Source organism: Actinoplanes flavus (genome assembly GCF_017592555.1).
GTDB classification, from domain to species: domain Bacteria; phylum Actinomycetota; class Actinomycetes; order Mycobacteriales; family Micromonosporaceae; genus Actinoplanes; species Actinoplanes flavus.
Window position 1 is genome coordinate 211571 of record NZ_JAGFNS010000001.1, and the last position, 57671, is coordinate 269241.

Below are 57671 nucleotides of genomic sequence, written 5' to 3' on the forward strand. Positions count from 1 at the left end.
GCCGGCTAAGTTAATTCCCCGCGCGGGGGCGGGGGGCGCCGGACGGCGGGCCCGCCGCCCCCGTTTCTCGTGTACCCGTTTGCACCCTCCGATCGTTCCGCTGTGGAGGGTCGCGCGATTTTTCCGGCCCGTTGCGCTACTTTGGAGCGTCGTCGAGGTTGGGTACCTTGACGAGTGCGACATCATGAGGGAGCCGGCACCGCCGCGTGCCTTCTCGGTGCGGTCGGCGAGGTCCGCAGAGATGGTGGTGTGCACCAGTGAGGATCGAACCGCGACAGCACCTGCTGGAGACGTGGAAAGCGACGGTCCAGAGTTCCTGGCGCGACGGCGCCTGGCACTGGGGCGGCCGGGACGGATCGAATTCGATCAGTGATGCCGAGCAGCTGCTCTGCATCCTCCTGCCGGCGACCCAGGTGGGACCGTTCGGGCTGGACCGGCCGAACGCCACGGCCGACGCCATGCTGGAGGCGCTCCGCCCGCTCGGCGACGAGAAGACCATCCCGCTGAACCTGGTGCGGATAGCCACCGAGTACTTCACCCGGTATGTGGACAACGACCGGCCGGTCTTCTCCGGTGGCAGCTACTACAAGCCCGACGAGGGCGCGAAGCTGACCGAGGCCCAGCAGTCCCGCGACATCGTGGACTCGTTCGCCATCTCGGTCACCCTCTCGCTGGCCACCATCGGTTTCGTCCGGATCTTCCGGCAGTCGGTCACCCGGATGGGGCTGCGCCGCGAGCTGCGGCAGCTGGAGCGGCTGGCCAGCACCCGGCTCACCGCGGCGATGGTCGGCCTGCTGCGCAGCTTCTCCACACACGTCTTCGAGGCCGACGACGATCCCGGGCAGATCCTGCTCCAGACCATCAACAAGGCGGGCCTGCCGTCCAAGACGGTGGTCAACCAGTTCCGCTCGGTGCTCCAGGAGACCATCGCGTCGTTCAACGAGGTGCTGATCGGGTCGGGCCAGACCGAGGACCTGGAGAGCGCCAACGCCCTCTTCGAGTGCGGCTGGTCCTGGGGCATCGTCAAGGACGCCCCGGCCATCCCTCTGGAGTACAAGTCGTCCGGCCGGGAGAAGGAGAGCACCGCCGCCGGCACCCAGGACGAGCCGGCCGAGGAGATCGGCCCGCAGCCCGACGGGGTCGCGGAGAACAAGCCGTACCTCTACTTCACCGTGGTGGCGGTCGACGCCATCGAGGACCTCTTCTCCGAACGGACCCGGGTGCTGGGCCTGCTCAACGAGGAACAGCAGCGTCTCTCCCGTGCCCTCCAGCTGCGCTGGGATCTGACCCTCACCTACTGGGCCACGGTCGCCACCTTCGGCGGCGGCCCGGCGTGGCCGCTGGAGGACCCGCCGTGGCAGACCACCGACGGCCTGCGCAGCGAGTACTACACCCTCCTGGTGACCTCGATCGTCGTCAAGGACCTGGTCCGCAAGCGCGGCTCGGACACCCGCCTGGCCCGGATCGGCTCGGTCCTGGCCGACCTGGCCAACGAGGCCCGGGTGACCCGCAAGCACCGGCCCGGCGACTCCGGGATCAAGCTGCACGCCCCCGGCCTCCGGGTCTCCCTGGAGGGCAGCCTCGAGGACTCCCCGGACGAGAAGACCAACGCGGTCTGGTTCGTCGGCGAGTTCGCCTCGCTGCTGCTCCAGCGGTGCATCGCGATCGCCGGCCTGCTGAGCGACGTGGAGGAGCGGGCCGTGCTGCTGCGCCTGGCCGACCGGGTGTGGGACCATCTCGCCCGCCGCCGGCTCGTCGAGACCGACCACCGGAAGTTGTGGGACCAGCCGACGCTGGTCTTCGACGATCTGCCGGAGTACGACAAACCCTCCTGGTACTACACCGAACGGGTGGTCGCCGGCCTGGTGAGCGCGGCGAACCTGCTGAGCGAGGAGCCGCTCGTCAACGATCGGGTCGTGGTCCGCGCCTTCGACCTGCTCTACGAAGCCGAGCACCTGTACGACATGGAGCTGATGCGGGGCTCCGCCGATGCCAGCCTCGAGGTGATGGACGTCTTGACCGAGATCCGGGCCAAACTCGAGCGGGCCCGTGCGATCGCCCGTACCCGGCCGGGGGCCGCCTCCGCCCTGGTGAACTGGGTCCTGATGGAACTCGACGGCCTCGAAGCCGTCCGGCACAGCGAGAGCACGGCGATCTGATGTTCGTTTTCGCCGCGTCCGACAAAGGCGGCACCGGTCGTTCGGTGACCAGCAGCAACCTGCTGTACCGCAGCGCCCTCCAGGGGAACGACGTCTGTTACCTCGACTTCGACTTCGGCTCGCCGACGGCCGGCGCCATCTTCGGCATCGAGCGCGCGGAGAACGGCACGACCAGCGGTTCCGGCATGCACCGGTTCCTGCTCCAGGAGGTGTACCAACCGGAGCGGATCGACGTCTGGACCGCCACCGACCGGCGCGGGATCCGGGACGGGCAGGCCAACACCGGCCGCCTGGTCCTGCTGCCCGGCGACGTGGGCGGTGGCGACTTCCCGGACCGCGCCGACCTGGTGGGCCGGTGCCTGGAGCTGTTCCTGCGGCTCAACGAGGAGTTCAGTCTCTGCATGGTGGACCTGAGCGCGGGCCGCAACCTGGCCGTCGAGATGGTGCTCAAGGTGACCGCCATGCCGGAGATGCAGAAGATCACCAGTCGCTGGCTGGTGTTCCACCGGTGGACCCGGCAGCACGTGGTGGCGGCGGGCGGGCTGGTGAACGGTCCACGTGGGCTGCTCACGATCGCCGAGAAGTCCGGGCACGACCGGCAGCAGTTCGCCAACAACCTGCGGTACGTGCGTACCGCGGTGATCGATCCGGCGCCGTCGACCCAGAGCGGCCTCACCGCGAAACAGGGCATTTGGCTCGATGAGTGCAATAGACGGCTCACTCGATTGGCTGGAGAGCACCAAGTCGGCAAAAATCTGTTACTAGGGTCCGTACCACTCGACCCCATGCTCCAATGGCAAGAACAGTTGATCACTGACAAAGACGTGGTGAGCGGCGTCGCGAACCAGGAGACCCGGAACGCGTTCGACTTGCTGGCGAGGCGCCTCGTCGACGACTCCTCTTGGGAGACCCTATGACGGTCGCGCTGCACCGCATGGATTACCGGGAGCAGGCGACGGAGTATGTCGCCCCCTCCGTCGGTCTGTCGCACGTCTCGCTGGAGCTCGGCCACCTCTACATGGAGGACCTGCAGGCCCGGGAGGGTGAAAGCAGGCTGGCGGACTACTTCGTGAGTGTGTACCCCTGGGTCAAGGCCATCGAGTCGATGGGCCGCTGGGGCACCACCTCGCCACGGATCAGCACCTGCTTCCTGATCGACGACTACTTCAGCCGCCTCGACGAGCCGGGCGTCATCATCAAGAAGGTGGTCGACGCGGCCGCGAAGAGCGGGCTGTCCATCGACTACATCGCCCGCGAGTCGAGCTGTGCCGAGTTCGGCGACACCCGGCTGGCCCAGCTGGTGTTCGACCAGATCGTCCCGGAGCCGCTGCGGGGCGCCAACGGTGGCCGGCCCACCGTCAAGGACTGCGGCTGGCTGTCGAACGGGCGGCGCTCCCCCAACACCGCGGCCGCCCCGGCGATGGCCGCGGAGCCGTGGCAGAGCCCGGAGCAGACGGCGGCGAACCGGCACTCCGTCTTCATGGACGTGGAGATCCGCGATGACGAGCTGTGGTCCTGCTCGTTCCTGGCGTCGGTGTGGCAGCTGCTCCGGCTGGGCCTGCTCCGGCCCGAGGACAAGCAGCTCACCAAGCCGGTCCGGGTCGACGGCGACTATCCGAGCGACTGGTCCGACCTGCCGCCGGTGATCAAGTTGACGAAGACCGCGAACTCGTTCTGCGCGTACCGGAGCTTCTCGATCCTGCCGACCCGGTTCATGGAGATCGAGATGGCGGCGCGCACGGTGCTGCACCAGGTGCGGGTCGATCCGCTGATCATGGAGGACCTGGAGGCCCGGGCCGGTTCGGAGAGCATCGAGCTGCCGCCGACCATCCTGGACCGGATCGACTACGCCTTCATCAACGACTGGACCCCGGCCAGCGGCCGCTGAGCCGCAGCAACGTGTCGGCCGTGTTGCGGACGGCGAAGTCCTCGTCCTCGGCGCAGTCGATCAGGATGTCGCGGACCTCGTCGAGGTGAGCGACCGGCGCCAGCGTCTCCACGGCCGCGCGGCGGGCCTCATGCGCCTCGGCGGTGCGGGCGTGGCTCAGCAGCACCCGCCGGACATCGTCGTCGGTGATCCAGTGCGCCAGCGCCCGGATCAGGACCGGCCGGATCACCGGGTCGGCGCCGGCGAGACGGGCCAGCAGGTCGGTCCGGGTCCCGTCGTCGCGCAGCGCCGCGGCGGCACGGGCGGCCGCGGCGACCACCGCCGGGTCGGTGTCCACCCGGACCCGGTCGCGCAGCACCTCCCCGGCCGCCTTGGCGTCGCCGCCGGAACTCAGGATCTCCACGGCCGCCGCGCGGATCTCCGGGTTCGGGTCGGCGCCGGCGCGCTCGGCGATCACGGTCCAGAGAGGGCCGGCGTCGGCGCGGTCCAGCACCGCGGCCCGGGCGGCGGCCGCGAACACCTCGCCCACGCTGTCGTTGCTGGTCCGGTCCAGCAGCAGAGCCGGCAGGTCGATGTCGGGCGGGCAGTCGGCGATCAGCACCCGCAGCGCCTCCAGCCGGATCTCCGGATGGCCGTGGCCGGTCAGGTCCAGCAGCCGGCGGGCGTCGGCCGGCTCCAGGATCCGGCCGCACAGACCACGCAGCGCCGCGGTCCGGGTCTCGGTGTCGGCGTCGTGCACGGAAGCGGTGATCAGCGCCCGGGTCGCGGTGGGGCTCCGGTCGCCGGCCAGCGACTCGACCGCGGCCCGCCGGACCGACGGCGTCGGATCCTGCCCGGCGACCCGGGCCAGCACGGCCTCACGGGACGGGGCGGCCGGGAGCGCGGCCAGCCCGTGCACGGCGGCCAGCCGCACGGCCGGCTCGGTGTCCGAGGTCGCCGCACCGGTGAGGATCTCCGCGGTCCGCGGATAGGCCCGGAAGGTGGCCCCCAGCACCCGGACGAGAGCCACCCGGAGCACCTCGTCCGGTTCGGTGGCGAGCCGGGCCACCAGCGCCTGCCAGGACCGCTCCCCCGGCCGGTTCCCGCGCCCGGCGAGTGCCACGGCCGCCGCGCGGACGACCGCACCGTCCGGATCGGTCTCGATGCGTTCGAGCAGCCGTGCCTCCGGGCCGCTGCGGGCCAGCAGGCGCACCGCCGCCCGGCGGACCCCGGCCGCCGGGTCGGTACGCATTCGCCCCAGCAGCAGCTCACGGACCGGCCCGTCGCTGCCGGCCCGGGGCAGCAGGATCCCGGCCGCCGCCTCCACCACCTCGGGCGCCGTGTCGTCGCGGCAGGCGTCCACCAGGTCCTGCGCCACCGCGGCGGACAGCTGCCGGGGACGGGCCAGGACACGCAGCGCGCCCGCCCGGACGGCCGGGTGCGGATCGCCGCGGCGGCACTCCAGCAGGATCTCCTCGATCCCGGGCTCGGCCCGCAGCCGCTCACCCAGGATCTGGACGGCGGAGAGCCGGACCGTGGAGAAGCCGTCCCGCCGCCGGGGGTCCGGTGAGACCGCCCGGACCAGCACGGCGCGCGCCTCCGGGTAGACGGCGGCCAGCGGTGCGAGCGCCTGCACGGACGCGAGCCGGACCACGGCCCGCGCGTCGTCGGCGGCGCGGACCAGCGGGTCCAGCGCGAGCCGGCCCTCGTCGGCGCGCTCCTGCCGGACCGCCTGGTGGGCCATCTCGCCGAGGCCGGCGACCGCGGCGCAGACCACCCGTACGTCGTCGGCCTCGCCGATCCGGGCCTTGAAGATCTCGTCGAAGTGGTCGTCGGGCCGGGCCAGGACGGCCGCGATCCGGGCGGCGGAGGCGGCCGCCGGGTTGCCGACGATCTCCACCCCGGCGGTGCGGTACCAGTCGAGGTAGGCTTCCCGGTCCGGCCAGTTCGGCCCGATCGCCTCGATCGCCGGGATGAACTCGTCGACCAGCAGGTCCGCGTAGTCGGGGCCGGGCAGGTCCCGGTCCGGGGTGGCGGCGCAGTACTCGATGATCCGGACCACCTCGCGCAGCGCCAGCTCGGCGGCGTGCCGGGCGTCGGCGATCTGGCGGACCCCGGCCAGGCACTGCACGGCCAGAGCGACGTTCCACGGCGGGTCGGGGCGGGGTGCCCGGCCGGACGGCCCGGGGTACTCCCACCACTCCGGGTTGACCTCGGTGATCAGCATCTCGACCAGCTCCGCCGCGAAACCCGCCGACAGCTGGCCGGCCACCAGGCGCAGGGTCTCCCGCCAGGCCGGATCCGCCCAGTTCTCCCGGAACACCGCCCGGATCTCGTCGAACCGGGACCCGCCGGGGCTGAACCGCTCGATGATCGCCCAGGCGCAGTAGAACTCCTGGAAGGTGCGGTGCACGAACCGGTAGTCGGCCCGGCCGTACCGGCCCAGCACGTAGCTGCGGCGGCGGAGCTGGTCGATGGCCTGGCGGGCGAACTCGCCGGCCTCCGCCCAGCCCAGTCCGTGCCGTTCCAGGTGCTGGGTGAAGATCCGCCGCAGCTGGTCGCCGCCGACGTGGTCGCGGCGCCCCAGCCGCCCGGACATCATGTCGAAGGCGAGGCCGCGCAGCAGCTCGTGTTTGACCTCCGCGTCCAGGCGCTGCGAGCCGGCCGGCGCGTCCACCATCCGGCTGTCGTCCCAGCTGTCCACCAGGGTGACGGCCACCTGCTCGTACAGCCGCCAGCGTTGTTTCGGCAGCATCCGGTGCCGGCCGATCACGGCGAGGATGCTGAGCAGCATCGGGTTGCCGGCCAGCTCGGTGAGCTCCGGGGAGCGGCGGATGGTGCCGACCACCACCTCCCGGCGGACCGTCGCGTCGGCGCCCGGCGCCTCCGGCAGCGCCTCGAACCAGCGGCGCAGGAATTCGGCGGTCTGCTCCGGCACGAATCGTTGCAGGGTGTGGTGGGCGAACCCGGCGGCGGCCAGGGCACGCCGGTTGTACTCCGCGGGCCGGGTGGTGACCACCACCCGCGCCTCCGGGAACGTCTCCGCGAACGTGGCGATCTGCCCGGCGGTCTCCTCACGGATCCGCCGTTCCAGGATCTCGTCCAGGCCGTCGAAGACGACCACGGCCGGGTCGCCGCGGGCCAGGTGCAGCGACAGGCCCTCGGGCTCCTCCTGGTAGCCGTCGGTGGCGGCCCGGTGCGCGAGGTACTCCCGGAGGTTGCGGCACTGCCCGGCGGCCACGGCCGCGGCATAGGAGCGCAATTCCACGAGTACGGGCAGATGCCCGGCCAGTGGCGCCAGGCGCTCGTCGGCGTGCGCCCGGGCCAGCGCCAGGGTCAGGTAGCGGACCACCGCCGACTTGCCCGCACCGGGATCGCCGACCAGCACGAACCGGCGCTGTGCCCGCTCGCAGAGCACGTCGAAGACCGGCTGGCCGGGCCAGGACGGCGGAAGCGCGTCCCGGTCCAGGCGTTCGGCCTCGCCAGCGCCCTCGCCCCACGGCGCCCGGGTCAGCTGCGGCGGATGGTCGGCGCGGGCGAACGGCTCGACGAAGACGTCGAACAACTGCGTCCCCAGGTACGGCGACGACTGCTGGGCCAGGTTCAGCAGGTCGAGACCGCCGTACTGCTGGCGGAGGCGCTCGAAGTAGTGTGCCGTCACCGCGGCGCTCAGGCCGGGGGCCACCGGGACGGCCGGCGTCGTGGCGACGCCCCGGGACCGCTGCTCCAGCAGTTTGTGGACGGCGGCGTAGACGAGCAGCCCGAGGTCGGCCGGCGCGTCGAAGAAGCTGCACAGGTGCTCGCGCTGGAGCACGTCACGCAACGCGTCGACCTGGGCCGCCTTCGGGCCGCGGTCGACGTAGCGCACCGGCCAGGCGGCATGGTCGCTGAGCAGGAAGATGAGGCAGTCCTTGCCGCTGGCGACGGCGTGCTCGTACTCCAGGTGGGTGATCGACTTGGACTGCTTGGGCGGGGTGTAGCCGTACCGCCAGGCGAAGATGCCGATGTAGATGTCGCAGGACTCGACGTCGTCGAGACAGCGCGCGAGCGGGGCGGTGGCGCCCGCCACGTACTCCTCCATGGTCTTGAACCGGAGGCCGATGAGGCCGAGCGCATGGCGGACGGCCTCGCGACACTCCTTCAGATCCTCGAAGGTCGCGGAGATGTAGGCCTCGCTCAAGCGAATCTCCCCTCGCCGCGTTCCCCCTAAAACGCCGCGTAGCGAATCAATATAGCCGCGTGAGGCAAGCCTCCACCATGGACGCTGTGTCCCGTCCACAGCCCCAGGAGACGGTCACGCCGCCACCGCCGTGGCCGTAGTTGTGGATCACCACCTGCCCGTCCAGGGTGGTGGTCTCCAGCCGGATCCGGTCGCGGACCGGCCGGCGCCCGGACCGGACGCCGATCACCGGCGCGTCCCGCAGCAGCGGCTCGATGTCGGCGCACCGGCGGCGGATCCGCTCGACCGCGACGGCCTCCGGCAGCGCCACCCCGCCAGGCGCTTCGATGGTGCTGCCGAGCACGACCGTGTCGCCGTGCGGGATGTAGTACGTGAGCTCCGGGCCCTCGCCGTCCTCGGCGAAGAACGTGTCGATGCCGGGATTGCGGACCACCACCACGAGGCCGCGCACCGGAACCAGGCCGGGATCGCCGGCCAACCGGCGGGCGCCGCTGCCGCTGCAGTTCACGATCACCGGAGCGTGGCCGGACAGCTCGCGCAGCGACCGCAGCTCGCGCTGCTCCACCCGGACGCCCTCGGCCCGCAGCTCGGCCATCAGATACTCCGAGTAGACCGGCATGTCGACCACCGCCGTGGTGTAGCGCCAGGCGCTGCGGTACCCCGGCCAGGCCCACTCGTCGCATCGCTCCAGGTCCCCGGTGAGGTGCAGCCAGGGATGCGGATCGGCGACGCCCCGGGCGACCTCGACGCCACGCACCATGGTGACTCCGGCGTTCCGCGCCGCGGCCAGCTCACGGAAGGCGGTCAGGCCCTCCCCGGCCCAGCGCTCGGCCTCCGGGTGATCGACCAGGAACGGCCCCCACATGGCGCCGGCGGCACAGGAATCCGTGGCGGGCGGCAGCCGCCGCGCCACGACACTCACCGCGAGACCCCGCCGGGCCAGGCACAGTGCGCTGGTCAAACCGCAGACGCCCGCACCGACCACAATGGCATCGATGTTGGTAACGGTCACCCCCCGACACTAACGGCTTACTCGGCGGCGTCGCACGGGCTGAAATTTCGGCACCCGGCCGCACCTGAGCCGACCTCGGCGGATGAGCCCTTATCCTTCCGGCGCGGGGTGATTGCCGGGTCTCGCCAGGGAACGCACGATGGAATCAGGAAACGGCCGCGGAGGACTCATGTTGGCTTTCGGAGAGGTCCAGACCGGCCTCCTGCAGAACTCCGTCGCCCTTCCCCTGCGTGCCACCGAGCACCTGCTCAGCAACGAGGCCGACGAGCGGGTCCGCTCGGTCGAGCGGCCCGTCGCCCGGTCCGTCTCACCGGACCGGCTCGAGGGCGTGGACTGCCGCCTGCCGACCACTTCCGGACGTCAGACCAGAGCCATCGGTACGGTCGTGTCGCGCGCCGTGGTGGTGGCCGGTCATGTCGCGCAGGGTTCGGCGTACGCCCGGGTGGCGCCCGCCCGCACCACGATCCGGCTGCCGTGGTCGCACTATCTGGCCAGTCCCGGTCATCTCGAGGCGATCGGCAAGCTGGACCAGTCCGACCTGGAGCAGGGCGTGCTCACCGGCGCGCGGACCGCCGACACCCTGGAGCTGAGCGCGATCGCGGCCCGGATGCTCGACACGGTCCAGCGGTCCCGGCTGATCGACCACGCCCCGCCGCTGCGTACCCCGCGGGTCCGGCTGCGCTGGACCGCCCTGCTGGACCGGTCGGTGGAACGGCCGGGCGGCACGTTCACGCTGGTCTCCGAGGACGTCCGCTCGCTCCAGCTGCGGATGCCGACCACCGACCTGAGCGCCGTGGTCGCCCTCTGCGAGGACCTGGCCGTGCACGACTGGCTGCTCACCACGGTGCTGTCGGTCCTGGACGCGATGCTGGCCCACGACCGCAGCCGCGCGGAGCGGGTGAGCCGGTTGAAGCCGCTGCTGGAGCACCTGCCGCATCTGTGGGTGCCGGGCGCGCACGTGCCCGAGGAGTTGATGCCGATCTGGTCGGCGCTGGATCGGCGGCCGGGCTTCACCCGGCAGTGGGAGAGGGCGATGGACCGGGTCAAGAACCAGATCACGATCGGCGAGCTGGAGCTGTTGGAGAGCGTCGCTACGAAACCGGCGCGGTGAGCCGCTCCGCCCCGGCGGGCCAGACCCGGACGACCCGGCGGCCCATCGCCTTGGCCCACTCCACCGTCTCGGCGGTGCCGCCGCGACCGCCGGCCGGATCACCGTCCCAGATCGCGACCAGGATGTCGCTGCGCTCCACCACCTCGCGGCTGGCCGCCTCGTAGGCCGCCTCGGGCGGGCCGGCCACCTCGAGCCGGGTCACCCGGCGGGCCCGGCGCAGCAGGTGGGGTGGCGGCGCGGCGGGTGGCGCCGCCGCGGCGGGCACCGGCAGCACCACGTCGTAGGTGCCCCGGCAGGCCTGGACGGCCCGGGCGAAGATCTGGTCGGAGCCCGCGGCCAGGCAGGTGACCCCGTGCACCCGTGGATAGCCGGACAGCAGCTCGACCAGCTCCCGGAGGATGAGCCGGTGGGTGGCCGGCCGCAACCGGATGTGCCCGGTGACGCCGATCGTCGTCATGCCCGCTCCCGTGGGGATCACGCCGGGTTCAGCGCCCGGCTGACTCCAGTGTCCGTCAGCCGGACCACCCGGAACCCGGCGTCCGCCAGGATCTGCGGAATCTCCAGCACCGCGGCGCGACATTTGGCACGTCCCTCCGGCCCGAGCTCCTCCCAGTCGACCAGGTCGGGCGTCCGCCGCCGTGCGGTGTCCCGCGCCGCCCCGCGCACCCAGCCGTTGCCGCGGGCGGCCTCCGCCCAGCGCTGCTGCTCCCGGCGGGCCAGCAACTCGACCTCGGCCTCGGTGAAGCAGAAGTCGTCGTCACCGCCGTCGGCCGGCACCACCGCGCACCCGACCATGTGCAGCTTGACCCCGAAGTCGCCGGCCTGTTGCCGGTTCGACCGGCGCAGCTCCTCGTCCAGCTCGGACCAGGGGCACAGCGCCGGACCGCTGCCCAGCCGCTCGCCCCGCAGCAGGCTGGCCTCGACGAACCGCTCGTGGATGAGCCGCCCCAGCCGCTCGGACAGGTCCTCGGCGATCAGCGCCGGATCGCAGCCGGCCGCCACCGCCGAGAACAGCCGGACCCGGCCGTCGATCGGGTCGAGCAGCGGCTGGTCCCGCTGGTCCCGGCTGAACGCCTCGGTGATCGAGGCCAGCGCGTCCACCACCACGATGATGTCGCCGGAGACCCGGCCCCACAGGCGGTGTTCGCGCAGCGCCAGCTCCAGCCCCACCCGGTCGTCGGCGAAACAGAGGAAGACGCGGTCGTAGCCGGCCCGGCCGGGGTCGTCGAGCAGGGCGGACACGTCGGTCTCGTACGCCGTCACCCGGCACCCGTCCGGGACCACCCCGCCCCGCTCGGCGAACCGGTCCCGCACCCGGATCGCGTCCGGCGCCACCAGATCCACGACGACCCGCTGCGCCGGGCTCGACCGGCGCAGCCGCCAGTGCCGGGCGATCTCCACGATCAGCGCACGGACCAGCGAGGAGTCGCCGGCCACCAGCAGCCGGGGCACCCGGTCCGGACGGTTCGGCAGCGGCCGCTGGTCCAGCAGGACGTGCACCGCCAACTGGTCCAGGTGGAAGAAGTCCAGCCGCTGGCCGGGCGTGTGCGGCACACCGAGCCGCCGGGCCTGGAGGGTGAGCGCCCAGTCCGCCTCGTGGATCTGGGCGTAGACGGCGAGATCGTTGCGCGGGGCGGCCATCCGGGCGGCGGCCGCGGCGATCTCCAGGTTGGCGGCGCTCGTCTCGGCGCAGGCGTACAGGGTCGCGGCCCGGGGGACGCCGGCGCCACGCAGCACGTCCGGGTCGCGGGCGTCGCCGTTGACCCCGAGCAGCCCGCGCCGCCGCAACTCCAGCGGACCGATCGGCCGGGTCCGGACCACCACGACGCGATGGCCGCTCAGGTGCAGGCGGTGCGCCAGCGTCCGGGCGACCGAGGAGTCGCCGCAGACCACCACGTGCCGCCGGGAGCGGCGGGCCCGCAGGCGGCGCATCTCGCTGGCCAGCAGGACCCGGGCGGCCTCGGCGAAGGCGTACAGCGTGACGATCGGGGCCACGAACCGGGCCACCTGCAGGGCCGGCGGGAACTCGGTGCCGCCCTCCAGCGGATCGGAGCCCAGGACGAACAGCTGCAACGTGCCGTACAGCAGGTTCAGCGGGTCACGGTCGGCGACGCCCTGCGCGGCGAGGTACTGGTCGAGGCCGATGAAACCGAGAACCAGCGCCAGCACCCCGGCCAGGGCGAACAGGGCCCGCGTCACGGTGACGGCGGGCTGTCCCTGGTCGTCGGCGAGGGAGAGCGGGGTGCGCGGAAAGGTGGCCATCGATCCACATTGTCACACCCCGCCGCCGTGCGGCTACGCAGCGATCAGAGCGCGCATCCTTCGGACGCGGGCGGCAGCGGGGCCGGCACACCGACACTCGGCAGGCCGAGCGACACACCCTTCAACTTCGGGGTACGACCGGACTCGTACGCGTCTCCGGCCCGGGTACGGCGGTGGCTGAGCGGGTTCCCGTCGGCGTTCAGGTGGTGCGGCGCGGCGTAGGTCACCACGGTCTCGACGATGTCACCGGGACGCGGCACGGTGTCCCCGGTCGCGAAGTGCACGAGCCGGCCGTCCCGGGCCCGGCCGCTGAGCCGGCCGGTCCGCTCGTCCTTGCGGCCCTCGCCGACCGCGACCAGCACCTCGACCTTCTGCCCGACGAGCTTCTTGTTCTCCGCCCAGGTGATCTCTTCGAGGGTGGCGATGAGCCGGTTGTAGCGGTCCTGGACGACCGCCTTCGGCACCTGCTCCTCCATGGTGGCGGCGGGCGTACCGGGCCGTTTCGAGTACTGGAAGGTGAAGGCGCTGGAGAACCGGGCCCGCCGGACCACCTCGAGGGTCTGCTCGAAGTCCTCCTCGGTCTCGCCGGGGAAGCCGACGATGATGTCGGTGGTGATCGCGGCGTCCGGCATGGCGGCCCGGACCTTCTCGATGATGCCCAGGTACTTCTCCTGGCGGTAGCTGCGGCGCATCGCCTTCAGCACCCGGTCGGAGCCGGACTGCAACGGCATGTGCAGCGAGTGGCACACGTTCGGCGTCTCGGCCATCGCGGCGATCACGTCGTCGGTGAAGTCCTTCGGGTGCGGGCTGGTGAACCGGACCCGCTCCAGACCCTCGACGTCCCCGGTGGCGCGCAGCAGCTTGCCGAAGGCGAGCCGGTCGCCGAACTCGACGCCGTACGAGTTCACGTTCTGCCCGAGCAGGGTGATCTCGAGGACGCCCTCCTTGGTGAGGGCCTCCACCTCGGCGAGGATCTCGCCGGGGCGGCGGTCCTTCTCCTTGCCGCGCAGGCTCGGGACGATGCAGAAGGTGCAGGTGTTGTTGCAGCCCACCGAGATCGAGACCCAGCCGGAGTAGGTCGACTCGCGCTTGGTCGGCAGGGTGGAGGGGAAGACCTCGAGCGACTCGAGGATCTCGACCTGCGCCTCCTCGTTGTGCCGGGCGCGCTCCAACAGGGCCGGCAGCGACCCGATGTTGTGGGTGCCGAAGACCACGTCGACCCAGGGCGCCTTCTTGACGATGTCGCCCTGGTCCTTCTGCGCCAGGCAGCCGCCGACCGCGATCTGCATGCCCGGGTTCTTGAGCTTGGTGGGGCGCAGGTGGCCGAGGTTGCCGTAGAGGCGGTTGTCGGCGTTCTCCCGGACCGCGCAGGTGTTGAAGACCACGACGTCCGCCGCGTCCGCGTCCGCGGCGCGCACATAACCCGCGTCCTCCATCAGGCCGGAGATCCGCTCGCTGTCGTGCACGTTCATCTGGCAGCCGTAGGTGCGCACATCATAGGTACGCGCGCTGCCGCTCATCTCGGTAGTCATGGCAATTGACCAGGCTACCCGTTACGCCGCGGCGGGCCGCTCCGGCGTCGGGCCGGGTTTCCACCGCGATCGGTGACAGCCGGCCGGGGCGGCACAGGACGGGTCGGCGCCGGTGCAGGGCCGGACGTTGCGGCGTTCCGGCCCGTCGTCGGTCTCCACCTCGTCGACGTGTACCGCCCGTAACGTTCCGTCCGGCTCCGCCAGCACGTACCGGGACGGGTTGAGGGTGTCGTCGGGAAGCAGGACCGCGGCACACAGCCGGACCGCGACGGCGCTCGCGATGGTCTCCTCGGCGACGCCGGCGGGCGTCACGTAGATGTCGACCAGGGTCGGGAAATCCCCTCCGACGTGGTAGACGTCGCAGAGCAGATCAGCTCCGGGGACCATGCCGTGCACCGGGCGCTCGAGCGCCCCGGCGAGCGCGCCCATGACCCGGTCGGGCTCACAGTGACCGGCGACACACCAGTTCCACGGGCCGTCCGCCATGTACTCCATGCTCTCGGCCCCTCTCTCAGCGCAATGGCTGTGTTACCGCTCCGTGACCATTCTCGACACAATCCGATACTGCTCGCCCCATAGGGTGTGTCCATTCGAGTGAACCGAGAACGAGTGGATGGACCAGGGGTGACAGACGAGGCTCTCATCGTCCTAGAGAACGTCAACAAGTGGTTCGGCCCCTTGCACGTGCTGCAGGACGTTGACCTGTCCGTCGCGCGCGGCGAGGTCGTGGTCGTGATCGGACCCTCCGGGTCCGGCAAGTCCACGCTGTGCCGGGCCATTAACCGGCTGGAGCCGATCGACTCCGGCCGGATCATCTTCGACGGACAGGCACTGCCGGCCGAGGGCCGGGAGCTGGCCCGGCTGCGCAGCGAAGTCGGCATGGTCTTCCAGTCCTTCAACCTGTTCGCCCACAAGACCATCCTCGAGAACGTGATGCTCGGGCCGGTCAAGGTGCGCAAGGAGAAGAAGGCGGTGGTCCAGGACCGGGCCATGTCCCTCCTCGAACGGGTGGGCATCGCCAACCAGGCCGAGAAGTACCCGGCCCAGCTCTCCGGCGGCCAGCAGCAGCGGGTGGCCATCGCCCGCGCGCTCGCCATGCAGCCCAAGGCCCTGCTCTTCGACGAGCCGACCAGCGCCCTCGACCCGGAGATGGTCGGTGAGGTGCTGGAGGTCATGACGTCGCTGGCCCGCGAGGGGATGACCATGGTCGTGGTCACCCATGAGATGGGCTTCGCACGCCACGCCGCCGATCGTGTCGTATTCATGGCAGACGGCCAGTTGGTCGAACAGGCGACGCCGGACGAATTCTTCGCGAACCCCCGCAGCGATCGGGCCAAGGACTTCCTGTCCAAGATCCTCACGCACTGATGTGCCCCTCAGGGCCGCCACACGACGGCGCCCTGATCGAAAAGGAGATGAACTATGCGTTTCACTCGCGTAGCCGCTGTGGCCACCGCCGCGGCTCTGACCTTTACCCTGACCGCGTGCGCCGGCGAGGACGCCGGATCCGATGGTGACACCGGCGGCGCCGCCAAGTCGTTCGCGGCCGGCAGCACCATGGAGCGGCTCAACAAGGCCCAGTCGGTCAAGGTCGGCACGAAGTTCGACCAGCCCGGCTTCGGCCTCAAGGGCCTGTCCGGCAAGCCCGAGGGCTTCGACGTCGAGGTCTCGAAGATCATCGTCAAGGAGCTCGGGATCCCCGCGGACAAGATCGAGTTCGTCGAGACGACCTCGAAGGTCCGTGAGGACGCCATCGTGAACAACAACGTCGACTTCATCGTGGCGACGTACACGATCAACGACAAGCGCAAGGAGCGCGTCGCGTTCGCCGGGCCGTACTACGAGGCCGGCCAGAACATCCTGGTCAAGGCGGACGACACGACCATCACCGGCCCGGACTCCTTCAAGGCCGGCGACAAGAAGGTCTGCTCGGTGACCGGCTCCACCCCGGCCGAGAACATCAAGACGTACGTCAAGGACGTCGCCGCCCAGGTGGTGCTCTTCGACACCTACGACAAGTGCATCAGCGCTCTCGACGGTGGCCAGGTCAACGCCGTGACCACCGACAACGTCATCCTGCTCGGCTACATCGCCAAGAACGAGGGCAAGTACAAGCTGGCCGGCGACAACTTCACCAAGGAGCCGTACGGCATCGGCGTGAAGATCGACGACAAGGACTTCCGGACCTTCATCAACGACACCCTCGAGAAGGCCTACGCCGACGGCAGCTGGAAGAAGGCGTGGGACGACACCGCCGGCAAGTTCGGCGCCGAGCTGGGCGCCGCCCCCGCCGTCAACCGTTACTGAGAACATCAGCTGATCCGGGAGTTTCCGTCCGTGAATGTGCTCATAGACAAGTTCGACGTCTTCGCGGGCGGGTTCTGGTTGACTCTCCAGATCTGCGTGCTCGCCGCGATCGGCGCCCTCATTCTGGGCGCCGTCGTGGCGGTGCTCCGCATCTCGCCGGTGCCGCCGCTGCGGGCGGTCGGCACCGCGTACGTCACGGTCTTCCGCAACATGCCGCTGACCGTGGTCATGTTCTTCGCCGCGTTCGCGCTGCCGGCCCTCGGCTCCAACGCGGACTTTCTGCGGATCCCGGGCCTCGATGTGGTCTTCACCCGGCTCGGCACCGACCTGCCGTACTTCCGCTTCGCCCTGATCGCGCTGACCCTCTACACCGCCGCGTTCGTCTGTGAGGCGCTGCGGTCCGGCATCAACGCGGTGCCGCCCGGCCAGGCCGAGGCCGCCCGTTCCCTCGGGCTGACCTTCGGACAGAACCTGCGGTACGTGGTGCTACCGCAGTCGTGGAAGGCCTCGATCGTCCCGCTCGGTTCGGTGATCATCGCGATGATCAAGAACTCGGCGCTGATCGGCTTCTTCGGCGTCGTCGGCGACCTCTCGCAGAGCGCCGACCAGCTCACCTCGGCCGAGGGGTACGCCTTCATCCCCGTCGCCATCGGCATCTCGATCGGATACCTGATCATGACCGTCCCTCTCGGGGCCCTCCTGGACCGGATCGAGCGCCGTCAGGCGGTGGCGGCCCGATGAGCAGCGTCCTCTACGACATCCCCGGCCCGCGCCAGCGGCGCCTCACCCTGATCCTCAGCATCGCGGCCACCATCCTGGTGCTGGCCGGCGCGTACTACCTGATCTACCTGCCCCTGGACGAGAAGGGGCAGTTCTCGATGGAGTTGTGGGGACCGCTGATCGACCCCTCCAACGAGAACTTCGTTCTGGTCTGGGAACGGATCTGGGTCGGCATCAAGAACACCCTGATCGCGGCCGTTCTGGCCATCGTCGCGTCGCTGATCATCGGCACCCTGCTGGCGGTTCTGCGCCTGCAGCTCAAGGACCTCGCCGGCCGCCGCTACGCCGACCTCTCCGCCCCGGCCGCCTACCTGCTGCGCGGCCTCGGCACCGGGCTGGCCGTGCTCACCCGGTTCTGCGTGGAGGTGTTCCGCGGTCTGCCCGTGGTCATCACGATCTTCTTCGTGGCGCGCGGCTTCCCCGAGTTCGGGATCACCCTGGAGACGCTGTGGTATCTGGTGATCGGTCTGACCATCTACAACGGCGTGGTCATCGCCGAGATCCTGCGCTCCGGCATGGAAGGCCTGCCGTTCGGGCAGCGTGAGGCGGCCGTCGCGATCGGGCTCTCACCGTTCCAGACGACCACGCTGATCCTGCTGCCACAGTCCTTCCGAATCATGCTCCCCGCGTTGATCAGCCAGCTCGTGGTGGTCCTCAAGGACACCTCGCTCGGCTTCATCATCAGCTACGAGGAGACCCTGAACATCGGCAAGCAGATCATCGGCGTGCTGAGCAACCCGATCCAGGTCTACTTCGTGATCGCGGTGCTCTTCATTCTGGTCAACTACTCGCTGTCCAAGCTCGCCCAGTACGTCCAGCGCCGGCTCGCGCGGGGCCGCAAGACCGCCGGCACCGCAGCCCAGGTGCCGCCCGCCGCCCTCGCCGCACAGGCCGACGGCAGCGCCGCGGCCGTGTGACCCAACGTTTCGGGCTCGGCCGGCCGGCCGAGCCCGAAACGGTCACTCCGCAGTCGCCTTCGGGGCAAAGACCCCGGCTCCTATCTGGCCAACTCGGTCACCCGGGACTCACGGACCACGGTGACCCGGATCTGGCCCGGGTAGGTCAGCTCCTCCTCGATCTGCTTCGCCACGTCACGGGCCAGAACGGCGGCGCCGATGTCGTCGATGTCGTCCGGCCGCACCATCACCCGGATCTCGCGGCCGGCCTGCATCGCGAAGACCTTCTCCACCCCGAGCTTCCCGCCGGCGATCTCCTCGATCCGCTCCAGGCGCTTGACGTACGCCTCCAGGCTCTCCCGCCGGGCCCCCGGCCGCCCGCCCGAACAGGCGTCCGCGGCCTGCGTCAGAACCGCCTCGATGGTCTGCGGCGGCACCTCGTTGTGGTGCGCCTCGATCGCGTGGACGATGTCCTCGTGCTCGCCGTACTTGCGGGCCAGATCGGCGCCGATCAGGGCATGACTGCCCTCCACCTCGTGGGTCAGCGCCTTGCCGATGTCGTGCAGGAAAGCGGCCCGCTTCATGGTCGGCACGTCCAGGCCCATCTCGGCGGCCATGATCCCGGCGATGTGCGCCGTCTCCACCAGATGCTTCAGCACGTTCTGGCCGTAACTCGTCCGGTACCGCAGCCGGCCCAGCAGCTTCGCCAGCTCCGGATGGATGTTCGTGATCCCGACATCGACCAGAGCCTCCTCGGCCGCCCGGTCGCAGAGCCGCTCCACCTCGTTCTTCGCGCTGTCGAAGACCTCCTCGATCCGGTGCGGATGGATCCGGCCGTCCAGGACCAGCTTCTCCAGCGTCAGGCGGCCCACCTCACGGCGTACCGGATCGAAGCAGGAGAGAAGGACCGCCTCGGGCGTGTCATCGATGATCAGGTTGACGCCGGTCGTCGACTCGAACGCCCGGATGTTGCGGCCCTCACGGCCGATGATCCGGCCCTTCATCTCGTCGCTCGGCAGATGCAGCACGCTGACCACACTCTCCGCGGTCTGCTCGCTGGCGATCCGCTGGATCGCGTCGACCACGATGTGCCGGGCCCGGGTGTCCGCAGTGTTCTTCGCCTCGGTCTCGATGTCCCGGATCAGGATCGCCGCCTCGCGCTTCGCCTGCCCCTCGATCGCCTCGATCAGCTCGGTCCGGGCCGCCTCGGCGGTCAGCCCGGCGATCCGCTCCAGCTCCCGGCGCCGGACATCCTCGGCCTTCGTCAGGTCGGCCTCCCGCGTGGTGAGAGCCGCCTCCCGCGCCGACAGATCCGTCTCCAGCGTGGCCAGGCGGCGCTCCCGCTCGACGAGGCGCTCCACCTCCTCGCCGTGCAGCCGCTCCCGCTCGTCGATCCGGGCGGCCCGGCGCTCCACCTCGGCCGCCTGCTCCTTCACCGTGGCGTTGAGCAGCGCGATCTCCCGCTCCCCGGACCGGCGGGCGGCGGCACGCACCTGCTCCGCGTCGGCCTCGGCCTGACGGTGGGCGTGCTCCAGGATGGTGTCGGCCTCGCTGTGCGCGGTCTCCAGAACCCGGCGGGCCTCGGCCCGGGCGGCGCTCGCCTCGGCCTTCGCGGCGGCGGCCTCGGCACGCACCGACGCGGCCTTGGCGTTGGCGTCCTCCACCTTCGCCCGGGCGTCACCGACCGCCTGCTCCTGCCGCTCCTGGGCGTCCTGCCGGTCGGCGCGCAGCTGGCGCAGCGCCCGTGCCCCGAGGACCAGCCCCGCTATCACCGCTACGGCGATCACGATGATGGCAACCACCAGCACCCAGTCCAGCGGGGTCATCATCTCGCCGCGTCTCCCTTCGCCGCCGGCGCGGTGCACACGCGCGGGCCTCTCTGCGGGATGCCCGACCAAGGCAGCAGATCGCGGGCGGCACCGGCCCCCGGGTACACGCGCTCCGCCGTTCGGCCACCCCGGCTTCCAGTCTCCGTCCGACGCCGGCGATCCGCCGGGCACCGGGTGCGGCTCACCGCGCCGGGACTCGGCCGCCCTCGCCGGATCACCGGGTCGGGTGGCGCCGTTCCGGGCCTCGGTCGCGGGCTCGGGCTGTGGTGTCCGGTCGCCTCTCCGGTTACCCCGGAGTCGCCCGGGTTACCGCGGAGCCTTCGGTTCCCTGGAGCCTGCCGGCCCGCAACCTTCCGGCACCTGAGGCTTTCCGGCCTGCCCAGAGCTTCCGGTCGTCCGCAGCCATTCAGCTACCCGGAGCCTTCGACCCGCCCGCAGCCATTCAGCTACCCGAAGCCTTCGACCCGCCCGCAGCCATTCAGCTACCCGCAGCCTGCCGGTCCGACCGGTACCTGGGCCCTGGTCACCCGGTTGCCCGTGGTCTTCGCGGAACTTCGGTTGCTTGAGCCTGCCGGTCGCCCGAAGCCTGCCGGTGCCCGTAGCCCTTCCGGTCGCGCACGCGGATCGCCTTTGGGAGCCGCGGCATCGTGGTCGCCGCGAAGCGATCCAGCCGCTGCCCCGGCCGGCCCGGCCCGGTGCTCGAACGTCCCGGCGACCTCGGAGTCCGTAACGACTCGGTCCTTCAACCGAGTCGCGCCGGAATCCGCCGCCGCCTGCTCGGCCGGCCCGGCCGCCGTGGGAGGACTCCTGAATCGCTTCAACCCGGCGGCTGCCGCCGCCTGATCGCCTCGATTCCGTCGTTTCGCCTACCCGGGCGGCCCGGTCGCATGGGAAACCGGTCGAAGCGACTGTGTCAGCCGAACCGTCCGGACCCCGGTCAGCGACCGGTCTTCGGACCAGTCGCTCCGCTCAAGCAGGACGACCGGTTCAGAGCCGGAACATCCGCCGGCCTGAGCCGGAGACGATGTGCCGGAATCCTCCCCTGCCGCCCGCCGTCACGGAGGGCGCTCGAGCTCCTCGGCCGGGGAAGCGCTGCCCGATGATGACCATGAGGACATCCCGTCAGCGTTTCCCTGCGTAGCCTCGCCACCGCGGTCGCCACGCCAACCGGGAACATCGTCACCGTCCGTGGGATACGACAATGTCTCGAGCGATCTTCCTCGCCCGAGACCCCGTCTGATGATCCTCCGGCCGGCTCAGGTGCCCCCTGTCGGCGAGCCGCCCGTCAGCCGCTCGAATCAGAGTGTGTGGAGTTGTGGGGTTGACCGCCGGTATGTCGCGCCATCAGCCGCGCGGTCAGCGGCCGATGGAGGCACCTCACGAGCGTCGGACCGCCCAAGTGATGCCGTAATGTGATGCGATCTATGTTGTGCCTGTTGCATGAGATGGTCGAACAAACCTTGTGTAACGCGAGGCTAGGTCGCGAGCACCGCTTCGGTCAAGGACTCATGATTCGGCAGCGGATGGGACGTAGGGCACAGACCCGCTTACGCCCAGCTCACGAACCCACAGGACATTTCCGGCGTACCATGCGATCACGCCACAGTGATGAAGAGCCGCTCCAGACTTCAACCATTATCACCACCGCCGCCAGCACTCTCACCATGCGACACGGAGCGTGATAGTGAGGCGCGGTAACGGAGCGTATCAGCCGCCCCGGCCCCGAGGCCGTTGCGTGATATCGCACCGAAGGGACACCAGCGGAGCATTCCTCACATGAGGATCATATCGGTGAAATCCCTGGTCCCGGCGCCAACACCGGTCTCGAGCGCCGACTCGCATCAGCGAAAGTTTCGGCCACCGCCGCGACGACTGACGGAAACCCGCCACCGACCCTTCGAGGCTGGCAACACTTTCCCGCGGATCCCTGTCACAGCGAGGAACGGCCCCACAGCAACGCCGGGCGCGCACCGAAGTCGTCCGGTTTCCCGGCCACGACCACGCCCAGGCGATCATGATCCACGCAGTCATGCCCCGCCGACTCGCCACGCGGACAAGAAGTGTGCAAACCCACCCCGCCGCGCGGCCACCGGGCAGGGAGCGGCCCACCGCCCGACGCGAGCCATAGGCATGCGAACCCCGCCGCGCCGCGTGGCGACCGGGCCGTGGCCGCGCGTCGTCAGAGGCCGGTGGCCTCGTCCTCGAGCGCATCCGGGTCGATCGCGTCGGCGAATTCGGCGGCCTCCGCGTCGCGGGCGGCCAGCGCGTCCTTGACGGCGCGGATGGCGATGCCGGCCGGATATCCCTTTCGGGCGAGCATCGCGACCAGCCGCCGGAAGACCGCCTCCGGGGCACCTGTCGCCGAACGGAGCTTGCGATCGACCAGCGCCCGGGCGGCGGCCGCCTCCGCCTCGTCGTCGACCGCCTCCAGCGCTTCGGAGGCCACCTCGGCGTCGACCCCGCGCTGGCGCAGCTCATTGGCCAGCGCCCGTCGGGCCAGCCCTCTCCCGTGATGACGGCTGGAGACCCACGCCCGGGCGAAGGCCGCGTCGTCGATGATGCCGACCTCGTCGTACCGGTCGAGGACCTCGGCGATCACCTCTTCGGAGATCTCCTTGCGGACCAGCGCCTTCGCCAGCTCGGCTCGGGTCCGTGGGCGCACCGCGAGCTGGCGAAGACAGATCTCCCGGGCGAGCTCGGACTCGCTGCGCGGCGGCTCCGGCCGCTCCCGCCCGTTTCCACCCGCGTGGTCATCCGGCATGCCGGATCCGGCCGGGCGCCGGCGGGCGCCACGACCACCGGCACGGCGGGTCGCACCCGCCTCTCCGTCCTCCGGCATGCCGGAGGCGGCCCGGGGCGGGATGGCATCCCACCCTCGCCCGGACCGTGCACCGCGCCGTCCAGCCATCGCCGGTTACCGGATCAGAAGTCGACCGGCGGCAGCTCGGGGCCACCGGCGGCATCGGCACCGGCCTGCCCGACGCCGAGCTTCTCCAGGATCTTCTTCTCGATCTCGGCGGCGACGTCGGGGTTCTCCCTCAGGAACTCCCGCGCCTTCTCCTTGCCCTGGCCGAGCTGGTCGCCGTCGTACGTGTACCAGGCGCCCGACTTCCGGATGATGCTCTGCTCGACACCGACGTCGATGAGCGAACCCTCCCGGGAGATGCCCTTGCCATACATGATGTCGAACTCGGCCTGCTTGAACGGCGCGGCCACCTTGTTCTTGACGACCTTGACCCGGGTGCGGTTGCCGACGACGTCGGTGCCGTCCTTCAGGCTCTCGATGCGCCGGACGTCGAGCCGGACCGAAGCGTAGAACTTGAGAGCCCGGCCACCGGTCGTCGTCTCGGGCGAGCCGAACATGACGCCGATCTTCTCGCGCAGCTGGTTGATGAAGATCGCGGTGGTGCCCGAGTTGTTGAGAATACCGGTGATCTTCCGAAGGGCCTGGCTCATGAGACGGGCCTGCAGACCGACATGGCTGTCACCCATCTCACCCTCGATCTCGGCACGCGGCACGAGGGCGGCCACCGAGTCGATGACGATGATGTCGAGAGCACCCGAACGGATCAGCATGTCCGCGATCTCGAGGGCCTGCTCACCGGTGTCCGGCTGGGAGACGAGAAGGGCATCGGTGTCGACACCGAGGGCCCGCGCGTACTCCGGGTCGAGGGCGTGCTCGGCGTCGATGAACGCCGCGATACCGCCGGCCTTCTGCGCGTTCGCCACCGCGTGCAGGGCGACCGTGGTCTTACCGCTGGACTCCGGCCCGTAGATCTCGATGACCCGGCCACGCGGCAGGCCACCGACGCCCAGCGCCACATCCAGCGCGATGGAGCTGGTCGGGATGACGGCGGTCTGCACGACCGGCCGCTCCCCGAGCCTCATCACCGAGCCCTTGCCGAACTGCTTGTCGATCTGCGCCAGCGCCAGCTCGAGCGCTTTCTCACGATCAGGTGTTCCTGCCGCCATTCCCGCCACCCCTGTATTCGATTTCGCGTTCTTCGCCGACGAGCTTTTGTTCACCACGGTCGACACGGTAGGCGGTGGGTATGACAAAAATCCTCCGCCCTGTCGTGTGCTGTGGATGACCGAGCCGCTGTGGACAATAGCCGAACACCTGTACGAGGATCGAGAGAACCGCCGAACAGACGTACGAAAGCAGCTCAGCGTAGCCGCGCGGGCACCCGATCGGGGTACGCGGCGACCACCGCGCGCCAGATGGTAGCCGTTTCGACACCCTGAGCGATGGCCGTGTCGATGGTCCGGCCGCCCAGCTCCGTGAAGGCGTGATCCGCCGCGATGCTGTGGGCGTAGGCGGACCCGAAACTCTGCTCCAGGCGTTCCCAGAAATCTGTCAGGCGCACCGTGAAAGGTTACCCACGAACGGGCCGCCGACCCGTCAGGCGACCGCCGCGGCCGCGACCCGGAGGTCGTCGACCAGTCCCCGGTACGCCGTCTCGCGATCATCCGCACGCAGCACCGCCGAGGGGTGGATCGTGGCCAGCGCCTGGATCTCGGCCACCGGGAAGTCCTCGGGGTGCTGGGCCGACGCCGGCCATGGCATCAGCTGCCCACGTGACCGGGTCACCCGGAACGACGGGCCGAGCAGCGCCTTGCCCGCGGTGGCGCCCAGGATGACCACGAGCTCCGGCTTGAGCAGCGCGAACTCCGAGACCAGCCACGGACGGCAGGCGGTGATGTGGGCGGGCCCCGGGTTCTGGTGGATCCGCCGGGTGCCGCGCGGCTCGAACCTGAAGTGCTTCACCGCATTCGTGATGTAGAGATCGGCCGGGTCGATGCCGGCGTCGTCGACCGCCTCCCGCAGCAGCCGGCCCGCCGGCCCCACGAACGGCAGCCCCTGCCGGTCCTCGATGTCGCCGGGCTGCTCGCCGACGAAGACGATCTTCGCGTGCGGCGCCCCGCGCCCGAACACGGTCTGGGTCGCGTTCTGGTGGAGCTCGCAGCCCTGACAGTCCGCCGCGGCCGACTTCAGCTCGTCGATGCTCCGGGGGTGCGGCGGCACCCATCGCTGCGCGCCGACCGGCGCCTCCGTCCATGGCATTGCACCGTTCTACCCGCAGCCACCGACAAAATTCCCACCGCCCCGACCCGTCCGGATGACGGCACTCCCCCTTCCCGCGCCAGACCTCACCTCATCGGCGGAACCACGCCCGCCGGGTTGACCGCGGCCGCCACCGCTCCGGCCAGGTCGGTCGCCTCCGCCGGCTCGAGTGTGCTGATCGTGATGCGGATCCCCGGTGGGGAGCCCATCCGGAAGAGGGCGCCGGGCGCCACCGCGTACCCCCGATCGCGGAGCGCCGCGACCGCCCGGGTCTCGTCGGGCACCGGAACCCAGACGTTGATACCGGTCTCGCCGAAGGCCTCGACGCCCTCCGCCCGGAGCGCCGCCCGGAGTGAGCGGCGGCGTTCCGCGTACGTCCTCGCGGCGTGCGCGACCAGCTCGGTGGTCTCCTCGTCCCGCCAGAGCCGGAGCAGGAGCCGCTGCAGGACGGTCGACACCCAGCCCATGCCGATCCGCATGCGGCCGGCCACCCGGGCCGCGGTCGTCTCGTCGCCGGCGAGCACGGCGATGCGCAGGTCCGGCCCGAAGGGCTTGGAGGCGGACCGGACGAACGCCCAGGAGCCGGTCACCGGACCGATGCAGTGCGGCTGACGCTCGGCCAGCTCGGCCGCGTGGTCATCCTCGATGACGACGACGCCCGGATGGCCGGCCAGCAACTCCCGGAGCCGGGCGGCCCGCTCGGCTCCGACCGCGGCGCCGGTCGGATTCTGCGCGCGGACGGTGATCACGACGGCCCGGGCGCCCGATCGCAACGCTGCGGCCAGCGCTTCCGGGTCGGGCCCCTCGGCGTCGACCGCGAACGGCACCGCGCGCAGGCCCAGGGCGGCCACCAGGTCGATCAGGGCGGCCCACCCGGGATCCTCGACCGCGACGCCGTCGCCTGGTCGAAGGTGAGCGGTGAGAACCCGCTCGATCGAGTCGAGCGCTCCCGAGGTGACCACGATCACCGCGCCGGAGACGGGAACTCCCTCGTCCAGCAGGCGGGGCCGGGCGGCGTCGGCCAGCTCCGGCATGGTCACCGCGGACGCATACCCCTGCGGCGGGCCGGGCCGCGCCGCGAGCGCGGCGATCGCCGGAGCCAAGGGCGGCAGCAGATGCGGATCCGGCTCTCCGGTGGAGAGATCGCGCAGGCCCGGCGGAGCCGGCGTACGCAGAGCCGCTCGCGTCACCGCGACGGCCGGCCGGGAACGGACGCGGGTGCCGCGCCGCCCCTCGGTCTCGATCACGCCGCGCTGGCGCAGCTCCTGATAGGCCTTGGCCACGGTGGCCGGGCTGACGTGCAGAGAGCCGGCGAGGACCCGGACCGACGGCAGCGCCGCCCCGGCGATCCAGTCGCCCCGGACGATGCCCGCCTCGATGCTGGCCGAAATCTCGGCGGCGCTGTCACCGCTGACCTGATACTGTGCTGACACAGCAAGCAGTCTGTACTAGTACAAGGTCATTCGCAAGCGGAACAGCCGGGGAGGCCATCATGACCGACCTCTACACCCCCACTTCTCGTACGACGGCCACACGCACCCGGAAGCGGATGCACTACGAGCGCGACACGGCCCACGCCATTCTCGACGAGGCGTTCGACTGCGCGGTCGGTTTCGTGGTCGACGGTGAGCCCCGGGTGCTGCCCAACCTGCACGTCCGCCTCGGGGACACCCTCTACCTGCACGGCTCCACCGGCTCGCGGATCGGCCTGGCGGCCCGTGGCGACGGCGTCCCGGTGTGCGTGACCGTGACCCTGCTGGACGCGCTGGTCTACGCCCGGTCGCAGTTCAACCACAGCGCCAACTACCGTTCCGTGGTCGCTCTCGGGACCGCCCGGCCGGTCACCGACGACGCCGAGAAGCTGCGTGTGCTGTCCGCCCTGGCCGACAAGGTCGGTGACGGCCGCTCCCGGGACAGTCGGCCACCCACCCGCCAGGAGCTCGCTCAGACGACCGTGCTGGCGCTCCCGCTCGTCGAGGTGTCGGTGCGGATCCGGGCCGCCGGCGCCGTGGACGACCCGGAGGACCTGGACCTGCCGCACTGGGCGGGGATCCTGCCGCTGCGGACGGTGGCCGGTCCTCCGGTGACGGAGCCGGGCGTCGCGGCCGCCCCGCCGGCGTATCTTCCGGGTTCCCCGTCGGAGTGGCAGACCCCGGTCGTGCTGGAGGGCCGGCACGTGCGGCTCGAGCCCCTCACGCCCGGCCATGTGGAGCGCCTGTTCGAGGCGCTGGACGACGAGGAGGTCTGGCGGCACATCCCCTTCCCCCGGCCGCGCACGGCGGAGGATCTGGCCGAGGATGTCGCGGGTGTGCTGCGCGGCCAGTGGCTGGGCCAGCGTTCCGGTTGGGCGCAGGTCGACCCGGCCACGGGCGCGGTGATGGGCATGACGACCTACCACGACATCGACACGAATCTGCGGGCCCTCGGCATCGGTCACACCATGCTCGGACGGAAGTGGTGGCGGACCGGGGTCAACACCGAGGCGAAGCTGCTGCTGCTGGAGCGGGCGTTCGACGTGCTCGGCGCCGAACGCGTGTTCTGGTATACGGACGTTCGCAACGAGCGGTCCCAGCAGGCGATCGCACGGCTGGGCGCCAGCCGTGACGGGGTGATCCGTCGTCAGCGCAAGCGGCCCGACGGCAGCTGGCGGGACACCGTGCTGTTCGCCATGACGGTGGACGAGTGGCCGGCCGCGGCCCGGCGCCTCAGGGACCGGCTGGCCGGCGGATGAGTCCCATCAGCGATACTCCGGAGCGCTCCGGCGAGAAAGGTTGACCGATGCTCGGCATCACTGATTTCTGGACGTACGTGCTGGGCGTGGTGGCCATCATCCTCCTGCCCGGCCCGAACTCGATCTTCGTGCTCTCGGTGGGAGCCCAGCGCGGCGTCCGCGCCGGCTACCAGGCCGCGTGTGGCGTGTTCCTGGGCGACGCGGTGCTCATGATCCTCTCGGCGACCGGCGTCGCCTCCCTGATCGCCGCCTACCCGGCCCTGTTCCTCGTGCTGAAGTACGCGGGAGCGGCGTACCTGTCCTGGGTCGGCCTCAACATCATCCGCAGCGCCTGGCGGCGGTGGCGCGACCGTGCCGTGCCGGCCCCCGCACCGACCGGCGAGCCACCGGCCGGGATGCAGCGGCCGTTCCGGCGGGCCGCCGTGATCAGCCTGCTCAACCCCAAGGCGATCCTGTTCTTCGTGTCGTTCTTCATCCAGTTCGTTCAGCCCGGCTATCCGCATCCGGAGCTGTCGTTCCTGGTTCTCGGCACGGTCGTGCAGTTCTTCAGCGCGCTCTACCTGTCCGCCCTGATCTTCGGGGGCCGCTACCTCGCCGGGCAGTTCCGGGAACGACGGCGGCTGGCCACCGGAGCGACCACCGCGGTGGGCACGCTGTTCGTGGGATTCGGGATCAAACTCGCCACGGCCAGCGTGGGCTGAGACGCCCCACGATCAGGAAGGGCTCGGGGCCGGACGGCGGGTGGCGCCCGCCGCGTAGAAGGTGCCGCGGACCATCTGGAGCTTGCCGAGGTCCGCGGTCCACGTCTTCTCCGCGGTGGTCCAGCCCAGCGCGAAGGCCCGACCGTCGACCACGAACCATCGGACGATGGCGTGCCGGGCGGCGCCGTCCCGGGTTCGGTAGCGGTACTCCCAATCGGCAGCCCGGTGCAGCAGGGCCACCGCTTCGATCCGCACTCTCGTGTAGCCGGGCAGCCCACCCGGTCCGGCCAGGCGGGCCTCCTCGGCCTGTAACGCCTGGACCGGGTCGGCGGCGGGGTCTCGGCCGGTGTCGAGGCTCAGCACCCTGGAGTTCCGGGAGTTCCGGAAACAGTAGGTCGTACCGATTCGCTGGTAGGTCCAGTCGTCGGGGACGGCGACGTGAAAGCCGGATCCGTCGGTGAAGTAGGACCAGCCGGAGGGCAGGGTCCATCCGTTGACGCCTCGGGTCGCGCCCTTCCGCGGAGTCGCCGGGAGGCCCGTCGGCGGTGACGCGTCACAGGGGGCGGAGGCGAAGGCTCCCCGCTGTGGCGAACTCGCCGCCGTGGAAGGGACCACGGTGGCCGGCTCGGAGTCAGCCGGTGAGCCGCCGGGCTCGGGCGAGGAGACCTGGGGAGGCTGGGAGCTCCGAGGAACCGGCGAGACCGGGGAGATCGGAACTTCGGCGGGCGGCACCGGGACGGTGGGTAACGGCGTGGTCGTCACCAGCGACTCCGTCATGGACGAGGGGGACGGGAGGAAGACCTGGGGGCGGGGATCATCGCGGTCGGCCACGTAACCCGCGAACACACTGCCGCCGAGCGCCAGCATGACGAGAGCGGTGACGGTGATCCGGGTCCGCTTCACCCGTACCGATCGGGTGGGTTTCGGGTTTGACGTCCGGCTCGTCGTGTCGCCCGAGGCCGCGCGGACGACGGCCGTGCCGGCGGCGGGCGGGAGCCGGGAGGTCTTCGGCTCCGCCGGCTCGGACGGCGGTGGGTCCGTGGCCTGACGGTTGACCGGTTCGCCGGCGGGACGTTCGCCCGGGATGCGCACCCCGGCGTCCGGCGGACCGGACGGCGCTGTCGGCTGCCAGAGCTCCAGTTTCGTGCCTGTCATGCCGGATGCGGGACCGTCGTCCCGGCCCGCCTCCGGAGCGTGCGCGGTCGTTCCCGGCCTGCCCGTGGCCGCCGCGGGAGGATCTGACCCCGGGGACGGGCCGGCCGCCCGGGACGGGCCCGGCTCAGGGGCCACCGCGCGAGACGACGCCGAGGACGGCTCGTCGCGGGAAAGGGGCGGATCATCCGGACCGGGCGCGCGGCCCGGCGATCCGGAAGGGTTCCCCACGATGAGATCAGACCGGGCACCTGACACAACCGCGGCCTCGGCCGGGCCTTCGGTCGACGGGCCGATCCCTGAGGGCTCGGCGTTCGGTTCCGCTGGAGCCGGTGTCGCGGGACGCGGCGCGTCGTCCTGACGGGTGCCGGGAGTGCGCGGCACATCGCGAACATCCTCCGCCGACGGGGGCGGATGTCCTCTGCCCGCCGAGGGACCCGGCACCGGCCCGGCCCGGTAGGTGGCGGATGGCCCAGGACCCCCGGCGGCGGACCCACCGGCGGCCCGCGGAACCGCGGTGGGTGGGCTCGGCGAAGACGGCTCGGATGTCCGCTTCACCACAACCTGCGGTGACGGCCCGACTGGCGGCCTCCCCGCGCCGCCCGTCGACGGCTCACCGCCGGTGGGCGGGACCGGGGCGGCGCCTGCGGCTCTCCGCACCGGATCGACCGAGGGGCTCGGCCGGCTGTGCGTCCCCGTCTCCGGCGCGGCCGAGGGGCTCGGCCGGCTGTGCGTCCCCGTCTCCGGCGCGGCGGCCGCCGGAGACGCGGGTGGAGGCGAGAGTCCGGCCACCGAGGCCGTCCCCCGGTGCGGCCGCGCCGGAGCCCCGGCCGCGTGCGGGGATCCCGTCTCGCGGGCCCGCCGGCCGTCACGCTGCCCGGGCAGGAACGGGATCTTCTCCGACGGGTCCTCGAACACGATCATGCGCAGCCGCCGCTCGACCTCCGGAACCGTCAGGCGGGTGGCCGGCTCGTATCGGAGGAGGCCGTCGAGCACCGAGGCCAGCGGGCCGGCCCGGACCGGCGGATCCGGCGGTTCCGTGGCGAGCGCCGCGAGGGTCGCCATCGCGGTCTCACGGGCGTAAGGTGACCGCCCTTCGACGGCCGCGTACAGGGTCGCGCCCAGTGACCACAGATCCGATTCGACGGTGGAGGCGCCGTCGCGCGCCCGTTCCGGCGACACGTACTGGGGCGAACCCACGATCAGGCCGGGGGCGGTCACGGACCCGTCGTCGACGAAGGTCGCGAGACCGAAATCGGTCAACACGACCCGTCCGTCAGTCCCGATGAGTACGTTGTGCGGTTTCACGTCGCGGTGCAGCACCCCGGCCCGGTGCGCCGCGGCGAGGGCGTCCAGGACGGCCAGGCCGATCCGCGCGGCGGCCGCCGGCTGGTACGGCCCTTCCTCGTGAAGCACCTGTTGGAGCGACCGGGACTGGACGTACTCCATGACGATCCAGGACAGCCCTTCGGCGTGCACGACGTCGTAGATCCGGACCACGTGGGGGTGGTTGAGCCGCGCCGCGCTCCGCGCCTCACGCAGGGTCCGAGCACGCAGACGATCCTGTTCGGCACCGGTCATCCAGTCCGGCGGAACGATCTCCTTGACGGCTACCTCGCGGTGGAGCATCTCGTCCCGGGCCAGCCAGACCCGCCCCATGCCACCGGCGCCGACCGGCTCCAGGAGACGGTACCGGCCGGCGACAAGCATCTGCCTGACCGCCATCGGCACCCACCCATCAAGTCGGGTATCAGGATAATCAGCCACAGACCGCCCAAGGAACGACGATCACCCGGCCCCCGCGTGCGGTTTCCACGGGAACGAGACGCCTCGAAACGCGCCCGGTGCCTCGGCGGACGGTTTTCTGTCGTACCCCCGGGGCAGGATGTGAGGCGTGCGAGAGGTGCTGGAAAGGTTCGGTCCGTCCACCCGGGAGTGGTTCACGGCCGCCTTCGCCGCGCCCACCGCCGCTCAGGCCGGGGCGTGGCGGGCGATCGGCGCGGGGCGCAACGCCCTGGTGGTCGCGCCGACCGGGTCCGGCAAGACGTTGGCCGCCTTCCTCTGGTCGCTCGACCGGCTGGCCCGTGAGCCGGTCCCCGAGCAGCCCCGGCAGCGATGCCGGGTGCTCTATGTGAGCCCGTTGAAGGCGCTGGCCGTCGATGTCGAGCGCAACCTGCGCGCCCCGCTCACCGGGATCCGTCAGGCGGCCGGGCGGCTGGGGCTGCCGCCTCCGGAGATCACCGTCGGGATGCGGACGGGCGACACTCCGGCAGACGAGCGGCGTGGCTTCACACGAACCCCGCCGGACATCCTGATCACCACGCCCGAGTCGCTGTTCCTGCTGCTCACCTCGGCGGCACGGGAGTCGCTGCGCGGCGTGCAGACGGTGATCATCGACGAGGTGCACGCGGTCGCCGCCACCAAGCGCGGCGCACATCTGGCCCTCTCCCTGGAGCGGCTGGACGCGCTTCTCGACCGCCCGGCCCAGCGGATCGGCCTGTCCGCCACGGTGCGCCCGATCGACGAGACGGCCCGGTTCCTCGGCGGCGCCCAGGATGTGGAGGTCGTCCAGCCGCGCAGCGCCAAGACGATCGAGGTGCTGGTCGAGGTCCCGGTGGAGGACATGACCCGTCTCGACGAGATGCCCGATCCGGATCCGGACGAGCCGGGCGGCAGCCGGCACACGCCGTCGATCTGGCCGGCCGTCGAGGAGCGGGTTCTCGACCTGATCGAGGCGCACCGGTCGACGATCGTGTTCACCAACTCGCGGCGCGGCTCGGAGCGGCTCTGCGCCCGGCTCAACGAGCTGGCCGCCGAGCGCGCCGATCCGGCTTCCGCACAGGCGCCTCCCGGCTCGCGGATGCCGGCGGAGATCATGGCTCAGGCCGGCGGCACGCGCGGCGCGCCACCGGTCGTCGCCCGCGCCCATCACGGCAGCGTCTCCCGTGAGGAGCGCAAACAGATCGAGGAGGCGCTCAAGTCCGGGCAGCTCCCGGCCGTGGTCGCGACATCCAGCCTGGAGCTGGGCATCGACATGGGCGCGGTGGATCTGGTGGTGCAGATCGAGGCGCCGCCGTCGGTCGCGGCCGGCCTGCAGCGCATCGGCCGTGCCGGCCACCAGGTGGGCGCCGTCTCCCGCGGTGTGGTCTTCCCGAAACACCGCGGCGACCTGCTGTCCTGTGCGGTGGTGGCGGAGCGGATGGGCGCCGGCGCGATCGAGGAGCTGCGCTGCCCGCGCAACCCGCTCGACGTGCTCGCCCAGCAGATCGTGGCCATGGTCGCGCTCGACGAGTGGCAGGTCGACGACCTCGCCACGCTGGTGCGGCGGGCCGCGCCGTTCGCCGAGCTGCCGTCGTCGGCCCTGCACGCGGTGCTCGACATGCTCTCCGGGCGGTATCCCTCGACCGCTTTCGCCGAGCTGCGCCCCCGCCTGGTGTGGGATCGCACCACCGATCAGCTCACCGGGCGTCCCGGCGCCCAGCGCCTGGCCGTGACCAGCGGCGGCACGATCCCCGACCGGGGCACCTTCGGGGTCTTCCTGGCCGGATCGGAGCGCGCTTCCCGCGTCGGCGAGCTGGACGAGGAGATGGTGTACGAGTCTCGCGTCGGCGACGTCTTCCTGCTCGGCTCGACGTCCTGGCGGATCGAGGACATCACACCGGACCGGGTGCTCGTCTCGCCGGCGCCCGGAGCGCCCGCCCGGATGCCGTTCTGGAAGGGCGACTCCCCCGGCCGGCCGATCGAGCTGGGCCGGGCCATCGGCGCCCGGCTGCGCGCGCTGACCCGGTCCGGCGACGACAGGGCCACCACCGAGCTGCGCGACTCGGGTCTGGACGAGTGGGCGGCCGGCAACCTGATCGCGTACCTGCGCGAGCAACGTGAGGCGACCCGCCATCTGCCGGACGACCGGACCGTGGTGGTGGAGCGGTTCCGCGACGAGCTGGGTGACTGGCGGATGACCGTGCACTGTGTGCTGGGCGCCCGGGTGAACGCGCCGTGGGCACTGGCGATCGGGCGCCGGCTCAGCGAGCGGTTCGGGGTGGACGGCCAGGTGATGCCCTCCGACGACGGCATCGTGGTGCGCCTGCCGGACACCGCCGACGAGCCGCCCGGCATCGACCTGGTCGCCTTCGACCCGGAGGAGATCGCGCAGATCGTCGAGGAGTCGGTCGGCACGTCGGCGCTGTTCGCGTCCCGGTTCCGGGAGTGCGCGGCCCGGTCGCTGCTGCTGCCCCGCCGCGATCCGCGCCGCCGGCAGCCGCTCTGGCAGCAACGGCAGCGTTCCGCGCAGCTGCTCGACGTGGCCCGTGAGTTCGCCGACTTCCCGGTGACCCTGGAGGCGGCCCGCGAGTGCCTGCAGGACGTGTTCGACGTACCGGGCCTGGTCGGTCTGATGCGGGAGATCTCCGGGCGCAAGGTCCGGCTCGTCGAGGCGGAGACGGCGCGGCCGTCGCCGTTCGCCCGGTCGTTGCTCTTCGGCTACGTCGGCGCCTTCCTGTACGAGGGGGACGCCCCACTGGCCGAGCGCCGTGCCGCCGCGCTCACCCTCGACTCGACCCTGCTGGGCGAGCTGCTCGGCCGGGTCGACCTGCGGGAGCTGCTGGATCCGGAGGTGGTCGCCGAGACCGAGGCCCAGTTGCAGTGGCTGACCACCCAGCGCACCCCACGTGACGCCGAGGACGCGGCCGAGTTGCTGCGGCTCCTCGGCGACCTGGCGCCCGCCGAGCTGGCCGTGCGCGGCGTTCCGGAGGAGTGGCTGGAGCAACTGGCCGTGACCCGGCGGGCGATCCGGGTGCGGGTGGCCGGCGAGGAGCGCTGGATCGGCATCGACGACGCCGGCCGCTACCGCGACGCGCTGGGAGTGGCTTTGCCGGTCGGTGTTCCGGAGGCGTACCTGGAACCGGTGGCCGACCCGCTCGGCGATCTGGTCGCACGGTTCGCACGGACGCACGGGCCGTTCGCGGCGGCCACCTGCGCGGCCCGGTTCGGTCTCGGTGTCTTCGTCGTGGAGCAGGCGCTCAAGCGGCTCGGTGCGGCCGGCCGGGTCACCTCGGGCGAGTTCTCGCCGGGCGGCGCGGGCAGCGAGTGGTGCGACGCCGAGGTGCTCCGGATGCTGCGGCGGCGCTCGCTGGCGGCGCTGCGCCGGGAGATCGAGCCGGTCCCGCCGCGGGTGCTCGCCTCCTTCCTGCCGAGGTGGCAGCAGGTGGGCGGGTCGGGCCGGGGCGTGGACGCGCTGGCCGCCGCCATCGAGCAGGTGCAGGGCGTCGCGGTGCCGGCGTCGGCATGGGAGCGTCTGGTGTTGCCGGCCCGGGTCTCCGGCTACGCGCCACCGCTGCTGGACGAGTTGTGCGGGGCCGGTGAGGTGGTGTGGGCCGGGTCCGGTTCGATCGCCGGGGGCGACGGCTGGGTCACGCTGGCCTATGCGGAGAGCGCTCCGCTGCTGCTGCCACCACCCGATGAGGACTTCGCGGCGACCCCGCTGCATCAAGCGGTGCTCGACGCGCTCGGTGACGGGCAGGCGATGTTCTTCCGGTCCCTCGCCGACCGGGTCGGTGCGACCGACGACGCCGAGCTCTCGGCGGCGGTGTGGGATCTAGTGTGGGCGGGTCACCTGACCAACGACACGTTCGCCCCGCTGCGGGCGCTGCTCGGTGGCAGCGGAGCCCATCGGGCGAAGGCGGCGCCCGCCCGGACCAGGTATGGACGGCCGGGCCGGCCACGTCTGCCCGCCCGGGGTGGGCCGCCGAACATGGCGGGTCGCTGGTCCCGGCTGCCGGAGCGGGATCTCGACCCGACCCGGCGTGCGGCGGCCGTCGCCGACCTGCTGCTGGAGCGGCACGGCGTGGTGACCCGGGGCGCGGCCATGGCCGAGGGGGTGAGCGGCGGTTTCGCGGCGGTCTACCCGGTGCTGGCGGCGCTGGAGGAGCGCGGGGCGGCCCGGCGGGGCTATTTCGTCGAGGGCCTGGGGGCGGCCCAGTTCGCGGTGCCCGGCGCGGTGGACCGGCTACGGGCCCTGAGCGAGCCGGCCGAGCAGGACCGCCGAGCCGTCGCGTCCGCCGTGGTGCTGGCGGCCACCGATCCCGCCAATCCGTTCGGGGCGGCGCTGCCCTGGCCGGAGCGGGTCATCGACAGCGGCGACGGCGACCCGGTCGCCAAAGCCGGCCACCGCGCCGGCCGGAAAGCGGGTGCCCTGGTCGTCACGGTCGGCGGAGACCTGATCCTCTACGTCGAACGCGGCGGCCGGACCCTGCTGTCCTTCACCGACGACACGGAGGCGCTGGCCAGGGCCGCCCAGGGCTTGGCCGGCGCGGTGCGCTCCGGCGCCCTGGGCGCGCTGTCGGTGGAACGCGCCGACGGCGAGCCGGTCCACGCCTCCCCACTGCGGGATGCCTTGACCGCGGCCGGTTTCCGCGTGACCCCACGCGGCCTCCGGCTACGCGCCTGACGCCGCGAGAGGGAACGGCCGCCCAGCACGGCACGGGACGGGACGGGACGGGACGGGACGGCCAACCGTCCACCGCCGCAAGCAAGGAACGGCCGCCCGGCGCCCCGCGGCGGGCGGCCGCGAAACGCGACCGGGTCAGAGCCGCGCGGAGACCTCGGACGCCACCAGGTCGATATGATCGAGGTCGGACAGGTCCAGCACCTGCAGGAACAGGCGAGAGGCGCCCGCCTCCGCGTACCGGCCGATGGTTTCGACCGCCTCGGCGGGGGTGCCGACGATGCCGCCGTTCTCGCGCATCTCGTCGACCTCGCGGCCGATCGCGGCGGCCCGGCGGCGGACCTCGGCGTCGTCACGCCCGACGCAGAGGACCGCGGCGGCCGAGTAGGTGAGCGGCTCGGTCCGGCCGAGGGCCTCGGCGGCGGCGCGGACCCGCGCGTACTGGGCCGGGATGTCCGAGATCTTGGAGAACGGGACGTTGAACTCGGTGGCGTACCGGGCCGCCAGGTACGGGGTGCGCTTCTTGCCGTGACCGCCGACGATGACCGGCACCCGGGGTGACTGCACCGGCTTGGGCAGCGCCGGAGAACCGCTGATCTGGTAGTGCTTGCCGTCGAAGTCGTAGGCGGCGCCGGCCGGCGTCCCCCACAGCCCGGTGATGATCTCGAGCTGCTCCTCGAGCCGGTCGAAGCGTTCGCCGACCGTGGGGAAGGGGATGCCGTACGCCCGGTGTTCCGCCTCGAACCAGCCCCCACCGAGGCCGAACTCGACGCGGCCACCGCTCATCGCGTCCACCTGGGCGACCGCGATCGCCAGCGGGCCGGGCAGGCGGAAGGTGGCCGAGCTGACCAGGGTGCCGAGCCGGATGCGGGAGGTCTGTACGGCCAGGGCCGCGAGCGTGATCCACGCGTCGGTGGGACCGGGCAGACCGGGCACATCGCCCATCTTGAGGTAGTGGTCGGAGCGGAAGAACCCGTCGTATCCGCCGTCCTCGGCGGCTTTGGCGACCCGCAGGAGATCGTCGTGGGACGCGCCCTGCTGGGGTTCGGTGAAGATCACGAGACGCATAGATCAACACTGCCACGACATTCCGGCGCGCCCACCCCACTTCGGACAACGACAGGCAGTAACGTTGACCACCATGGGCGGTTATGGATGGATCAGCTTCACGACCGATTACGGCACTTTTGACGGCTTCGTCGCCGCCTGCCATGGATCGATCGCCCGCGTCTCCCCCGACACCAGAGTGATCGACGTCACTCATCACGTCCCGCCCGCCGATGTCAGCCGGGGCGCCGCGGTCCTGGCGCAGACCGCGCCCTACCTGCCGCCCTCGGTGCACCTCGCGGTCGTCGACCCGGGCGTCGGCACGGCCCGGCGCGGTGTGGTCCTCGTCACGCCGAACGGTCTGCTCGTCGGCCCGGACAACGGCCTGCTCATCTGGGCCGCCGAGGCGCTCGGCGGCATCACCGCGGCCTATGAGCTGGACAACAAGGACTGGATGCTCGGCGACGTCTCCCGCACCTTCCACGGCCGGGATCTCTTCGCCCCGGCCGCCGCCCGGCTGGCGGCGGGCGCCGACCCCGCGGAGGCCGGCCCCGCGGTGGACCCGTCCGGCCTCGCCCGCCTGCCCGATCCGGTGGTCACCGTCGGCGACGGCTGGATCGAGGCCGAGGTCCTGACAGTCGACCGGTTCGGCAACGTCCAACTGGCCGCCGAAGGCTCCGCCCTCTCCGGCCTCGGCCCGGAACTCATGGTCAACGGCGGCGTCCGGGCCCGCCGCGGCGCGACCTTCGCCGACGTCAATGTGGGCGAGCTGCTCGTCTTCGCCGACTCCGCGGACCGGGTCGCGATCGCGGTCAACAACGGCCGCGCCGTGGTCCTTCTCTCGGTGGTCCCCGGCGACATCGTCCGCATCACCGCCCGATGAAAACCAACCCTCTCCGGTACGGGCCACCCCGCCCCAACCACAGAGAAACAGTCCCGCGGCGCCCCGCGAGCGCCCGCGGGGTCCAGCCCGCGAGGCCCCGCCGGGCTTTGATCGGTGGCCCAGCCTGACCGGGCGGCTAGCGCCGCACGGTCCGACCCGGGCGGCTGGCGCCGCACGGGTCATTGGCTCCAGCTGGATCCCAGGGCTGGTCCAGGCGCAACGGAACAGCCTGACCGGGCGGCTTGACGCCGCACGGTCCGACCCGGGCCGCTAGCGCCGCACGGGCCATTGGCTCCAGCTGGAACCCAGGGCTGGTCCAGGCGCATCGGAACAGCCTGACCGGGCGGCTTGACGCCGCACGGTCCGACCCGGGCGGCCAGCGCCGCACGGGCCATTGGCTCCAGCTGGAACCCAGGGCTGGTCCAGGCGCATCGAAACAGCCCGACCGGGCGGCTACACACCGCACGATCCGACCCGGGCCGCCAGCGCCGCACCCGCCACCAGCTCCAGCTGAAACCAGAACTACTCCAAACGCACCGAAACAACCCGACCGGGCAGCTGGCGCCGCACGATCCGACCCGGGCGGCTGGCGCCGCACCGGCCACCGGGTCCGGCTGGCTTTCAGGTGCTGTCTCAAGCGCATCGAGACTGCTCTGATAGCCAGCCGGATTTGAGGCCGACCCGGCCACGGTGCGCCTGGCCGGTGTGACCGACCGGGACAGCACGCCGGGCGGGTGGTCGAGCCGGTCAGCACGCCGGGTGGGCGGGACGAAAACGCCGGACGGGACGAAAACGCCGGGCGGGGCGAAAACGCCGGGCGGGATGACGTGCTCGAGTGGGTGGCGGGGTGCGGGGCGGGTGGGGCGGTCAGATGCGGTGGTGGACCCAGACGTTGGGCTCGACGTAGACGGCATGGTCCTGCTCCACGTCGCAGTGGATCGGGGACAGGGCGCCCGGCACGTCGACCGGCCCGGTGGCGTCGAAGGCCAGCCCGGTCCAGGATCGCCACTGCTCCAGCGTCCCGGCGTAGGTCATGCTGTAGTGCGCCACGTTGACGATCTTCGCCCCGGCCCGCACATGGACTCGCAGCCACGGGTCGACGGGCAGGCCGTCGTCACGGGTCGCGTAGGCGTACGCATCGATGGGTTGTCTGATCTGAGCGTGCTTGCCGCTGGGCCGGACCGGCGCGACGAGATCGGTGAAGCCGTGCTCGGCCGCGTTGTCGCGCATCGCCGTGAGCATCAGGCCGGAGAGGCCGGACCCGCGCAGATCGGGCCGGATGTTGATCTCCAGGGCCGAGACCATGGTGGGTTTCGTGCCGTCGAGACGGTCGTGGAGGGCCTGGCGGATCACCCAGTCCCAGCCGCCCTCGGGCAGCCCCTCGGCCGGATCGCCGTCATAGGCGAACGGCACCGCGTGCGCCTTCGCGACCGCCCGGCCGGTCTCCTTGTCCACCGCGAGCAGCGAGAACGCGGGCCAGAACTGGTCGAAATACCGGTAGTAGAGGCCACCGGTCGGATCCTTGGTCATGAACTCGGGCCAGCCTCCGGCGAGTTCGTCATAGAGGTCCAGCCGGTCCCCGACCGGGGCGATCTCGAGTTGCATGCGGGCAGGATGCCACCCCACCCCGGCCGGGTCACCCGATTTTCGCGAGAATGGGGACATGCCGGAAGGGGACACCGTCTGGAACACCGCCCGCGTGCTGGAGAAGGCTCTCACCGGCGAGGTGCTGACCGGCTCCGATTTCCGGGTGCCGCGGCTCGCGACCACCGACCTCACCGGCTGGACCGTCGCCGAGTCCGCGAGCCGGGGCAAGCATCTGCTGCTGCGCCTGACCCGGGACGGGCGGCCATCGCACACGCTCCACTCGCATCTGCGGATGGACGGCGCCTGGCGGGCCTACGCACCCCGGGAACGCTGGACCGGCCGTCCCGCGCACCTGATCCGGGTGGTGTTGCGCACCGCCCGCTCGGTGGCCGTCGGCTACCACCTGCACGAGGTGACGCTGATCCCGACCGCCGAGGAGGACCGTCTGGTCGGGCATCTCGGGCCGGATCTGCTCGGCGCCGACTGGGATCCGGCCGAGGCGGTCCGCCGGATCGCCGCGAAGCCGTCGGCCACGATCGCGGAGGCGCTGCTGGACCAGCGGAATCTGGCCGGGGTGGGCAATCTCTACAAGGCGGAGACGCTGTTCCTGCGCGGGTTGTGGCCATGGACTCCGGTCGCCGCGGTGACCGACCTGACCGGCACGGTCGAGCTGGCGCAGAGGCTGGTCGCCGCCAACCGCGGCCGCTGGACGCAGACCACCACCGGATCGCTGCGCAAAGGCGAGACCAACTATGTGTACGGTCGTCGCGCCCAGCCGTGCCGTCGTTGTGCCACCGCGATCCGCAAGGCCGAACAGGACGAACGCGTCACCTACTGGTGCCCGCGCTGCCAGCCGGAGCCGTGACGGTCAGCCGGCCGCCGCGGGTGGGGTGCGGAATTCGGTGGTCCGCAGCTCGGCCAGGCCCTCGGCGATGCCGCGCAACCGGTCGGCCGCGTCGACCAGGCTGAAATACGCCGGATGGCGGGTGTCGACGAGTGGTTGCCCGTCCTCCGCGACATAGCTGGCGGCAGCCGCGACCAGCGCCTCGAACGCCTCGACGCCTTCGCTGAACTGCTCGGCGAGCCCGGCGTGCGACTCCACGAGCGCATCCCGCCGGCCGCCGTGCCCGAGCGGGATGGCCCGCTCGACGCTGGCCGCCCGCTGGCCGAGGTCGCGCAGCCACTGCTCGGCGGTGGCCGCCTCCAAGACCGCGGCCTCGCCCTCGCCGGTCAGCCGACCGGCCAGCCCCGCCATCGTCTGTGACGCGCGTTCCAGGCGGTCCCATGAGTCGGCGATGACCGAGCCGCGCAGCGCGAACCGGTTCTTCTGGCGGCGCACCTCCTGCACCACGGTCCGCCCGGCCGGGAACCGCTGGAGCGCCGCGGCGAGGCGGGTCTCCGGGAGGCTGGGCGGCGGCGCCGGCTGGGCGGCCAGCTCACGGTGGTCGCTCCAGCGCCACCAGGCGAGCATCGCCGAGGATCCGGCGGCCGCCGCCCAGACCGCGTCGGCGACGCCTATCCCCGCGTACGGAGTGAGGACGGCCGCCGCCGCGGTCAGGCCTCCACCGAGCACACTCCACCGGCGTGCGGAACCCCGCAGCCGTTTGAGCCGCCGGAAATACCTGGTCCGCTCGTCCACCGTCGCTCCCCTCCCCGTCGTCTCCGCCGCTCAGCCGGCAGCGGTGGTGTCGCCCCGCTTCTGGTTGAGGCTCGCCCGGATCTCGTCGAGACGGGCCACACTGGCCGGATCGGCGGCCGGGGTGGCGGGCTGCTCGACGGCCGGGCGATCGGCGGCGCCGCCCAGCTTCTCCCCCGCCATGCTGGCCCGGATCTGCTCCAGGCGGGACGCGCCGGCCAGGTCCAGGCTGGATTTCTGCACCTCGAGCATGCGGCCCTCGACCGAGTTGGCGGCCAGTTCGGCACGGCCCATGGCGTTCGCATACCGCTGCTCGATCTTGTCGCGCACCTGGTCCAGCGACGGGGTGTTGCCCGGCGCCGCGAGCTGCGACATCGACTCCAGCGACTTGGCCACGGTCTCCTGCATCTTGGCCTGCTCGAGCTGGCTGAGCAGCCGGGAGCGCTCGGCGATGCGCTGCTGGAGGACCATCGCGTTGTTCTCGACCGCCTTGCGCGCCTGCCCGGCGGCGGCGAGCGCCTGGTCGTGGAGGGTCTTGAGATCCTCCATCGACTGCTCGCCGGAGACCAGCTGGGTGGCCAGGGTCTGCGCGGTCGACTCGTACTTCTGGGCCTCGGCCTCGTCACCGGCGGCTCGGGCGCGGTCGGCGAGGACGAGCGCCTGACGGGCCATGCCCTGCAGCTTCTCGACCTCGGACATCTGCCGGGACAGCTTCATCTCGAGCTGCCGCTGATTGCCGATGACGGCCGCGGCCTGCTGCACGAGGGCCTGGTGCTGGCGCTGAGCATCCTCGATGGCCTGCTGGATCTGGACCTTCGGATCGGCGTACTCGTCGATCTTCGCGCCGAAGAGCGCCATCATGTAATGCCAGCCCTTGACGAACGGATTCGCCATCTCGTGGTGTCCCCTCAATGTCGCTCTGCCGGACGCGTCATCCCTCGTTGTGAGGATGACGCGAAACCCATCGTGACAGCCGGACGCCACTGGCGTCACGGGTCCTCCGGGGGATCTCAGGGTCTCCCCTGGCATCGAGGCTACGCCTCCCTGAGGTGCCGGAGCGAGGCGCCGAACCGACACACGAAACAGGCCGGACCGCCTCAGGGGCGGCCCGGCCGATCGCGTCATGATGATCAGGCGGCGTAGACGATGTCCCGCTTCGGTTTGCGGGTCGCGTGCAGCGTGGTCTTCAGCGGGGACTCCTGGCGCACGGAGACGGAGACGTTTCCGTCGGTCGTCTGGCCCTCGACCGGAACCAGGACACCCTCCATGTTCTCCGCCAGGGACAGCGTGCTGCTGACCTCGCTGAGCAACTCGGAGAGGCGGGCGCCGAGCGCGTCGCAGATGGCCGCGAGCAGCTCGCTGGACGCCTCTTTCTGACCACGCTCGATCTCGGACAGATAGCCCAGGCTGACGTTCGCGGCGGTCGACACCTCGCGCAGCGTGCGGTGCTGCCCCTGCCGGCGCGCACGAAGAGCGTCGCCGATAACGCGGCGTAGCAGGACCATGGCACCTCCTCCTGCGAGCTCGCCGCCGGCATACGCCGGAGGCTTCCCGCAACCGTACCTGGCCCGAGCCGCGCCGACATCCCGCCCCGCCGAATTCCCGGGCCCCTAGGCTCACGGCAGAACCGGACAACAGGTGCGGTAGCGCGCGTAATCCCAGGTCAGGCCGGGGCCGGCGAGTCGCGAAGACAATCGATCAGCAATTGCAGGACGGCCGTCACACTTTCGGTGCGGACAGCCTCCCGGTTCCCGTCGAGTTTCAGCTCGCGCACCCGGGTCCCCGAGGGGCCGGCGACCGCCACGAACACCAGCCCGACCGGCTTGCCGTCCTGCGGCTCCGGGCCCGCGACGCCGGTGGTGGCCAGGCCCCAGTCCGCGCCGCAGCGCTCCCGGGCGCCCTCGGCCAGCGCGGCGGCCACGTCACCGTCGACCGGGCCCCGCTCCGCCAGCAACCCCTCCGGTACGCCGGCGAGCCGCGCCTTGAGCTCGGTCGCGTACACCACCAGGCCGCCCCGGTAGACGGCGCTCACCCCGGGGATCTCGACGATCGTCGCGGCCACCAGACCACCGGTGAGCGACTCCGCGGTCGCCGCCGTCTGCCGCCGCTCCACCAGCGTGTGCACCGCCGCCGCGGCCGCCACCGAGATGTCCATCCGGTCCTCCCGCGCCCCTAGGAGACAGAGCCGCGCCGCAACCGCAGCGCCTGAACCACGTAGTCCGCCCCGGTCACCACGGTGACCACCAGCGCGGCGCCCATCAGCGCCACCCCGACGAGGTGGAACGGCTCCGGCACGGGCCACAGATACCAGGCGATGGCGACGGTCTGCAGCCCGGTCTTGAGCTTGCCACCCCGGGAGGCCGGGATCACGCCGTACCGGATCACCCAGAACCGTAGCGCGGTCACACCCCACTCACGGACCAGGATGGTGACCGTCACCCACCACGGCAGCGCGTCGTAGAACGAGAGCAGGACCAGGGCGGTGCCGGTGAGCGCCTTGTCCGCGATCGGATCGGCGATCTTGCCGAACGAGGTGACCAGCGACCAGCGCCGGGCGATCCAGCCGTCCGCGAAGTCGGTCGCCGAGGCGATGCAAAAGGCCAGGCAGGCGGCGATGCGCCAGTCCGGCCGGGTCATCTCGGAGACGACGACGAGGAACAGGAAGACCGGTACGAGCACGATCCGGACGACGGTCAGCGCGTTGGCCGCGTTGTAAAGCGACACCACCCGCGCCGCCGGGACCGGAGCCGGCTCGTCGGTCACCGCGTCACCGGTGCGGCCGAGATCATCTCGACCGGGACGGCGATCAGGTCCACTCCCTCGGTGCCGGTGACCCTCGCCCGGACCAGGTCGCCGGGGCGCAGCACGGACAGATCCACCCCGGCGTCGCCGGCCACCAGGCTGGTCGAGCCGTCCACCTCCGGGGCCTGGTGCTCGGCGCGGCCCTCGATCTCGTCGCCGTCGATCGCGTCGATCAGCACCTCGACGGTGTCGCCGATCCGGTCCTCGGCACGCTGGGCGCACAGCTCCTCGGCGAGCGCGACGACCCGGTCGTACCGCCGCTTGATGGTGGCGTCGCTCACCTTGCGGTCCAGGCCGGCGGCCTCGGTGCCGTCCTCGTCGCTGTAGTCGAAGACGCCGATGGCGTCGAGCCGGGCCTCGGTGAGGAAGCGGACCAGCTCGTCCACGTCCTGTCGGGTCTCGCCGGGGAAGCCGACGATGAAGTTGCTCCGGGCGCCGGCCGCGGGCGCCAGTTTCCGGGCCGAGTCGAGCAGCTCGAGGAAGCGCTCGGTGGACCCGAACCGCCGCATCCGGCGCAGCACCGGCTCGCTGGAGTGCTGGAACGACAGGTCGAAGTAGGCGGCCACGCCGGGCGTGGTGGCGATCGCCTCGACCAGACCGGGACGGGTCTCGGCGGGTTGCAGGTAGCTGGCCCGCACCCGGACGATGCCGTCGACCGCGGCCAGCTGTGGCAGCAGCTTCTCCAGCAGGCGCGGGTCGCCCAGATCCTTCCCGTACGACGTGCTGTTCTCACTGACCAGCACCAGCTCCCGGACGCCGGTCTTGGCCAGCCACTCGGCCTCGGCGAGCAGCTCCTGCGGGTCACGGGAGACGAAGGCGCCGCGGAACGCCGGGATCGCGCAGAACGCGCAGCGCCGGTCGCAGCCGCTGGCCAGTTTCAGCGAGGCCACCGGCCCGGTGTCGAGCCGGCGGCGCAGCACCTTGCGCAGATGGGCCGGGGTGTGGTCGTCGACGGTCGCGTGACCGGGGACGACCACCTTGGCGGCCTGCCGCTTCACCGGGGTGATCGGGAGCAGCTCACGGCGGTCGCGAGGGGTGTGCGCGTCCAGGCTCTCGCCGCGCAGCACGCTCTCCAGCCGGTCGGTGATGTCGGTGTAGTCGTCGAAGCCGAGAACCGCGTTGGCCTCGGGGAGGTTGTCGGCGAGCTCCTTGCCGTAGCGCTCGGCCATGCAGCCGGCGGCGACCACCTTGGCGCCGGTGTCGGCCGCGGCCAGCAGCGTGTCGATCGAGTCCTGCTTCGCCTTCTCGACGAAACCGCAGGTGTTGACGACGACCACGTCCGCGCCCTCGGCGTCGGTGCCGACCTCCCAGCCGCCGGCGTCGAGGCGGGCGGCCAGCTCTTCCGAGTCGACCTCGTTACGGGCGCAGCCCAGCGTCAGTAGCGCGACACGGCGGGTGGGAGGAGTTCCAGACACCCGCCAAGGTTACCGGGCAGCCCGGCGTGGTCGTTCCTCCGCTCGTCCAGCTTCTACCGCCAAACGCGATTGACAATACGATTGCCGGGTGACGACCTCGGAGAACTGGGACGATCTCGCCGCGGTGACGGCGCTGAGCGATGGGGTACGGCGCTCGGCGTACCAGGCGGTGGCCGACGGCGGGCCGGAGCCGGTCGGCCGTGACGAGGTGGCCGACACGCTCGGCGTGGGCCGCACCCTGGCCGCCTTCCATCTCGACAAGCTGGTCGACGCCGGGCTGCTCGAGGTCTCCTACGCCCGCCGGACCGGCCGCAGCGGGCCGGGCGCCGGGCGGCCCGCCAAGCTGTACCGGGTGGTGCCCTGGGAGCACTCGGTCAGCGTGCCGCCGCGGGCCTATCGCGACGCCGCGGAGCTGCTCGCCGAGGCGGTGGACCGCAGCGGCGCCGATCAGGTCCTCTACGAGGTGGCCCGGGAGCAGGGCCGGCGGGAGCCGGCGAGCGACCCGGCCGCGGCGCTGGCCGAGCGGGGCTACTCCCCGGTCGCCGGCGAGGACCGGATCGAGCTGCGGAACTGCCCCTTCCACCGGCTCGCCGAGCAGTTCCCGCCGCTGATCTGCGGGATGAACCTGGCGCTCGTCGACGGCATGGTGGCGGGTTCCGGGTGGACCGCACGGATGGATCCGGCGCCCGGCCGCTGCTGCGTGATCCTCTGTAAAAACAAATCCGATTGACATTAGAGGGCGGTGCTGGTGAGGTGGATGCATGACCGACTTCCACCTGGCCCAGATGAATGTCGCCCGCTTGAGAGCCCCGCTGGAAGACCCGTCCATCGCCGAGTTCGTGGCCGGCCTGGATCTGATGAACGAGCTGGCCGACCGCTCGCCAGGTTTCGTCTGGCGGCTCAAGGAGGAGGAGGAGGTCGACGAGTCCACGCTGCCGGGCCCGCGCGACCCCGCGGTGATCGCCACGATGTCGGTCTGGGAGTCGCTGGAGCATCTCCGGGCGTATGTGTACCAGTCCACCCACCTCGACTACCTGCGGCAACGCCGTGACTGGTTCGTGCCCGGCGGCTCGTCGCTGGTGCTGTGGTGGGTGGAGGCGGGTCACATCCCGAGTCTCCGAGAGGGCCTGATGCGCCTCCACCGGGTCACCACCGAGGGCCCCGGCCCGGAGGCGTTCACCTTCCGGCAGACGTTCATTCCCCGTCCACCCGCAGAGCGGCCAGAGCTTCTTCCAGCTCGTCCGGCTTGACCAGCACGTCGCGTGCCTTCGAGCCCTCGGAGGGGCCGACGATCCCGCGGGTCTCCATGAGGTCCATGAGCCGGCCCGCCTTGGCGAAACCGACTCGCAGCTTGCGCTGGAGCATCGAGGTCGAGCCGAACTGACTGGTCACCACCAGCTCGATCGCCTGGATCAGCAGCTGGAGGTCGTCGCCGATCTCCTCGTCGATCTCCTTCTTCTTGCTGGGCGGCGCGTCGGTGACGCCCTCGCGGAACTCCGGCTCGCGCTGGTTCTTGCAGAACTCGACGACCGCCGCGATCTCCTTCTCGTCGACCCAGGCGCCCTGGATGCGAACCGGCTTGGAGGCGCCCATCGGCAGGAAGAGGCCGTCACCGCGGCCGAGCAGCTTCTCGGCGCCGGGCTGGTCCAGGATGACCCGGCTGTCGGCGAGCGAGGAGGTGGCGAAGGCCAGGCGGGACGGCACGTTCGCCTTGATCAGGCCGGTGACCACGTCGACCGACGGGCGCTGGGTGGCCAGCACCAGGTGGATGCCGGCGGCCCGGGCCAGCTGGGTGATCCGGACGACCGAGTCCTCCACGTCGCGCGGGGCGACCATCATCAGGTCGGCCAGCTCGTCGATGATCACCAGGAGGTAGGGGTAGGGCTTCATCTCCCGCTCGCTGCCCGGCGGCGGCTTGATCTCGCCGTTGCGCAGCTTGCGGTTGAAGTCGTCGATGTGGCGGACCCCGTTGGCGGCGAGGTCGTCGTAGCGCATGTCCATCTCGCGGACCACCCACTCCAGGGCGTCCGCGGCCTTCTTCGGGTTGGTGATGATCGGCGTGACGAGGTGCGGGATGCCCTCGTAGGCGGTCATCTCCACCCGCTTGGGGTCGACCAGGAGCAGGCGGACCTCGTCCGGGGTCGCGCGGGTCAGCAGCGAGACCAGCAGCGAGTTGAGGCAGGAGCTCTTACCCGCGCCGGTGGCGCCCGCGATCAGGATGTGCGGCATCTTGGCGAGGTTCGCCGTGACGAACCCGCCCTCGATGTCCTTGCCGAGCGCCACCAGCATCGGGTGGTGGTCGCCGGTGGCCGCCCGCGAGCGCAGCACGTCGCCGAGCGACACGTTCTCCGGGTCGGTGTTCGGGATCTCCACACCGACCGCGCTCTTGCCCGGGATCGGGCTGAGGATCCGCACGTCCGGTGACTTCACGGCGTAGGCGATGTTGCGGGAGAGCTGGGTGATCCGCTCCACCTTGGTGCCCGGGCCGATCTCCACCTCGTACCGGGTGACCGTCGGGCCGCGGGTGAAACCGGTGACCACGGCGTCCACGTTGAACTGGTCGAAGACACCGGTCAGCGCGGCCATGATCTCGTCGTTGGCGCGGCTGCGGGCCTTCGGCGGGGCGCCGGTGGCGAGCAGGTTCGGCGGCGGCAACCGGTAGTCGCCCTTGACCGCCGAGATCTCCAGCTGTTCGGCCCGGGTGGGCATCGGCGAGTGCTCGGGCGGCGGCTTCTTCCGGGTCTTCGGCAGCTTCGGCAGGGCCACCGTGTCGTGCAGGATGAGTTCCTCGTCGAAGTCGTCCGGCGGTTCCTGATCGAGAGGGGCGGGCTCGGTCATGGTGGCCTGCCGGCGCCGGGCCGGGCGGCGCGGCTTCGCGGGGGCCTCCTCCGGATCGTCGTCCTCGAGCTCCAGCCCCGGCGACGGCCGCGGCGTGTGCTTGCCGGACCGCCCGGAGACCAGGTCGAGCAGGAGCACCACCCGCTCCGGGATCTTGGCGATCGGCGTCGCGGTGATGACCAGCAGACCGAAGACGAAGAGCAGCAACAGCAGGGGTACGGCCACCCACGCCGTGACGGCCCGCTCCAGCAGGCCGCCGATGCCGAAGCCGAGCAGACCGCCGGCCTGGCCCACCTCCGGTTTGTCGACCTCGGGGCCGGAGATGTGCAGCAGCGCCGCGGTGGCCACGATGATCGCGGTCCAGCCGACCAGCGTGCGCCCGCGGTGCTCCGGGTCGGCCGGCTCCCGCATCAGCCGGATCGCGCCGAAGAAGAGCAGCAGCGGCAGCAGCACGGCCAGGCTGCCCAGGAAGAGCCGCACCATGTCGGCCACCCAGACCCCGACCGGCCCGGCGCTGCCCGCCCAGACCGCGACCGCGATCAGGATGGCGGCGCCGAGCATGAAGAGACCGGCGCCGTCCCGGCGGTGTTCGGGCGCGATGTTGCGGGCCGTGGCGGCCTGCCGGCCGGCGCCGCGGGCCAGCCAGCCGACACTGCCCGCGAGGCCCATCCAGAGCGCGCCGACGCCACGGGCCAGGCTGGGCCCGACGGTCGGCTGTTTCCGGACCGCGGGGCGCCGGGTGGCGGGCTTGCGCGCGGCCGTCTTGCCGGTGGTGGTCTTGCCGGTGGCTTTGCGCGCCGGCTGACGGGCACGGTTGACCGCCGCGCCCCGGGTTGTGGACGCGGCGCGGCTCCGGCCCGCCGGAGGAGTTCGGCCCGCCATGGATGTCACCGTAGCGGTGACCCGGCGATCCTTCGAGAAGGCGCACCGCGACTGCTTTTCACTTTCCCGGCATTTACCATCGCAAGGTGCAACCTCTCAGCAACGACATGATCAAGGCCGCGCTGGAGAAACGAGGCTTCTCCTACTTCGTCGATGCCGACGGCGACATCGCCGGCAACTTCCAGAACAACCTCATCTACTTCTTCCGCCTCGGTGAGCGGAAGGAGATCCTCCAGGTGCGGGCCATGATGCAGCACGTCTTCTCGGTCGAGGAGGTCCAGAACCTGTACGAGTTCTGCAACACCTGGAACCGCGACCAGCTCTGGCCGAAGGCGTACGTGCAGGTCACCGACGACGGCCAGGCCATCGTGGTGGGCGAGGTGACGACCGACTGGGAGCACGGCGCCACCGTCGAGCAACTCGACCAGGTGCTGCTCTGCGGTATCGCGACCGGATGCCGTCTCGGCGAGGCGCTGGGCGAACTGAAATCGGGGTCCTCGCGCTGAGCACGAGGACCCCGATCCGATGCCGGGTCACGGATTCCCGGCCGGGCTGAGGTGACCGGACCCGGCGGTGGCGCCGGGCGGCTTCCACGCCCGGCCCACCGAGTCGTCTGAACTACTGGACGTTGAACCCGAGGCTGTACGCGCCGGTGCCGCCGGCCGCCACGACCACGTACCGGTAGGTGCCGGAGCGGCCGGTGAAGCTCAGGGTCTTGTCGCCGTCACCGGTGGCCTGGGCCACCGTCCGGAAGCTGCCGCGGTTGTTGAGCCGCTGCAGGACCAGGTCGAAGTCGGCGCCGTCCGGAGCGTCCAGGCAGGCGGTGTGGGTGCCGGCCCGGGCCCGGTAGGCGCCGCCGTTGGGCTGCGCCTGGGCCTGACCGGCCCGGTTGATCGTGCCGGTCCGCTGCACCGGGAGGGCGTCGCACGCGGACGCGTCCCCACCCTCCTCGGCGGGCGGGGCGGTGGTCGGCGCGCTGGTGGCCCCGCCACCGGCGCCCTCGCTGGTGACGAGGGTCAGGTTCTGCGCCGCCAGGATCTCGTTGACCGGCTGGAAGAAGGTCTCGCCGCCGGCGGTGCAGTCGCCGGAACCACCCGAGGTGACACCCTGGGCCTGGTCGCCGGAGAGCCACGGGCCGCCGGAGTCGCCGCCCTCGGCGCAGACATCGGTCCGGGTCAGGCCGGTGACGGCGCCCTCCGGGTAGCGGACGGTCTGGTTCTTGGCCAGGATCGTGCCGCAGAACGTGCCGGTGGTGGAACCGGAGCGGCAGACCGCCGCGCCGACCGGGGCCTCGGTGTTGCCGGCCACCGGCAGCTCGTTGCCCTGGAAGTCGTTGACCACCGGGCGCGGCGTCCAGTCGTCGTTCACCGCGACGAAGCCCATGTCGGCGTCACCCGGGAAGACCGAGAACTCCACGGTGCCCTGGGCCTGGTTGTTGAAGCCGGTGGTGGCGGTGCCCTCCGCGCCGCAGTGGCCGGCCGTGACGAAGCCGGTCGTCACCGAGAAGCCGATCGAGCAGCGCGCCTGCCCGCCGTCGACGCTGATGAAGTACGGGTCGGCGCCGCGCACGTCGAACAGCGGCTTCGGCTGGGCCTTGCTGATCTTCACGGTCACCGCGTCGGACGAGACGCCGGCCGACCGCGCGGCCGCGAGCGCCGCCTGCTTCCCACCCGGCCGCGCGACCACGACCACCTTGTTGGTGGTCACGTCGACGTACCAGCCGGTCAGGCCGTCGGTGTCGGAAGCGGCCGCGTCCAGTTTGGTCTTCGCCGCGTCCAGCTCGGCCTCGCTCCGCTTGACCAGCACCGGTACGGCGCCGGCGGCCTTCACCACGGACACCGCCCCGGAGTCGGTCACCGCGACCTTGAGCGTGGTGCCGTCGGACGCGAGCCAGGCGCCGCCGAAGTCCTCGCCGGTCTGGGCGGCCAGCGTCGCGGAGACGCCTCCGGCCCATTCCGAACGGGCCAACCGCGTGGCCGCCTGCTCGCCGTCGAGGCCGAGGTCGCGTTTCATCGCCGCGAGCAACTCCGGGGAGAGGCTCCCCGGAGTGCCGGTCGCGGCCGTCGACCGGCCGTCCTCGTCGGTGCCGGCCAGCGACGGCAGAGTGAACGCGACTGCCGCCGCGCCCGCCACCGCCACCACCGCTGCCACGGCGATCGGTCTGCGCTGCATCTGGAAGACTCCCTCCGCCACGGGTGCCGTGGGGGCGGCACCGGTGCCTGGGAGTACGCAGCCCGTACAAAAATGGTTGAAAAGTCAGCGTGATCCTTATGGATTCACAGACTTCTCACACTTCGACGACCGTCGGCACGATCATCGGCCGTCGCCGATAGGCGTCGTTCACCCATCGGCCCACGGTCCGCCGGACCACCTGTTGCAGCTGGTGGGTGTCGGTGATCCCGTCCTCGGCGGAGCGGTGCAGCGCCGCGGTGAGCAGCGGGACGACCGGGTTGAACGCCTCCGGGTCCTCGGAGAAGCCCTTCGCCGAGATGACCGGCTCCCCGACCACCTTGCCGGTGACCGAGTCGATCACCACGGTGGCCGCGATGAACCCGCCGTCGCCCAGGATGCGGCGCTCGGTGAGCAGCGATTCGCTGACGTCGCCGACCGCGAGGCCGTCGACGTACACATACCGGCTGCGGACCCGGCCGACCACCCGGGCGTGGCCCTCGACCAGGTCGACCACGTCGCCGTCCTCGCAGAGCACGACCCGGTCCGGGGCGACCCCGGTCTCGATGCCGAGCTGCGCGTGGGCGCGCAGGTGACGCCACTCGCCGTGCACCGGCATGAGGTTGCTGGGCCGGGTGACGTTGAGCAGATAGCGCAGCTCACCGGCCGGGGCGTGGCCGGAGACGTGCACCTTCGCGGTCTCCTTGTGGATCACCGTGGCGCCGGCCCGGGAGAGCTGGTTGATCACCCGGTAGACCGAGGTCTCGTTGCCCGGGACCAGCGAGCTGGCCAGCACCACCGTGTCGCCGGAGGCGATGGTGATGTGCCGGTGGTCGCCGGTCGACATCCGGCCGAGGGCGCTCATCGGCTCGCCCTGGGATCCGGTCGACATGAAGACGATCTCGTCGGGCGGCAGGTGGGTGGCCTCGTCCAGGCCGACCAGCAGGCCGTCCGGGATGCGCAGCAGGCCCAGGTCGCGGGCGATGCCCATGTTCCGGACCATGGACCGGCCGATCAGGGCGACCTTGCGGTCGTACTCCCAGGCGGCGTCCATCACCTGCTGCACCCGGTGCACGTGGGAGGCGAAGCTGGCCACGATGATCCGGCCGCGGGCCTTGCCGAAGATCGAGCTGAGCACCGGGCCGATGTCGCGCTCCGGGGTGACGAAGCCGGGCACCTCGGCGTTGGTCGAGTCGGAGAGCAGCAGGTCGACGCCCTCGGCGCCGAGCCGGGCGAACCCGGCCAGGTCGGTGATCCGCCCGTCCAGCGGCACCTGGTCCATCTTGAAGTCACCGGTGTGCAGCACCAGCCCGGCCGGGGTGCGCACGGCGACCGCCAGCGCGTCCGGAATGGAGTGGTTCACCGCGAAGAACTCGCACTCGAACGGCCCGAGCCGCTCCCGCTGCCCCTCGCGGACGGTCAGCGTGTACGGGTCCAGCCGGCGCTCGGCCAGTTTCGCCTCGACCAGGGCCAGGGTGAACTCCGAGCCGACCAGCGGGATGTCCGGCTTGTGGGCCAGCAGGTACGGCACCGCGCCGATGTGGTCCTCGTGCCCGTGGGTGAGCACGATCGCCTGAATGTCGTCCAGACGGTCCAGGATGGGCGCGAAGTCGGGCAGGATCAGGTCGACACCCGGCTGCTCCACATCCGGGAAGAGCACCCCGCAGTCGACGACCAGGATCTTCCCGTCGAACTCGAACACCGTCATGTTGCGGCCGATGGCGCCGAGCCCGCCGAGCGGGATGACGCGCAGGGCGCCCTCCGGCAACGGCGGCGGCGGACCCAGCTCGACGTGAGCGTTAGTCATTCGCCTCTTCCTGTCAGAGCACGATGCCGGCCGCGGCGGCGTCCTGGCGCAGTTGGTTCAATTCCTCTTCGGTCGCGTCGACCAGCGGCGAACGGACCACCCCGGCGGGCCGGCCCAGAGCGTTCAGCCCGGCCTTGACCAGCATGACCCCCTGCGTACGGAAAATGCCCGTGAACAGGGGCAGAGCCGTGCGGTGCAGGGCCAGCGCGGCGGCCGTGTCGCTCCGCTCCCAGGCCTCGATCATGTCCTTGGCCAGCCGGCCGGTGAAGTGGGTCGAGGTGCCGACCAGGCCGACCCCGCCGATCGACAGAAGTGGCAGGGTGGCGGCGTCGTCGCCGGAGTAGTAGGCCAGGTCGGTCCGTGCCAGCACGTGCGAGCTGGCGACCAGATCGCCCTTGGCGTCCTTGACCGCGACGATCCGCTCGTGCCCGGCGAGCCGGCACATGGTCTCGGTGGTGATCGCGGTGCCGGCGCGGTGCGGGATGTCGTAGACCATGATCGGCAGGCCGGTGGCGTCGGCGACCGCACGGAAGTGGCGCTCGACGCCCGCCTGCGGCGGCTTGCTGTAGTACGGGGTGACGACCAGCAGGCCGTGCGCCCCCGCCTTCTCCGCGGCCTGGGCCAGCTCGATGGTGTGGGCGGTGTTGTTGGTGCCGACGCCCGCCAGCACCCGTGCCCGGTCCCCGACGGCCTCGATCACGGCACGGAGCAGCGCGTCCTTCTCCGCGTCGGTGGTGGTGGGGGACTCGCCGGTGGTGCCGCTGATGACGAGCGCGTCGTTGCGCTGCTCGTCGACGAGGTACGCGGCGAGGCGCGCCGCACCCTCGATGTCCAGGGAACCGTCCGGGGTGAACGGGGTCACCATGGCGGTCAGCAGCCGTCCGAAGGGCCGCGGGTCGTGCGTCATACCTGACAACCTATCGGACGCCCCGGTCACACGTAGAAAGCGGTGAACGGCGCCCAGGGGAGGTTACGCAGGATGCTCCACACGCCCCAGACCACCATGAATGTGATCATGGCGCCTGGACTGATCGACAACTCCGGCAGCCGCAGGCGGAACAGCCGGCGGCCGGCCCAGGCCACGTACAGATAGATCAGGAACGGCACCGCGAAGACGAACACCAGGTGGTGCCGGGCCGCGGCGGGCAGGTCGCCGTGCAGCAGGAACCACGCCGCCCGGGTGCCGCCGCACCCCGGGCAGACGAAGCCGGTCAGGTATTTGAGCAGGCAGGACGGCGGGTCACCGGCCTGTGCCGTGGTCGGGTCGGTGAGCAGGGTGTAGCCGACCGCGCCACCGGTGCAGGCGAGGATCGCGAGCGGGGCCAGCCAGATCGGCGAGCGGGCCGAGACCCGGTTGACCAGGCGGGTCAGCCGGTCCTCCCGCACCGGCCGGTACGCCAGCCACTCGGGCGGCACCGGAGGGCCCTGGACCGGCTGATCGGCCAGCCACGGAGGCGACTGGGCGGCGGCACTCATGGCCGTCACGCTACACCCGTGACGCCGGCCCGCAGAGCGCTCGTCAGCGGGCCGGCGAAATCGCCCCGCTCGGGCGCCGCCACCGTGCTGAGGCCCAGCCAGCCGGCCAGGCGGCGCAGCTCGGCGGCGAGCGCAGCGGCGGTCTCCTCCGGGTCCGCCCCCGGCTCCAGCCACGCGGCCGGGATCCGCAACTCACCGGCCTTCCGGTCGGCTTTCAGGTCGAGCCGGGCCGCGAACCGCTCGTTCATCAGGAACGGAAGGACGTAGTACCCGTACAGCCGCTGGGGCCGGGGGACGTAGATCTCGATCCGGTAGGTCATGCCGAACAGCCGCTCGGTCCGGCCGCGCTCCCAGATCAGCGGGTCGAACGGGCTCACCAGGGTGGCGGCGCCGACCCGGCGGGGCAGTCTCGCCTCGTGGTGCAGCCACGCCGGCTTCCACCCCGGGACGGTGACCGGGCGCAGCACCCCGGCCTCGGCCAGCTCGGCGATCGCCTGCCGGCACGGCTGCACCGGAAGCCGGAAATAGTCCCGTAGCTCGGCCTCGGCGGCCACCCCGAGCGCCCGGGCGGAGAGCTCGACCAGGGCCCGGAACGCCTCCTCCGGCGCCGGGGTGGGCGCGGCCAGCACCTCGGCCGGCAGCACCCGCTCGGGCAGGTCGTAGCGGCGGGCGAAGGACGTGGTGCGCTCGGCGGCGGTCACCTGACCGGTGTAGAAGAGCCACTCGAGAGCCTGCTTGACGACCGACCAGTTCCACCCCCAGTGCGCCTTGTCGCGGGGCGTGTCGTGCTCGATCTCGGCGGCCGTGATCGGGCCGCGGTCGCGCACCTCGTCGAGCACCCAGGCGACCAGGTCGGGCTGCTCCACGGCGATGCGCCGCATGTTGCCCCAGGCGAACTCGTGCGCCCGCGCCATCCGCCAGCGGAACAGCGGCTGGAGGTCGGCGCGGATCAGCGACGCCTCGTGGCCCCAGAACTCGAACAGCTCGCGGGGCCGGCGGTAGGCGGCCCGCTCCAGCAGCCCCGGTGAATACGGTCCGAGGCGGCTGTAGAGCGGCATGAAGTGGGCGCGCTGCAACACGTTCACCGAGTCCATCTGGATCAGGTGCAGGCGGCGCAGCACCCGGCGCAGATGGCGCAGATCGGTGGCGCCACCGGGTCGTGGGTCGGCGAAGCCCTGGGCCGCCAGTGTGATCCGGCGGGCCTGGGAGAGCGAGAGTGATTCGGACACGGCCATCGTGGAGAGAGACTAGACGCGGGGTATGACAAAGTTGCCGCCATGGCACTCGGCTTCGTTCGTCCCGCTCGTCCCGAGGACGCGGGAGAGATCGCGCGCATCCAGCTGTCCACCTGGCGTTCCGCGTACCGCCGGATGTTCCCGGCACACGTGCTGGCCGGCCTGGACGAGGGTTACCTGGCCCGTGGGTGGACCGAGGCGATCACCGCCGCCCCGTCCGCGCGGCACCGGGTGCTGATCGCCGTCGAACAGGGTGAGAGCTCGGCGCACGTGGTGGGCTTCGCCGCCTCCGGCCCGGCCGACGAGCAGGCCCTGGCGCCGGAGGAGAAGCCCCTGCCGGAGGACGTCGCGGCCGTCACCGACCTGCTGATCGAGCCGCGCTGGGGCCGGCGCGGCCACGGCAGCCGGCTGCTGGCCGCCGCGGTCGACAACTGGCGCGACGACGGCTTCCGGACCGCGGTGGCCTGGGTCTACGACGCCGACAGCGTGATGCGCGAGTTCCTCGGCTCGACCGGCTGGGAGCCGGACGGGGCGAGCCGCGCCCTCGACGTGGACGACCTGCTCGTACCCCAGATCCGGCTGCACGTGGCGGTTTCGGGCGCCTAGTCCTCGAGCAGCGGGTCCAGGCCGATGGTGAGGCCGGGGCGGCGCAGCACGTGACGGACGGCGAGCAGCACGCCCGGCATGAACGAGGACCGGTCCAGCGAGTCGTGCCGGATGGTCAGGGTCTCGCCGGAGGTGCCGAACAGCACCTCCTGGTGGGCGACCAGGCCGGCCGCCCGGATCGAGTGGACCCGGATCCCGTCGATCTCGGTGCCGCGGGCGCCGGCCATCTCCTCCTTGGTGGCGTCCGGCATCGGCGGGCAGCCGGCGGCGGCCCGGGCCGCCGCGATCACCTTGGCGGTGTGCAGCGACGTGCCGCTGGGCGCGTCCAGCTTGCGCGGGTGGTGCTGCTCGATGATCTCCACCGAGTCGAAGTAGCGGGCCGCGCGGGCCGCGAACTGCATCATCAGGATCGCGCCGATGCCGAAGTTCGGCGCGATCAGCACACCGGCGCCGGGCTTGGCGGCCAGCCAGCCACGCACCTGCTCCAGACGGTCCTCGGTGAAACCGGAGGTGCCCACCACCACGCTGATGCCCTGATCGACGGCCCAGCGCAGGTTGTCCATCACCACGTCGGGGTTGGTGAAGTCGACGAGAACCTGGGCGCCGGCGTCGGATGCCTGGAACAGCTCCTCACCCTGATCGATCATGGAGACCAGAGCGAGATCCTCGGCGGCGTCGACCGCCTTGCACACCTCGAGGCCCATCCGGCCCCGGGCGCCGAGGACACCGACACGGATGGTTTCGGGAACGTCTGTCACCCCGTCAACCTAACGTACGGCGACGGGCGTCCCACCATCGCTCGCCGAGCCCCACCACGAGGAACACCAGCCCGACGTACGCCCATCCGACCAGCACGTCGATCACCCAGTGCTCGGCCGTGTAGACCAGGGTGAAGGTCATCGACAGCGGGTACGCGAGCAGCAGCGGCCACCAGTACCGCCGCACCATCGGCAGGAAGAACACCACCGACATGAAGGCGAACGCGGTGTGCAGCGACGGCATCGCGGCCACCGGGTTGGACGCCTCCACCTGCAACGCGTTGAGGGTGTTGCCGGCGCCGTGCAGGCCGATGGCGTCCCACCCGTGCGTGGAGATCCGCTGCGCCTCGATCAGCGCGCCGTGCTCGGGCTGCGCCGCCCACCACGGCGGCGCGGCCGGGTAGAGGAAATAGGTGATCAGGCCGAACACGCACAGCAGGAACCAGCGGCGCATGAACCGGGCCCACTGGAGGCGCGACCGCATCCACAGCACCACGGCGATGG

General features: G+C 71.6%; 46 protein-coding genes (1 of these 46 cut by a window edge). 17 read left to right on the top strand and 29 right to left on the bottom strand.

Translation table 11 applies throughout. The annotated features are described in order from the left end of the window. Positions 1-257: 257 nt before the first annotated feature. Genes J5X75_RS01025 through J5X75_RS01035 form a run of 3 tightly spaced genes read left to right on the top strand, consistent with a single transcriptional unit; the run spans position 258 to position 4047 of the window. Positions 258-2159 carry an SCO2524 family protein gene (locus J5X75_RS01025; protein WP_208465231.1) on the top strand — a complete coding sequence of 634 codons (1902 nt, stop codon included), beginning with the start codon at positions 258-260 and terminating at the stop codon, positions 2157-2159. After that, positions 2159-3076: an SCO2523 family variant P-loop protein gene (locus J5X75_RS01030; RefSeq protein ID WP_183216310.1), complete on the top strand. Its 918-nt coding sequence runs from the start codon at positions 2159-2161 to the stop codon at positions 3074-3076. The genes J5X75_RS01025 and J5X75_RS01030 overlap by 1 nt, the downstream gene beginning before the upstream one ends. Then, the gene (locus J5X75_RS01035) at positions 3073-4047 is read left to right on the top strand and encodes an SCO2522 family protein (protein WP_208465233.1); all 975 of its coding nucleotides are present in this window, start codon (positions 3073-3075) and stop codon (positions 4045-4047) included. The genes J5X75_RS01030 and J5X75_RS01035 overlap by 4 nt, the downstream gene beginning before the upstream one ends. On the opposite strand, the gene J5X75_RS01040 is transcribed toward J5X75_RS01035, so the two are convergent. Both J5X75_RS01040 and J5X75_RS01045 read right to left on the bottom strand, forming a co-directional pair. Further along, positions 4016-8206 carry a HEAT repeat domain-containing protein gene (locus tag J5X75_RS01040; protein ID WP_208465235.1) on the bottom strand — a complete coding sequence of 1397 codons (4191 nt, stop codon included), beginning with the start codon at positions 8204-8206 and terminating at the stop codon, positions 4016-4018. The two genes, J5X75_RS01035 and J5X75_RS01040, sit on opposite strands and share 32 nt — an antisense overlap. A gap of 46 nt (positions 8207-8252) precedes the next feature. Continuing rightward, positions 8253-9218, bottom strand: coding sequence for an FAD-dependent oxidoreductase (locus J5X75_RS01045; RefSeq protein WP_208465236.1), 966 nt, complete (start codon positions 9216-9218; stop codon positions 8253-8255). Positions 9219-9387: 169 nt separating this feature from the next. Here J5X75_RS01045 and J5X75_RS01050 point away from each other — a divergent pair, with 169 nt between their 5' ends. After that, positions 9388-10329 carry an SCO2521 family protein gene (locus J5X75_RS01050; RefSeq protein ID WP_208465238.1) on the top strand — a complete coding sequence of 314 codons (942 nt, stop codon included), beginning with the start codon at positions 9388-9390 and terminating at the stop codon, positions 10327-10329. Here the strand turns inward: J5X75_RS01050 and J5X75_RS01055 are convergent. Genes J5X75_RS01055 through J5X75_RS01070 form a run of 4 tightly spaced genes read right to left on the bottom strand, consistent with a single transcriptional unit; the run spans position 10310 to position 14618 of the window. Beyond that, positions 10310-10786 (bottom strand): hypothetical protein, encoded by a 477-nt coding sequence (locus tag J5X75_RS01055; RefSeq protein ID WP_208465239.1) that lies wholly within the window; start codon positions 10784-10786, stop codon positions 10310-10312. The genes J5X75_RS01050 and J5X75_RS01055 overlap by 20 nt on opposite strands. 17 nt (positions 10787-10803) lie before the next feature. Beyond that, positions 10804-12591: an NAD-binding protein gene (locus J5X75_RS01060; RefSeq protein WP_208465240.1), complete on the bottom strand. Its 1788-nt coding sequence runs from the start codon at positions 12589-12591 to the stop codon at positions 10804-10806. 44 nt (positions 12592-12635) lie between these two features. Next, positions 12636-14129 carry a tRNA (N6-isopentenyl adenosine(37)-C2)-methylthiotransferase MiaB gene (gene miaB, locus J5X75_RS01065; protein ID WP_208465667.1) on the bottom strand — a complete coding sequence of 498 codons (1494 nt, stop codon included), beginning with the start codon at positions 14127-14129 and terminating at the stop codon, positions 12636-12638. 15 nt (positions 14130-14144) lie between these two features. Beyond that, positions 14145-14618 carry a hypothetical protein gene (locus tag J5X75_RS01070; protein WP_208465241.1) on the bottom strand — a complete coding sequence of 158 codons (474 nt, stop codon included), beginning with the start codon at positions 14616-14618 and terminating at the stop codon, positions 14145-14147. Positions 14619-14747: 129 nt separating this feature from the next. Here J5X75_RS01070 and J5X75_RS01075 point away from each other — a divergent pair, with 129 nt between their 5' ends. From J5X75_RS01075 to J5X75_RS01090, 4 genes are read left to right on the top strand one after another with little or no spacing between them, the layout of a single operon-like run. Then, positions 14748-15491, top strand: a complete 744-nt coding sequence (locus tag J5X75_RS01075) for an amino acid ABC transporter ATP-binding protein (protein ID WP_208465242.1) — start codon at positions 14748-14750, stop codon at positions 15489-15491. 54 nt (positions 15492-15545) lie between these two features. Further along, complete coding sequence (locus J5X75_RS01080; protein ID WP_208465243.1) at positions 15546-16430, top strand: glutamate ABC transporter substrate-binding protein; 885 nt, start codon at positions 15546-15548, stop codon at positions 16428-16430. A gap of 30 nt (positions 16431-16460) precedes the next feature. Next, positions 16461-17171, top strand: a complete 711-nt coding sequence (locus J5X75_RS01085) for an amino acid ABC transporter permease (protein ID WP_208465244.1) — start codon at positions 16461-16463, stop codon at positions 17169-17171. Next, on the top strand, positions 17168-18127 hold the full coding sequence (locus J5X75_RS01090; RefSeq protein ID WP_208465245.1) for an amino acid ABC transporter permease: 960 nt from the start codon (positions 17168-17170) through the stop codon (positions 18125-18127). The genes J5X75_RS01085 and J5X75_RS01090 overlap by 4 nt, the downstream gene beginning before the upstream one ends. Positions 18128-18207: 80 nt before the next feature. Here the strand turns inward: J5X75_RS01090 and rny are convergent, their stop codons facing one another. The 6 genes from rny to J5X75_RS01120 all read right to left on the bottom strand — a co-directional run bounded on the left by rny (position 18208) and on the right by J5X75_RS01120 (position 26433). Then, positions 18208-19932 carry a ribonuclease Y gene (gene rny / locus J5X75_RS01095; RefSeq protein WP_208465668.1) on the bottom strand — a complete coding sequence of 575 codons (1725 nt, stop codon included), beginning with the start codon at positions 19930-19932 and terminating at the stop codon, positions 18208-18210. Positions 19933-22114: 2182 nt separating this feature from the next. Next, complete coding sequence (locus J5X75_RS01100) at positions 22115-22843, bottom strand: regulatory protein RecX (RefSeq protein WP_208465246.1); 729 nt, start codon at positions 22841-22843, stop codon at positions 22115-22117. 14 nt (positions 22844-22857) lie between these two features. Next, positions 22858-23907, bottom strand: coding sequence for a recombinase RecA (recA, locus tag J5X75_RS01105; protein WP_183216337.1), 1050 nt, complete (start codon positions 23905-23907; stop codon positions 22858-22860). A 194-nt stretch (positions 23908-24101) separates the two neighbouring features. After that, positions 24102-24302 (bottom strand): DUF3046 domain-containing protein, encoded by a 201-nt coding sequence (locus J5X75_RS01110; RefSeq protein ID WP_208465247.1) that lies wholly within the window; start codon positions 24300-24302, stop codon positions 24102-24104. A 35-nt stretch (positions 24303-24337) separates the two neighbouring features. After that, positions 24338-25000, bottom strand: coding sequence for a UdgX family uracil-DNA binding protein (locus J5X75_RS01115; protein WP_208465249.1), 663 nt, complete (start codon positions 24998-25000; stop codon positions 24338-24340). Between the two features lie 86 nt (positions 25001-25086). After that, on the bottom strand, positions 25087-26433 hold the full coding sequence (locus J5X75_RS01120; protein ID WP_208465250.1) for an aminotransferase class I/II-fold pyridoxal phosphate-dependent enzyme: 1347 nt from the start codon (positions 26431-26433) through the stop codon (positions 25087-25089). Positions 26434-26492: 59 nt separating this feature from the next. Here J5X75_RS01120 and J5X75_RS01125 point away from each other — a divergent pair, with 59 nt between their 5' ends. Further along, complete coding sequence (locus J5X75_RS01125; protein ID WP_208465252.1) at positions 26493-27731, top strand: bifunctional pyridoxamine 5'-phosphate oxidase family protein/GNAT family N-acetyltransferase; 1239 nt, start codon at positions 26493-26495, stop codon at positions 27729-27731. Between the two features lie 47 nt (positions 27732-27778). After that, positions 27779-28432 carry a leucine efflux protein LeuE gene (gene leuE, locus J5X75_RS01130; RefSeq protein ID WP_208465253.1) on the top strand — a complete coding sequence of 218 codons (654 nt, stop codon included), beginning with the start codon at positions 27779-27781 and terminating at the stop codon, positions 28430-28432. A gap of 12 nt (positions 28433-28444) precedes the next feature. Here the strand turns inward: leuE and J5X75_RS43845 are convergent, their stop codons facing one another. Further along, positions 28445-31309, bottom strand: a complete 2865-nt coding sequence (locus tag J5X75_RS43845) for a serine/threonine-protein kinase (protein WP_238487110.1) — start codon at positions 31307-31309, stop codon at positions 28445-28447. A 169-nt stretch (positions 31310-31478) separates the two neighbouring features. Here J5X75_RS43845 and J5X75_RS01140 point away from each other — a divergent pair, with 169 nt between their 5' ends. Next, positions 31479-36029: an ATP-dependent helicase gene (locus tag J5X75_RS01140; RefSeq protein ID WP_443607006.1), complete on the top strand. Its 4551-nt coding sequence runs from the start codon at positions 31479-31481 to the stop codon at positions 36027-36029. Positions 36030-36164: 135 nt separating this feature from the next. Here J5X75_RS01140 and J5X75_RS01145 read toward each other — a convergent pair whose 3' ends face one another. Beyond that, positions 36165-37094, bottom strand: coding sequence for an LLM class F420-dependent oxidoreductase (locus tag J5X75_RS01145; protein ID WP_208465254.1), 930 nt, complete (start codon positions 37092-37094; stop codon positions 36165-36167). A 73-nt stretch (positions 37095-37167) separates the two neighbouring features. Between J5X75_RS01145 and J5X75_RS01150 the strand changes: the two genes are divergently transcribed. Further along, complete coding sequence (locus J5X75_RS01150) at positions 37168-37956, top strand: SAM hydrolase/SAM-dependent halogenase family protein (protein WP_208465255.1); 789 nt, start codon at positions 37168-37170, stop codon at positions 37954-37956. An 867-nt stretch (positions 37957-38823) separates the two neighbouring features. Here J5X75_RS01150 and J5X75_RS01155 read toward each other — a convergent pair. Then, positions 38824-39561: an N-acetyltransferase gene (locus J5X75_RS01155; RefSeq protein WP_208465256.1), complete on the bottom strand. Its 738-nt coding sequence runs from the start codon at positions 39559-39561 to the stop codon at positions 38824-38826. A 58-nt stretch (positions 39562-39619) separates the two neighbouring features. On the opposite strand from J5X75_RS01155, the gene J5X75_RS01160 reads away from it, so the two are divergent. Further along, entirely contained in the window at positions 39620-40408 is a 789-nt protein-coding gene (locus J5X75_RS01160) for a DNA-formamidopyrimidine glycosylase family protein (RefSeq protein WP_208465257.1), read from the top strand. 3 nt (positions 40409-40411) lie between these two features. On the opposite strand, the gene pspM is transcribed toward J5X75_RS01160, so the two are convergent. The 6 genes from pspM to rimO all read right to left on the bottom strand — a co-directional run bounded on the left by pspM (position 40412) and on the right by rimO (position 45396). After that, on the bottom strand, positions 40412-41182 hold the full coding sequence (pspM, locus tag J5X75_RS01165) for a phage shock envelope stress response protein PspM (protein WP_208465258.1): 771 nt from the start codon (positions 41180-41182) through the stop codon (positions 40412-40414). 30 nt (positions 41183-41212) lie between these two features. Then, entirely contained in the window at positions 41213-42073 is an 861-nt protein-coding gene (locus J5X75_RS01170; protein ID WP_208465259.1) for a PspA/IM30 family protein, read from the bottom strand. A 236-nt stretch (positions 42074-42309) separates the two neighbouring features. Further along, positions 42310-42684: a helix-turn-helix domain-containing protein gene (locus J5X75_RS01175; RefSeq protein WP_208465260.1), complete on the bottom strand. Its 375-nt coding sequence runs from the start codon at positions 42682-42684 to the stop codon at positions 42310-42312. Between the two features lie 158 nt (positions 42685-42842). Next, positions 42843-43334 carry a CinA family protein gene (locus J5X75_RS01180; protein ID WP_208465261.1) on the bottom strand — a complete coding sequence of 164 codons (492 nt, stop codon included), beginning with the start codon at positions 43332-43334 and terminating at the stop codon, positions 42843-42845. A 17-nt stretch (positions 43335-43351) separates the two neighbouring features. Then, positions 43352-43942 carry a CDP-diacylglycerol--glycerol-3-phosphate 3-phosphatidyltransferase gene (gene pgsA, locus J5X75_RS01185; RefSeq protein WP_208465263.1) on the bottom strand — a complete coding sequence of 197 codons (591 nt, stop codon included), beginning with the start codon at positions 43940-43942 and terminating at the stop codon, positions 43352-43354. Continuing rightward, complete coding sequence (rimO, locus tag J5X75_RS01190) at positions 43939-45396, bottom strand: 30S ribosomal protein S12 methylthiotransferase RimO (protein WP_208465264.1); 1458 nt, start codon at positions 45394-45396, stop codon at positions 43939-43941. The genes pgsA and rimO overlap by 4 nt, the downstream gene beginning before the upstream one ends. Positions 45397-45484: 88 nt before the next feature. Between rimO and J5X75_RS01195 the strand changes: the two genes are divergently transcribed. Both J5X75_RS01195 and J5X75_RS01200 read left to right on the top strand, forming a co-directional pair. Beyond that, on the top strand, positions 45485-46126 hold the full coding sequence (locus tag J5X75_RS01195; protein WP_208465265.1) for a helix-turn-helix transcriptional regulator: 642 nt from the start codon (positions 45485-45487) through the stop codon (positions 46124-46126). Between the two features lie 31 nt (positions 46127-46157). Continuing rightward, the gene (locus tag J5X75_RS01200; protein ID WP_208465266.1) at positions 46158-46646 is read left to right on the top strand and encodes a DUF3291 domain-containing protein; all 489 of its coding nucleotides are present in this window, start codon (positions 46158-46160) and stop codon (positions 46644-46646) included. On the opposite strand, the gene J5X75_RS01205 is transcribed toward J5X75_RS01200, so the two are convergent. Next, entirely contained in the window at positions 46591-49116 is a 2526-nt protein-coding gene (locus J5X75_RS01205) for a DNA translocase FtsK (protein ID WP_208465267.1), read from the bottom strand. The genes J5X75_RS01200 and J5X75_RS01205 overlap by 56 nt on opposite strands. An 86-nt stretch (positions 49117-49202) precedes the next feature. On the opposite strand from J5X75_RS01205, the gene J5X75_RS01210 reads away from it, so the two are divergent. Further along, positions 49203-49622: a YbjN domain-containing protein gene (locus tag J5X75_RS01210; RefSeq protein ID WP_307797878.1), complete on the top strand. Its 420-nt coding sequence runs from the start codon at positions 49203-49205 to the stop codon at positions 49620-49622. Between the two features lie 112 nt (positions 49623-49734). Here J5X75_RS01210 and J5X75_RS01215 read toward each other — a convergent pair whose 3' ends face one another. From J5X75_RS01215 to J5X75_RS01235, 5 genes are all read right to left on the bottom strand, one after another. After that, positions 49735-51288: a S1 family peptidase gene (locus J5X75_RS01215; protein WP_208465268.1), complete on the bottom strand. Its 1554-nt coding sequence runs from the start codon at positions 51286-51288 to the stop codon at positions 49735-49737. A gap of 115 nt (positions 51289-51403) precedes the next feature. Further along, a complete protein-coding gene (locus J5X75_RS01220) occupies positions 51404-53092 on the bottom strand; it encodes a ribonuclease J (RefSeq protein WP_208465269.1) in 1689 nt (562 codons plus the stop codon). A gap of 13 nt (positions 53093-53105) precedes the next feature. Continuing rightward, positions 53106-53999 (bottom strand): 4-hydroxy-tetrahydrodipicolinate synthase, encoded by an 894-nt coding sequence (gene dapA / locus J5X75_RS01225; protein WP_208465270.1) that lies wholly within the window; start codon positions 53997-53999, stop codon positions 53106-53108. Positions 54000-54025: 26 nt separating this feature from the next. After that, complete coding sequence (locus J5X75_RS01230; protein ID WP_208465271.1) at positions 54026-54568, bottom strand: DUF2752 domain-containing protein; 543 nt, start codon at positions 54566-54568, stop codon at positions 54026-54028. A 5-nt stretch (positions 54569-54573) separates the two neighbouring features. Further along, positions 54574-55803, bottom strand: coding sequence for a winged helix-turn-helix domain-containing protein (locus J5X75_RS01235; RefSeq protein ID WP_208465273.1), 1230 nt, complete (start codon positions 55801-55803; stop codon positions 54574-54576). Positions 55804-55845: 42 nt separating this feature from the next. On the opposite strand from J5X75_RS01235, the gene J5X75_RS01240 reads away from it, so the two are divergent. Next, positions 55846-56409, top strand: a complete 564-nt coding sequence (locus tag J5X75_RS01240; RefSeq protein WP_208465275.1) for a GNAT family N-acetyltransferase — start codon at positions 55846-55848, stop codon at positions 56407-56409. Here the strand turns inward: J5X75_RS01240 and dapB are convergent. Then, positions 56406-57167, bottom strand: coding sequence for a 4-hydroxy-tetrahydrodipicolinate reductase (gene dapB / locus J5X75_RS01245; RefSeq protein WP_208465277.1), 762 nt, complete (start codon positions 57165-57167; stop codon positions 56406-56408). The two genes, J5X75_RS01240 and dapB, sit on opposite strands and share 4 nt — an antisense overlap. A 4-nt stretch (positions 57168-57171) precedes the next feature. After that, positions 57172-57671: the 3' portion of a phosphatase PAP2 family protein gene (locus J5X75_RS01250; RefSeq protein ID WP_208465672.1), read on the bottom strand. Its footprint extends 379 nt past the window's final position; the window shows 500 of its 879 coding nt (coding positions 380-879); its start codon lies beyond the right edge, outside the window; the stop codon is at positions 57172-57174.

What these genes read in the sequence shown, in the direction of transcription:
- J5X75_RS01030 (WP_183216310.1), top strand. Translation starts at nt 2,159, where the DNA reads ATGTTCGTTTTCGCCGCGTCCGACAAAGGCGGCACCGGTCGTTCGGTG.
- J5X75_RS01035 (WP_208465233.1), top strand. Translation starts at nt 3,073, where the DNA reads ATGACGGTCGCGCTGCACCGCATGGATTACCGGGAGCAGGCGACGGAG.
- J5X75_RS01050 (WP_208465238.1), top strand. Translation starts at nt 9,388, where the DNA reads ATGTTGGCTTTCGGAGAGGTCCAGACCGGCCTCCTGCAGAACTCCGTC.
- J5X75_RS01055 (WP_208465239.1), bottom strand. Translation starts at nt 10,786, where the DNA reads ATGACGACGATCGGCGTCACCGGGCACATCCGGTTGCGGCCGGCCACC.
- J5X75_RS01060 (WP_208465240.1), bottom strand. Translation starts at nt 12,591, where the DNA reads ATGGCCACCTTTCCGCGCACCCCGCTCTCCCTCGCCGACGACCAGGGA.
- J5X75_RS01070 (WP_208465241.1), bottom strand. Translation starts at nt 14,618, where the DNA reads ATGGAGTACATGGCGGACGGCCCGTGGAACTGGTGTGTCGCCGGTCAC.
- J5X75_RS01080 (WP_208465243.1), top strand. Translation starts at nt 15,546, where the DNA reads ATGCGTTTCACTCGCGTAGCCGCTGTGGCCACCGCCGCGGCTCTGACC.
- J5X75_RS01090 (WP_208465245.1), top strand. Translation starts at nt 17,168, where the DNA reads ATGAGCAGCGTCCTCTACGACATCCCCGGCCCGCGCCAGCGGCGCCTC.
- rny (WP_208465668.1), bottom strand. Translation starts at nt 19,932, where the DNA reads ATGACCCCGCTGGACTGGGTGCTGGTGGTTGCCATCATCGTGATCGCC.
- J5X75_RS01100 (WP_208465246.1), bottom strand. Translation starts at nt 22,843, where the DNA reads ATGGCTGGACGGCGCGGTGCACGGTCCGGGCGAGGGTGGGATGCCATC.
- recA (WP_183216337.1), bottom strand. Translation starts at nt 23,907, where the DNA reads ATGGCGGCAGGAACACCTGATCGTGAGAAAGCGCTCGAGCTGGCGCTG.
- J5X75_RS01115 (WP_208465249.1), bottom strand. Translation starts at nt 25,000, where the DNA reads ATGCCATGGACGGAGGCGCCGGTCGGCGCGCAGCGATGGGTGCCGCCG.
- J5X75_RS01125 (WP_208465252.1), top strand. Translation starts at nt 26,493, where the DNA reads ATGACCGACCTCTACACCCCCACTTCTCGTACGACGGCCACACGCACC.
- leuE (WP_208465253.1), top strand. Translation starts at nt 27,779, where the DNA reads ATGCTCGGCATCACTGATTTCTGGACGTACGTGCTGGGCGTGGTGGCC.
- J5X75_RS43845 (WP_238487110.1), bottom strand. Translation starts at nt 31,309, where the DNA reads ATGGCGGTCAGGCAGATGCTTGTCGCCGGCCGGTACCGTCTCCTGGAG.
- J5X75_RS01145 (WP_208465254.1), bottom strand. Translation starts at nt 37,094, where the DNA reads ATGCGTCTCGTGATCTTCACCGAACCCCAGCAGGGCGCGTCCCACGAC.
- J5X75_RS01150 (WP_208465255.1), top strand. Translation starts at nt 37,168, where the DNA reads ATGGGCGGTTATGGATGGATCAGCTTCACGACCGATTACGGCACTTTT.
- J5X75_RS01155 (WP_208465256.1), bottom strand. Translation starts at nt 39,561, where the DNA reads ATGCAACTCGAGATCGCCCCGGTCGGGGACCGGCTGGACCTCTATGAC.
- J5X75_RS01160 (WP_208465257.1), top strand. Translation starts at nt 39,620, where the DNA reads ATGCCGGAAGGGGACACCGTCTGGAACACCGCCCGCGTGCTGGAGAAG.
- J5X75_RS01170 (WP_208465259.1), bottom strand. Translation starts at nt 42,073, where the DNA reads ATGGCGAATCCGTTCGTCAAGGGCTGGCATTACATGATGGCGCTCTTC.
- J5X75_RS01175 (WP_208465260.1), bottom strand. Translation starts at nt 42,684, where the DNA reads ATGGTCCTGCTACGCCGCGTTATCGGCGACGCTCTTCGTGCGCGCCGG.
- J5X75_RS01180 (WP_208465261.1), bottom strand. Translation starts at nt 43,334, where the DNA reads ATGGACATCTCGGTGGCGGCCGCGGCGGCGGTGCACACGCTGGTGGAG.
- J5X75_RS01200 (WP_208465266.1), top strand. Translation starts at nt 46,158, where the DNA reads ATGACCGACTTCCACCTGGCCCAGATGAATGTCGCCCGCTTGAGAGCC.
- J5X75_RS01205 (WP_208465267.1), bottom strand. Translation starts at nt 49,116, where the DNA reads ATGGCGGGCCGAACTCCTCCGGCGGGCCGGAGCCGCGCCGCGTCCACA.
- J5X75_RS01215 (WP_208465268.1), bottom strand. Translation starts at nt 51,288, where the DNA reads ATGCAGCGCAGACCGATCGCCGTGGCAGCGGTGGTGGCGGTGGCGGGC.
- J5X75_RS01220 (WP_208465269.1), bottom strand. Translation starts at nt 53,092, where the DNA reads ATGACTAACGCTCACGTCGAGCTGGGTCCGCCGCCGCCGTTGCCGGAG.
- dapA (WP_208465270.1), bottom strand. Translation starts at nt 53,999, where the DNA reads ATGACGCACGACCCGCGGCCCTTCGGACGGCTGCTGACCGCCATGGTG.
- J5X75_RS01230 (WP_208465271.1), bottom strand. Translation starts at nt 54,568, where the DNA reads ATGAGTGCCGCCGCCCAGTCGCCTCCGTGGCTGGCCGATCAGCCGGTC.
- J5X75_RS01235 (WP_208465273.1), bottom strand. Translation starts at nt 55,803, where the DNA reads ATGGCCGTGTCCGAATCACTCTCGCTCTCCCAGGCCCGCCGGATCACA.
- J5X75_RS01240 (WP_208465275.1), top strand. Translation starts at nt 55,846, where the DNA reads ATGGCACTCGGCTTCGTTCGTCCCGCTCGTCCCGAGGACGCGGGAGAG.